This is a genomic window from Sphingobacterium sp. B29, from assembly GCF_001952815.1.
Lineage (GTDB): Bacteria > Bacteroidota > Bacteroidia > Sphingobacteriales > Sphingobacteriaceae > Sphingobacterium > Sphingobacterium siyangense.
Genome location: NZ_CP019158.1, coordinates 5,421,117 through 5,478,787 on the forward strand (window position 1 = coordinate 5,421,117; position 57,671 = coordinate 5,478,787).

50 protein-coding genes and 2 tRNA genes (2 of these 52 cut by a window edge) are annotated in these 57,671 nt (G+C 38.9%); 31 read left to right on the forward strand and 21 right to left on the reverse strand.

Annotated features, from left to right (window positions below):
* The 5 genes from BV902_RS23255 to rodA all read left to right on the forward strand — a co-directional run.
* Positions 1-746 carry the 3' portion of a rod shape-determining protein gene (locus tag BV902_RS23255; RefSeq protein ID WP_046671815.1) on the forward strand. It extends 280 nt beyond the left edge of the window, so only the last 746 of its 1,026 coding nucleotides appear in the window; its start codon lies off the left edge, out of view; the stop codon is at positions 744-746.
* 91 nt (positions 747-837) lie between these two features.
* Positions 838-1,680 carry a rod shape-determining protein MreC gene (mreC, locus tag BV902_RS23260; protein WP_075993981.1) on the forward strand — a complete coding sequence of 281 codons (843 nt, stop codon included), beginning with the start codon at positions 838-840 and terminating at the stop codon, positions 1,678-1,680.
* Positions 1,673-2,191, forward strand: coding sequence for a hypothetical protein (locus BV902_RS23265; protein WP_046671817.1), 519 nt, complete (start codon positions 1,673-1,675; stop codon positions 2,189-2,191). Before mreC ends, BV902_RS23265 begins: the two co-directional genes overlap by 8 nt.
* Positions 2,192-2,218: 27 nt before the next feature.
* Positions 2,219-4,144, forward strand: a complete 1,926-nt coding sequence (gene mrdA, locus BV902_RS23270; RefSeq protein WP_157626205.1) for a penicillin-binding protein 2 — start codon at positions 2,219-2,221, stop codon at positions 4,142-4,144.
* A gap of 48 nt (positions 4,145-4,192) precedes the next feature.
* Entirely contained in the window at positions 4,193-5,458 is a 1,266-nt protein-coding gene (rodA, locus tag BV902_RS23275) for a rod shape-determining protein RodA (protein WP_075993982.1), read from the forward strand.
* Positions 5,459-5,561: 103 nt separating this feature from the next.
* Here rodA and BV902_RS23280 read toward each other — a convergent pair whose 3' ends face one another.
* Genes BV902_RS23280 through BV902_RS23295 form a run of 4 tightly spaced genes read right to left on the reverse strand, consistent with a single transcriptional unit; the run spans position 5,562 to position 8,387 of the window.
* Positions 5,562-6,416, reverse strand: coding sequence for a nucleoside phosphorylase (locus tag BV902_RS23280; protein ID WP_075993983.1), 855 nt, complete (start codon positions 6,414-6,416; stop codon positions 5,562-5,564).
* Positions 6,413-7,030, reverse strand: coding sequence for an IMPACT family protein (locus tag BV902_RS23285; protein WP_075993984.1), 618 nt, complete (start codon positions 7,028-7,030; stop codon positions 6,413-6,415). Before BV902_RS23285 ends, BV902_RS23280 begins: the two co-directional genes overlap by 4 nt.
* Complete coding sequence (locus tag BV902_RS23290; RefSeq protein WP_075993985.1) at positions 7,027-7,896, reverse strand: EamA family transporter; 870 nt, start codon at positions 7,894-7,896, stop codon at positions 7,027-7,029. The genes BV902_RS23285 and BV902_RS23290 overlap by 4 nt, the downstream gene beginning before the upstream one ends.
* A gap of 14 nt (positions 7,897-7,910) precedes the next feature.
* On the reverse strand, positions 7,911-8,387 hold the full coding sequence (locus tag BV902_RS23295; protein WP_083663844.1) for a thermonuclease family protein: 477 nt from the start codon (positions 8,385-8,387) through the stop codon (positions 7,911-7,913).
* A 549-nt stretch (positions 8,388-8,936) separates the two neighbouring features.
* Between BV902_RS23295 and BV902_RS23300 the strand changes: the two genes are divergently transcribed.
* The 5 genes from BV902_RS23300 (at position 8,937) to BV902_RS23320 (ending at position 14,322) form a co-directional block, all read left to right on the forward strand.
* Positions 8,937-9,761: a prephenate dehydratase gene (locus tag BV902_RS23300; protein ID WP_046671823.1), complete on the forward strand. Its 825-nt coding sequence runs from the start codon at positions 8,937-8,939 to the stop codon at positions 9,759-9,761.
* Positions 9,762-9,807: 46 nt separating this feature from the next.
* Positions 9,808-10,920, forward strand: coding sequence for a chorismate mutase (locus BV902_RS23305; RefSeq protein WP_046671824.1), 1,113 nt, complete (start codon positions 9,808-9,810; stop codon positions 10,918-10,920).
* Positions 10,920-12,170 carry a 3-phosphoshikimate 1-carboxyvinyltransferase gene (aroA, locus tag BV902_RS23310; RefSeq protein ID WP_075993986.1) on the forward strand — a complete coding sequence of 417 codons (1,251 nt, stop codon included), beginning with the start codon at positions 10,920-10,922 and terminating at the stop codon, positions 12,168-12,170. Before BV902_RS23305 ends, aroA begins: the two co-directional genes overlap by 1 nt.
* Before the next feature lie 204 nt (positions 12,171-12,374).
* Complete coding sequence (aroC, locus tag BV902_RS23315) at positions 12,375-13,481, forward strand: chorismate synthase (RefSeq protein WP_075993987.1); 1,107 nt, start codon at positions 12,375-12,377, stop codon at positions 13,479-13,481.
* A complete protein-coding gene (locus tag BV902_RS23320) occupies positions 13,468-14,322 on the forward strand; it encodes an ROK family protein (RefSeq protein ID WP_075993988.1) in 855 nt (284 codons plus the stop codon). Before aroC ends, BV902_RS23320 begins: the two co-directional genes overlap by 14 nt.
* A 58-nt stretch (positions 14,323-14,380) precedes the next feature.
* Here the strand turns inward: BV902_RS23320 and BV902_RS23325 are convergent, their stop codons facing one another.
* Positions 14,381-16,795, reverse strand: a complete 2,415-nt coding sequence (locus tag BV902_RS23325; RefSeq protein ID WP_075993989.1) for an alpha-ketoacid dehydrogenase subunit alpha/beta — start codon at positions 16,793-16,795, stop codon at positions 14,381-14,383.
* Between the two features lie 227 nt (positions 16,796-17,022).
* On the opposite strand from BV902_RS23325, the gene BV902_RS23330 reads away from it, so the two are divergent.
* From BV902_RS23330 to BV902_RS23340, 3 genes are read left to right on the forward strand one after another with little or no spacing between them, the layout of a single operon-like run.
* Positions 17,023-18,213, forward strand: coding sequence for a DEAD/DEAH box helicase (locus BV902_RS23330; RefSeq protein ID WP_075994950.1), 1,191 nt, complete (start codon positions 17,023-17,025; stop codon positions 18,211-18,213).
* Between the two features lie 52 nt (positions 18,214-18,265).
* Positions 18,266-19,012: a hypothetical protein gene (locus tag BV902_RS23335; RefSeq protein ID WP_075993990.1), complete on the forward strand. Its 747-nt coding sequence runs from the start codon at positions 18,266-18,268 to the stop codon at positions 19,010-19,012.
* Positions 19,013-19,050: 38 nt separating this feature from the next.
* Entirely contained in the window at positions 19,051-19,506 is a 456-nt protein-coding gene (locus tag BV902_RS23340; RefSeq protein WP_075993991.1) for an NUDIX domain-containing protein, read from the forward strand.
* 298 nt (positions 19,507-19,804) lie between these two features.
* Here BV902_RS23340 and BV902_RS23345 read toward each other — a convergent pair whose 3' ends face one another.
* Complete coding sequence (locus BV902_RS23345; protein ID WP_075993992.1) at positions 19,805-20,518, reverse strand: class I SAM-dependent methyltransferase; 714 nt, start codon at positions 20,516-20,518, stop codon at positions 19,805-19,807.
* Between the two features lie 141 nt (positions 20,519-20,659).
* Here BV902_RS23345 and BV902_RS23350 point away from each other — a divergent pair, with 141 nt between their 5' ends.
* Positions 20,660-21,571, forward strand: a complete 912-nt coding sequence (locus BV902_RS23350) for a LysR family transcriptional regulator (RefSeq protein ID WP_237241803.1) — start codon at positions 20,660-20,662, stop codon at positions 21,569-21,571.
* 82 nt (positions 21,572-21,653) lie between these two features.
* Here the strand turns inward: BV902_RS23350 and BV902_RS23355 are convergent, their stop codons facing one another.
* The gene (locus BV902_RS23355; RefSeq protein ID WP_075993994.1) at positions 21,654-24,170 is read right to left on the reverse strand and encodes a TonB-dependent receptor; all 2,517 of its coding nucleotides are present in this window, start codon (positions 24,168-24,170) and stop codon (positions 21,654-21,656) included.
* Between the two features lie 226 nt (positions 24,171-24,396).
* On the opposite strand from BV902_RS23355, the gene BV902_RS23360 reads away from it, so the two are divergent.
* The gene (locus BV902_RS23360; protein ID WP_075993995.1) at positions 24,397-25,533 is read left to right on the forward strand and encodes a serine hydrolase domain-containing protein; all 1,137 of its coding nucleotides are present in this window, start codon (positions 24,397-24,399) and stop codon (positions 25,531-25,533) included.
* Positions 25,534-25,686: 153 nt separating this feature from the next.
* Here the strand turns inward: BV902_RS23360 and BV902_RS23365 are convergent, their stop codons facing one another.
* Both BV902_RS23365 and BV902_RS23370 read right to left on the reverse strand, forming a co-directional pair.
* Complete coding sequence (locus BV902_RS23365) at positions 25,687-26,211, reverse strand: glutathione peroxidase (protein WP_075993996.1); 525 nt, start codon at positions 26,209-26,211, stop codon at positions 25,687-25,689.
* 11 nt (positions 26,212-26,222) lie between these two features.
* Positions 26,223-27,089 carry an N-acetylglucosamine kinase gene (locus BV902_RS23370; protein WP_075993997.1) on the reverse strand — a complete coding sequence of 289 codons (867 nt, stop codon included), beginning with the start codon at positions 27,087-27,089 and terminating at the stop codon, positions 26,223-26,225.
* A 336-nt stretch (positions 27,090-27,425) separates the two neighbouring features.
* Between BV902_RS23370 and BV902_RS23375 the strand changes: the two genes are divergently transcribed.
* Positions 27,426-29,171: a M61 family metallopeptidase gene (locus tag BV902_RS23375; RefSeq protein WP_075993998.1), complete on the forward strand. Its 1,746-nt coding sequence runs from the start codon at positions 27,426-27,428 to the stop codon at positions 29,169-29,171.
* 54 nt (positions 29,172-29,225) lie between these two features.
* Here the strand turns inward: BV902_RS23375 and BV902_RS23380 are convergent, their stop codons facing one another.
* Positions 29,226-29,726, reverse strand: a complete 501-nt coding sequence (locus tag BV902_RS23380; RefSeq protein WP_075994951.1) for a hypothetical protein — start codon at positions 29,724-29,726, stop codon at positions 29,226-29,228.
* Positions 29,727-29,988: 262 nt separating this feature from the next.
* On the opposite strand from BV902_RS23380, the gene BV902_RS23385 reads away from it, so the two are divergent.
* On the forward strand, positions 29,989-31,755 hold the full coding sequence (locus BV902_RS23385; protein WP_075993999.1) for an AMP-dependent synthetase/ligase: 1,767 nt from the start codon (positions 29,989-29,991) through the stop codon (positions 31,753-31,755).
* 35 nt (positions 31,756-31,790) lie between these two features.
* Entirely contained in the window at positions 31,791-32,792 is a 1,002-nt protein-coding gene (locus tag BV902_RS23390; protein WP_075994000.1) for a YihY/virulence factor BrkB family protein, read from the forward strand.
* 5 nt (positions 32,793-32,797) lie between these two features.
* Here BV902_RS23390 and BV902_RS23395 read toward each other — a convergent pair whose 3' ends face one another.
* Positions 32,798-33,484 (reverse strand): hypothetical protein, encoded by a 687-nt coding sequence (locus BV902_RS23395; protein WP_075994001.1) that lies wholly within the window; start codon positions 33,482-33,484, stop codon positions 32,798-32,800.
* 64 nt (positions 33,485-33,548) lie between these two features.
* Positions 33,549-34,160 carry a WbqC family protein gene (locus BV902_RS23400; protein WP_075994002.1) on the reverse strand — a complete coding sequence of 204 codons (612 nt, stop codon included), beginning with the start codon at positions 34,158-34,160 and terminating at the stop codon, positions 33,549-33,551.
* Positions 34,161-34,247: 87 nt separating this feature from the next.
* On the opposite strand from BV902_RS23400, the gene BV902_RS23405 reads away from it, so the two are divergent.
* From BV902_RS23405 to rplI, 7 genes are all read left to right on the forward strand, one after another.
* Positions 34,248-35,114: a lysophospholipid acyltransferase family protein gene (locus BV902_RS23405; protein WP_075994003.1), complete on the forward strand. Its 867-nt coding sequence runs from the start codon at positions 34,248-34,250 to the stop codon at positions 35,112-35,114.
* Positions 35,111-36,142, forward strand: coding sequence for a glycosyltransferase family 2 protein (locus BV902_RS23410; protein WP_075994004.1), 1,032 nt, complete (start codon positions 35,111-35,113; stop codon positions 36,140-36,142). The genes BV902_RS23405 and BV902_RS23410 overlap by 4 nt, the downstream gene beginning before the upstream one ends.
* Positions 36,143-36,261: 119 nt before the next feature.
* Positions 36,262-38,286 carry an NAD-dependent DNA ligase LigA gene (gene ligA / locus BV902_RS23415; RefSeq protein WP_075994005.1) on the forward strand — a complete coding sequence of 675 codons (2,025 nt, stop codon included), beginning with the start codon at positions 36,262-36,264 and terminating at the stop codon, positions 38,284-38,286.
* 37 nt (positions 38,287-38,323) lie between these two features.
* Positions 38,324-39,202, forward strand: a complete 879-nt coding sequence (dapA, locus tag BV902_RS23420) for a 4-hydroxy-tetrahydrodipicolinate synthase (RefSeq protein WP_075994006.1) — start codon at positions 38,324-38,326, stop codon at positions 39,200-39,202.
* A gap of 147 nt (positions 39,203-39,349) precedes the next feature.
* A complete protein-coding gene (rpsF, locus tag BV902_RS23425; protein WP_046671750.1) occupies positions 39,350-39,718 on the forward strand; it encodes a 30S ribosomal protein S6 in 369 nt (122 codons plus the stop codon).
* Positions 39,718-39,981, forward strand: coding sequence for a 30S ribosomal protein S18 (gene rpsR, locus BV902_RS23430; protein ID WP_028071347.1), 264 nt, complete (start codon positions 39,718-39,720; stop codon positions 39,979-39,981). Before rpsF ends, rpsR begins: the two co-directional genes overlap by 1 nt.
* Before the next feature lie 15 nt (positions 39,982-39,996).
* On the forward strand, positions 39,997-40,440 hold the full coding sequence (rplI, locus tag BV902_RS23435; RefSeq protein WP_046671751.1) for a 50S ribosomal protein L9: 444 nt from the start codon (positions 39,997-39,999) through the stop codon (positions 40,438-40,440).
* Positions 40,441-40,987: 547 nt separating this feature from the next.
* Here rplI and trxA read toward each other — a convergent pair.
* Both trxA and dnaE read right to left on the reverse strand, forming a co-directional pair.
* Positions 40,988-41,308: a thioredoxin gene (gene trxA / locus BV902_RS23445; protein WP_046671752.1), complete on the reverse strand. Its 321-nt coding sequence runs from the start codon at positions 41,306-41,308 to the stop codon at positions 40,988-40,990.
* Between the two features lie 124 nt (positions 41,309-41,432).
* Entirely contained in the window at positions 41,433-45,851 is a 4,419-nt protein-coding gene (dnaE, locus tag BV902_RS23450; RefSeq protein ID WP_075994008.1) for a DNA polymerase III subunit alpha, read from the reverse strand.
* Positions 45,852-46,500: 649 nt separating this feature from the next.
* Between dnaE and BV902_RS23455 the strand changes: the two genes are divergently transcribed.
* Positions 46,501-47,283 carry a Cof-type HAD-IIB family hydrolase gene (locus BV902_RS23455; RefSeq protein ID WP_075994009.1) on the forward strand — a complete coding sequence of 261 codons (783 nt, stop codon included), beginning with the start codon at positions 46,501-46,503 and terminating at the stop codon, positions 47,281-47,283.
* On the opposite strand, the gene BV902_RS23460 is transcribed toward BV902_RS23455, so the two are convergent.
* Positions 47,280-47,879: a hypothetical protein gene (locus BV902_RS23460; protein WP_075994010.1), complete on the reverse strand. Its 600-nt coding sequence runs from the start codon at positions 47,877-47,879 to the stop codon at positions 47,280-47,282. The genes BV902_RS23455 and BV902_RS23460 overlap by 4 nt on opposite strands.
* Before the next feature lie 45 nt (positions 47,880-47,924).
* Between BV902_RS23460 and BV902_RS23465 the strand changes: the two genes are divergently transcribed.
* On the forward strand, positions 47,925-48,863 hold the full coding sequence (locus BV902_RS23465) for a pirin family protein (RefSeq protein WP_075994011.1): 939 nt from the start codon (positions 47,925-47,927) through the stop codon (positions 48,861-48,863).
* A gap of 106 nt (positions 48,864-48,969) precedes the next feature.
* On the opposite strand, the gene BV902_RS23470 is transcribed toward BV902_RS23465, so the two are convergent.
* Both BV902_RS23470 and BV902_RS23475 read right to left on the reverse strand, forming a co-directional pair.
* Positions 48,970-49,569: a DUF502 domain-containing protein gene (locus tag BV902_RS23470; RefSeq protein ID WP_046671757.1), complete on the reverse strand. Its 600-nt coding sequence runs from the start codon at positions 49,567-49,569 to the stop codon at positions 48,970-48,972.
* Between the two features lie 44 nt (positions 49,570-49,613).
* A complete protein-coding gene (locus tag BV902_RS23475) occupies positions 49,614-52,055 on the reverse strand; it encodes a bifunctional UDP-N-acetylmuramoyl-tripeptide:D-alanyl-D-alanine ligase/alanine racemase (protein ID WP_075994012.1) in 2,442 nt (813 codons plus the stop codon).
* Positions 52,056-52,132: 77 nt separating this feature from the next.
* On the opposite strand from BV902_RS23475, the gene BV902_RS23480 reads away from it, so the two are divergent.
* From BV902_RS23480 to BV902_RS23490, 3 genes are all read left to right on the forward strand, one after another.
* Positions 52,133-52,621, forward strand: a complete 489-nt coding sequence (locus BV902_RS23480) for a regulatory protein RecX (protein WP_075994013.1) — start codon at positions 52,133-52,135, stop codon at positions 52,619-52,621.
* A 112-nt stretch (positions 52,622-52,733) separates the two neighbouring features.
* Positions 52,734-52,806, forward strand: a tRNA-Gly gene (locus BV902_RS23485).
* Between the two features lie 5 nt (positions 52,807-52,811).
* Positions 52,812-52,896: transfer RNA gene (locus BV902_RS23490), tRNA-Leu, on the forward strand.
* A gap of 138 nt (positions 52,897-53,034) precedes the next feature.
* Here BV902_RS23490 and BV902_RS23495 read toward each other — a convergent pair.
* The 4 genes from BV902_RS23495 to BV902_RS23505 all read right to left on the reverse strand — a co-directional run bounded on the left by BV902_RS23495 (position 53,035) and on the right by BV902_RS23505 (position 57,374).
* On the reverse strand, positions 53,035-54,177 hold the full coding sequence (locus BV902_RS23495; RefSeq protein ID WP_075994014.1) for a chromate transporter: 1,143 nt from the start codon (positions 54,175-54,177) through the stop codon (positions 53,035-53,037).
* A 31-nt stretch (positions 54,178-54,208) separates the two neighbouring features.
* Positions 54,209-54,364 carry a hypothetical protein gene (locus tag BV902_RS27870; protein WP_216640405.1) on the reverse strand — a complete coding sequence of 52 codons (156 nt, stop codon included), beginning with the start codon at positions 54,362-54,364 and terminating at the stop codon, positions 54,209-54,211.
* A 204-nt stretch (positions 54,365-54,568) separates the two neighbouring features.
* Complete coding sequence (locus tag BV902_RS23500) at positions 54,569-55,090, reverse strand: OmpA family protein (RefSeq protein WP_075994015.1); 522 nt, start codon at positions 55,088-55,090, stop codon at positions 54,569-54,571.
* Between the two features lie 97 nt (positions 55,091-55,187).
* Complete coding sequence (locus BV902_RS23505) at positions 55,188-57,374, reverse strand: glucoamylase family protein (RefSeq protein ID WP_075994016.1); 2,187 nt, start codon at positions 57,372-57,374, stop codon at positions 55,188-55,190.
* Positions 57,375-57,534: 160 nt separating this feature from the next.
* On the opposite strand from BV902_RS23505, the gene BV902_RS23510 reads away from it, so the two are divergent.
* Positions 57,535-57,671, forward strand: partial view of an acetyl-CoA carboxylase carboxyltransferase subunit alpha gene (locus tag BV902_RS23510; RefSeq protein ID WP_046671762.1) — the beginning only. It continues 817 nt past the right edge of the window; 137 of the gene's 954 nt are visible here — the first part of the coding sequence; its start codon is at positions 57,535-57,537; its stop codon lies off the right edge, out of view.

Genomic DNA, 57,671 nt, shown 5'->3' on the forward strand with positions numbered 1-57,671 from the left:
GTAAGAGCTGGTTTTTTCCTTCCCTACGTATGGTTGTTTGTATTCCTTCCGGTATTACGGAAGTAGAGAAAAGAGCTGTCCGCGATTCAGCAGAAATTGCGGGTGCCAAAGAAGTCTATTTAATTCACGAACCCATGGCTGCTGCTGTAGGAATCGGAATTGACGTGGAAGAACCAATGGGTAATATGATTATCGATATCGGTGGTGGTACCACTGAAATTGCTGTCATCGCTTTATCGGGTATTGTATGTGACCAGTCCATTCGTGTTGCTGGTGATAACTTCGACTCTGACATCGTTCAATACATCAGAAGACAACATAACATCATGATCGGTGAACGTACGGCTGAAAAAATCAAAATTGAAGTGGGAGCTGCTCTACCAGAGTTGCAGGAACCACCGGCGGATTTCGCTGTTCAAGGCCGTGATTTGATGACAGGTGTTCCTAAGCAAATTACTGTTTCTTACACCGAAATAGCGCATTGTCTAGATAAGTCCATATCAAAAATTGAAGAGGCGATCTTAAAAGCACTTGAAATTACCCCACCAGAATTATCAGCGGATATTTATCAAACAGGTATTTATCTTACGGGTGGTGGTGCGTTATTGCGCGGTTTGGACCGTCGTATACAAGCGAAAACTAAACTTCCAGTACATATTGCCGAAGATCCGTTACGTGCTGTCGTAAGAGGGACTGGTATTGCACTTAAAAATATTGGACGATTTAAATTCTTGATGCAATCATAACGTTCGATAATTAATAACAATATTTTATTAAAGAGCGATATAATATGCAAAACTATTATATCGCTTGCTTATTAAATACCCACATTAAAAAATGAGAAACCTTTGGTTATTCCTGAGACGATATAATGCATTCTTCTGGTTTATCCTATTTTTTGGATTCTCGTTATTTTTGGTGATCACCAACAATTCTTTCCAACGTAATTCTGTTTTAAATTCTTCAAATAGTATCATCGGAGGCCTGTATGCAAAGGTCAATTCCTGGAAAAGCTATCTGCACCTCGGGGAGACTAATGATGCACTTGCAAAGGAAAATGCACAATTAAGAAAGGACTTACAAGCCTATCGATCAACTGACAGCATCAAGATTGGTCCTGTCCCAGCAATCGATAGCAGTGAGTTTGGGCGTTACGAATTTATTATTGCGAATGTCATCAACAATAGCATTCACCAAAAGGCAAATACGATTACACTCGATAAAGGCAGTAAAGATGGTATAGAGCGAGGTATGGGTGTTATCGCTCCCAACGGGGTAGTTGGTATTGTATTGAATGTTTCCCCTAACTTCTCTACCGTTCAATCCCTATTGCATCCAGATACGCGTATATCCGTTACACTGGGCCACACCGAGGTCTTTGGCTCGTTGGTATGGGGCAATAGCATGGATTACCGCGCGGCAATGGTCAAGGAAATTCCAAACCACATCAAAGTCAACAAAGGAGATAAAGTGTATACCTCCGGATATTCAGGACATTTTCCAAAAGGAATTTTTGTCGGAACGGTCATTCAGACAGGTATTTCTTCAGGAGATGCTTTTTTGGATCTTAGATTATTGTTGAGCACCAATTTCTCCAATTTGCAACATGTCTACGTTGTAAAAGACCTGTTAAATAAAGAATTAAAGACACTAGAAGAATCGACAAAGGACAATGGCTAGGATTTTAATATTTAATATTATTCGATTTATCGTTTTGATAGGCATGCAAGTTTTCCTATTTCAAAATATCGGTTATTACAATCTGGTCGCTGCATTTCCTTATATCTTATTTATTTTTTTACTTCCGACAGGAACACCTAATTTCCTGGTGTATTTGATCGCATTTCTTACGGGACTTACCGTAGATTCATTTTATGATACCCTTGGTGTCAATACCGCAGCCTGTGTTGCATTGGCCGCCTTCCGTATTTTCTTCATGAAAATTACGCTCGAAGTTGAAGAACGTGAATCTTTTTTTACCCCGATGTTGGGGTTTATGAATATTCGCTGGTTCTTTTCCTACATCTTTTTCGGAACATTGATCCATCATACATTTTTGTATCTCTTGGAATCTTTTTCCTTCCAGCACATCCAATACACCTTATTGAGTATAGTTTTAAGTTGTATATTTACAGTAATTATCATGCTATTATTTAGCATATTATTCTACAAAAAGAAAGATCGGTTGTAGTAGATCGATGGATAGAAATTCATTTCTATGAACAGTTTTTTTGCGCGTAAGTACGTCGTTTCGGGAATCTTTATTGCTATCACATTGACCTTGGTGGCCCGCTTATTCTATTTACAGATCATAGACGATTCCTATATACATTCCGCAAACAGCAATGTCATGCGCAAGGTCATTGTGTACCCGGCCAGAGGGGTTATATTGGACCGAAAGGGAAAGGTATTAGTTCAAAACGAACCGGTATATGACCTTATGGTTACTCCACGTGAGGTGAAAGAAATCGACACCGCTTTGTTTTGCAAATTGATAGACATTGACAAGGAAGGCTTTATTAAACGGATGGAAAAGGCAAGAGTACACTCGCCTTACCGTGCATCCATTTTTGAAAAACAGCTTTCTGTACGGACATGGGCCCAATATCAGGAATACCAATATCAATTTCGTGGTTTCTATGTCCAAAAAAGAACAATCAGAAGTTATCCCGATAGCATTGCGGCTCAATTTTTGGGTTATGTAAGTGAGGTAAATGATAAAGATATCGAACGCTCCAACGGGTTTTATCGTAGTGGTGACTATATTGGTCGCAGTGGTGTAGAACGTTCTTATGAAGACCTTATTCGCGGAAAACGTGGTGTCAACAACTTAATGGTTGATGCGCTGAACCGCCCGAAAGGGGTATTTATGGAGGGGAAATACGATACACTTGCTGTCGCAGGGGAAGGACTGGTTTCCTCTTTGGATAAGGACCTCCAGATTCTAGGGGAAAACCTCATGAAAAATAAATTGGGGTCCATTGTCGCTATTGAACCTGCAACAGGTGAAATATTGGCGTATGTAAGTAGCCCGAGTTACAATCCAAACATGATGGTCGGCAGACAGTCTGGCAATAATTATATGAAATTATTGAAAGACGACACCAAACCGCTTTTTAACCGTCCTATTCAAGCCTCTTACCCCCCAGGCTCTGTATTTAAGGTTGTTTCAGCACTGACTGCGCAGCAGGCTGGTGTTATTGATCGCAATACGGTATTTTTCTGCCCGCATGGATATAGCTATGGTGGTGGACGCGGCTGGATGGGCTGTACGCACTATCATGGATCAACTACATTACAGCGATCTGTAGCTGTATCATGTAATACCTACTATGGATTTACCTATGCTAAGATGATCGACGGACGTGGGCTTTCGGGACCTAAGGCCTACGATCTATGGCGCAATGCAGTAACACAGTTTGGAATTGGCCATAAACTTGGAATTGATCTGCCGGGTGAAAAACCAGGTTTACTACCTACGTCAGATTTTTATACCAAACGCTATGGTAACGATAAATGGCGTTCAAGTTTCAATATCTCCTTATCTATTGGACAAGGGGAAATGGGTATAACGCCCTTGCAAATGGCCAATATTATGGCTATCGTTGCCAACAAAGGTTTTTATTATAGACCCCATCTGATTAAAGGTATTGGCGCACAGAAGATTGCCAAGAAGGAATTTACCGAAAAAGTCAGTGCCGGCGTGGATGAGCGGTATTATCCTGTTGTTATCCAAGGGATGAGTGATGCTGTCAATACACCCGAAGGTACCGCATGGGCCAATCGTATCCCAGGCATCGAAATGTGCGGAAAAACGGGTACAGCACAAAACCCACACGGAGAAAACCATGCCGTTTTCTTTGCTTTTGCGCCTCGAGAAAACCCTAAAATTGCCATTGCTGTCTTTGTTGAAAATGCAGGTTACGGTGGAACCTGGGCAGGACCTATCGCAAGTATGATGGTTGAGAAATACCTCAAAGACACGATAACTGCACCAAAATATATTCAGGACCGCATTTATAAAGCGAATTTTCTTCCTGCACCAAAAAAGGTTGTCGATCCAAAGATTAAAGATGTAAAAAAGACTGATTCCGTAAAATCAAAAACGGATACGTTAAAATCAAAACGCAGCTGGCAGCCTTAACAAAACCAAAGGAAACAATTGTTCACCATAGCGAGATAAAGAGAAGATATGAATAATCAAAAAACTAGTTTCTTTGGAAAGATAGACTGGCTAACCATCACTCTTTGGCTTGCGCTATGCTTAATTGGCTTATTCAATATCCGTGCGGCTGTATTTAATCCTGAACTACCCAATTTCTTTACCTTAGGAACCAATTATGGAAAACAGTCTTTATATCTTGTTTCCGCAATTATTCTAGGGGTATCCATTCTGATCATAGACGCGAAATTTTTCAGTTCCGCCTCACCGATATTTTATGGTATAACAGCTGTCCTGCTTGTCATCGTGCTCGTTGTAGGGCGAAATGTCGGCGGAAACCAGGCCTGGATTGACTTAGGTTTTTTCCGCTTACAGCCTTCCGAGTTTGCAAAACTTTCAACCTGTCTGCTCTTGGCTAACTTTCTAAGTTCTCAAAGTAACAAAGCGCCGACCATGCAGACACTGGCCATGGGTGCGGGTATTGTCTTATTTCCTGTATTTTTGGTTATGTTACAACCCGATACGGGATCTGCCCTTGCCTTCTTTTCGTTGATTTTTGTATTCTACCGCGAGGGCTATGTTAATAATGAACTGCTTATATTTGGCGGGCTATGCATTTTACTTTTTGTTCTTTCTTTATTGGTCAATCCTTGGATTCTTATCTTGATTTTAGCATTGCTCATTGGCCTTGTCATGTGGAATTACCGTAAGAGAAGAAAATACATTATCAATCTAAGTATACTTTTTGCAGCCTCTGCTGTATTTGTTCTCTGTGTGGACTTGGTCTATGAACATGTGCTACAACCCCATCAACGTGACCGTATTGACATTATCCTAGGCAAAATGGAAGACCCTAAAGGTAAAGGATATAATTTGAATCAGTCGAAGATTGCAATTGGATCGGGGCAGCTTCTAGGCAAAGGTTACTTACAGGGAACCCAAACGAAATACAATTTTGTGCCGGAGCAGAGTACGGACTTTATTTTCTGTACCGTTGGAGAAGAGTGGGGATTTGTTGGATCAGTTACCTTATTACTTATCTATCTCACCTTACTGCTACGCATTATTCATATCGCCGAACGACAGCGTTCAGCCTTCGCCAGGATATATGCATACGGTGTAGCGTCCATCCTCTTTTTTCACTTATTTATCAATATCGGTATGACAATAGGTATTGTTCCGGTTATCGGGATTCCGCTGCCTTTTATCAGTTACGGTGGTTCATCCTTATGGAGTTTCACCATTTTACTGTTTATCATGCTTAAATTTGATTCAAATAGAAAAGGAGTTGTCTAAAAACAACTCCTTTTCTATTTGTAGCCTTATTTAGTTTTTCTCAACTCTTTTACTGCATCAATTGAGAAAAACTAAAGTCTCCCTTGCCTGCACAGACAAACGGTTAAATACGCTCCAAAACGAGCTGTATAGCTTTATCCACAACTTCTTCAGGTGCGGAAGAAAACCGGCCATCTACCCGACTTGCCAAAATTGCATTGATGGATAAAGCCTGATGTCCAAACATGTTAGCCAATGCATAAATACCAGCTGTTTCCATTTCCAGGTTGGTGAAACGCTGATCTTTATATTGAAAGGAGCTGATCAAGTTTATAAAATTGGGAATCGTATTAGTTGATCGGACAGTCCTTCCCTGCGGAGCATAAAATCCGGGCGCAGTCAAGGTGACTCCCTTCGGTAAATCAAAGGCTATTCGATCCAGAAGGCTTGCGCCAGCTTTTGCAACGTAGGGCTTTAAGTTTAATGCGGAAAAATATTCGGCTAGCTCAACCTGAAGCGCCTGCTCCTCGCCATCGTAAGATCCCTGATAATAGTTCATCAATGCATCAAGACCTATTCCATACGCAGAGGCCAAAATAGTTCCCATCTCAACATCTTGTTGTACCGCTCCAGAGGTTCCAATGCGAACAATATCCAATGAGCTAAGCGTCGACTTTACCGTTCTATTGTCAAAATCAATATTTGCCAGCGCATCCAGTTCATTCAACACAATATCTATATTATCAGTACCTATACCTGTTGAGATTACAGTCAACCGTTTATTTCCCAGATAGCCGGTATGCGTAATAAACTCACGTTTCCCTTTTTTGAGTTCAATACGATCAAAGTGTTTCGATACTTTCGCTACACGGTCTGGATCACCGACCGTAATTACTGTACTTGCCAGATCTTCCGGCAACAAATTCAGATGGTATATACTACCATCTGCGTTTAAAATCAATTCCGATTCGTTGATCATATCGTATATAAATAAGTTAACTGACAACCTTCTATTTTGGAAAACCGATCAACAACTCGATTGACTTGCATTTTTCGGACTTCAAACTCCAAATAACACTGATTATCAAATTCCTGCTTTTCAACTTCGACGCCCTCTTCCTTTATGATCCGCATAATATCATTCATATGGAGGTAATCGAAGGTAATACCATAATGGTCATTCACTGTACGCTCGATAATTTCTGATTGGGTCAAAGCATCTTGCGTTGCTGATTTGTAGGCATTAATCAAGCCTGGGACACCCAATAATGTACCACCGAAATAGCGAACGACAATCACGATAACATTGGTGACATCCATCGACAGGAGGACGTTCAAAATTGGGCGTCCTGCTGTCCCTGACGGCTCTCCATCATCATTCACACGAAAGACAGCACGATCTGGCGTGAGACGATAAGCCCAACAATGGTGTCTCGCTTTCGGATGAATCGCTTTCACTTCCAAGATCAGATCTTTTAATTGGTCTTCGGATTTAAATGGAAAAGCATAAGCAATAAATTTACTGCCCTTATCCCTAAAAATTCCCTCGTATTTTGCATCAATAGTCCGGTAAGTATCTTCAAATAAACTCATAGATATGCTATGATTAAAACTGAAACAATAGAAAGCGCTATGCCTAAATAATTCAATAACGATAACCTTTCTTTAAAAAATAAGACGCCAATTAGAGCGCCCAATGAGATCACACCAATATTCATCCCAGTAAACACGACTGATGGATTGTCTGGTAAGGCACGATGCGCTTTCATATAAAATAGGATGTTACAAAAGTTAAATACACCCAAAACCAATCCATATCCCATAGCTTGCTTTGAAAAACGTTGCTTTTCCACCAAAAGGAAATACAGCAATAGCACCATTGCAATAAACATCGCCATCACAAAGATAATAAACATGGAACTGATATAAGGTATATTAACATGCAAGGCGACCTGTTTGAAGAGGATATCAATTATACCCATACCGATAAATACCAATAATGGATAAAGCGCTTTATAACGACTATCAGCCATCGAGCTATTATGCTGATTTTTTTGCCAGCCAATAGAACATAGGATGGCTAATAAACCAAGGCCTATTCCAAGCATCTTATGTCCCTCCATTTTTTCATGAAAGAAGAAAAATGATGCAAGCAGGGGAATAAACAACGATAGACGTTGTGCAATCTCTGTCTTGACCAAACCACTATAGCGAATGGACAAAGCTATAAAAACAAACATCCCTGGAAGTAGTATCGCCAGACTCGTATACAAGGTAACCGGCATAGCATCCCATACGAGCGATTTTAGATCCGGTTGCAATACAAAATAGGTCAGTGCAACCGCCATGGGGTAATTCCAAACGATAACTTGTTTGGTTTCGACTCCATTTTGTTTTGCCAATTTTAATAAAACAGCAACGGTTACGCTGCAGATGACACTTAATAAAACAAAAATCATGATTCAAAATTCATTTATTTCCAAAGGCCACGTTTCTCCTGACGAGCCTGACGTTCCAATTTTACAAATAAATCTGCATATTGTACATTTGGCGCTAGCGTATAGGATACTGCATACCCCTGTTCAACCAAATCCCGATTGACGAATTTCTTTCCGATATACACATAGGCAAGAAGTCTTCCATACCGATCCCGTTTTCCAACGTCAAAGACTAACTTTACACTTTTTCCATTCAACATTGCCGTTAAGTACTGCTTTGCTTCTTGACCATAGTAACCGATTTCCTTACGTGCTGTCCGTCTCGTTTCCGGGGCATCTACCCCTATCAACCTAACTTTCTCCCCTTTTGAGGTTCCATTTTCAATGACAAAGGTATCACCATCTATAACGCGCTTTACCTTCGCATCTTTTTCCTCTCCTTTAAAAGTAAAACCTGTCAATAAAAAACAGATCATACATCCACATACATAAAAATTACTTCGTTTTAGCATAAAATCCAGCGTTTGCCCAAAGGTAGTAAAATACTTTTTTAACAAAACAGTCAAAAAAAACGGAAATATTAATATTAAAACACATAAATTTAACACAAAAACAGTAAAATCACATAAAATACCGCTGTTTTCAATATAAAATAACACTAAAACATAATTTATTATAAAGAAAACAACAATACAAAACTTAAACAACTAAAACAATACAATACTAACATTAAAGCAAAATAAACACTTTAAAACATACAAATAAATCACTGAAATTAATCAAAAATCACATAAAACACATAAAAACCTTAAATTAACTCAATATTTATAATAAAAAATTATTTTTTTCTTTGATATTTCAAAAACATTCGTACATTTGAAATGTCAAACAACAACAGGATGAACAGAACATATACATATTTCTATTTTAACTTCTTTTATTTTAAAAATAAGAGCCGGGATTAGATTGTGTATAAATCATAAAAAATACAAACAAGAAGAGTCCCGGTTCAAATGATCGGGACTCTTTTTTTTGGAGACAACATAGCGAACAAAAAAACAATGAGTTTAAAAATTGCAATACAGGGAGCAAAGGCTTCATTTCATGAAGAGGCCGCATTTAAATTTTTCGGAAGAGAAGTTGAAATTGTAGAATGTGATTCATTTAAAAAAACTTGTGAATTGCTGAAGCAAAGAAAAGTCGACTATATCGTTATGGCGATCGAAAATTCAATTGCGGGAAGTCTATTACCGAATTATAATTTATTGAGAGATTACAAGTTCCATATCACTGGGGAAGTTTACCTAAACATTCAACAGAATCTCATGGTACTGCCAGGCGTTAAGTTAAAGGATATTAAACACATCGAATCGCATCCAATTGCCATTCGCCAATGCGAGGAATTTCTTTCTGAACTTGAAGGTGTACGTATAACCGAGGGATCTGATACCGCTGCAACTGCGAAAATGATTGCGGAGCGAAAATTAACGGATACTGCTGCAATTGCTGGGACATTGGCTGCTGAAATCTATGGTCTTGAAATATTAGAAAAGAGAATCGAAACCAATAAAAAGAACGCAACGCGTTTCCTCGTATTATCTAATGAAGTTGTCGAACATAAGAATGCCAATAAAGCATCATTATCATTCCAAACAGGAAATACAGTAGGATCTTTGGCGACTATTTTACAATGCTTTGCCGAACAGAATATCAATTTGAGCAAAATTCAGTCAATGCCGGTAATCGGAAAACGCAATGAATATGATTTTTTCGTTGACGTAGAATGGAAAAAACAAACAGACTACGAAGCAGCAATACGTAAAGTACTCAAACATAGTGTCAATTTCAATATTATGGGCGAGTATGTCAAAAACGAAAAACTATAATTAACAATTTACGCATACAATATTAAAATAGATAATCAAACTTAACATGAAAAATACATTAGACATCACTCCTTTAAAATCTTGGTTGGACACAGGAGACAAACCTTTAATTATCGCAGGTCCTTGTAGTGCTGAAACAGAAGAGCAGCTGGTATCGACAGCACATTTGTTGGCAAATACCGGAAAAGTAAATATTTTACGTGCTGGTATCTGGAAGCCACGTACTCGTCCCGGAGAATTTGAAGGTATCGGTTCAATTGGTTTGGAATGGTTGAAAAGAGCGAAAGAAGAAACAGGTTTATTAACAGCTACTGAAGTTGCTACAGCAAAACACGTGGAAGAAGCTTTGGCTGCTGGTGTGGATGTACTATGGGTAGGTGCACGTTCAACTGCCAATCCATTTACCGTACAAGAAATTGCTGATGCTTTACAAGGTGTAGATATTCCAGTATTTGTTAAAAACCCTGTAAACCCAGATTTATCGTTGTGGATCGGTGCATTGGAACGTATCAACCGTGCTGGTATCAAAAAATTAGGTGCTATCCATAGAGGTTTCTCTTCTTACGAGAAAACAGCATTCCGTAATGAACCAATGTGGGATTTAGCGATTCAGTTAAAAACTGCTTGTCCTAATCTACCAATCATAAACGACCCAAGTCACATTTGTGGAAACCGCGAATTGTTACCATACATCGCACAAAAAGCAATGGATATGGATATGCAAGGATTGATCATCGAATCACATATTGATCCATCTGTCGCTTGGACTGACGCAAAACAACAAGTAACGCCAGCTGCATTGGCCGAGTTGATCGACCACTTGACGTTACGTAAAGCAGCTTCTGACAATCCTTCATTCGAAGATAAATTAGCAGAATTGCGTAGCAATATCGACAAATTAGATGATTTGATCATCCAAAAAATTGGTGAGCGCATGAAAATAGCTGAGAAAATCGGCGAATACAAACGCGATAACAACGTGACAATTTTGCAAGTTAACCGTTGGGATGAAATTGTTCAAAAACGCACTAAATTAGCGGAAGCGCTTTCTTTGGGTAGCGAATTTGCGACGAAATTCCTCGAATTAATTCACAACGAATCTATCCGCAAACAAAATGCGGTCATGAATACTCAGGAGCAACCAACAGCAGAAGCATAATGAATCAACAAGTCATCACGCTGACGCATCCTTCAAAAAAGATACAGGGCACGGTTCAACTCACAGGTTCAAAATCTGAGAGCAACCGTGCTCTTATTATCCAATCGCTGAGTAAAGGACAAGTTGAAATAGCCAACCTCTCTGAGGCTGCAGATACGGTTACCCTAAACGGCGTATTGCAAATCGCATCAGAACCGCAACCCGGTTATAATACGATTGACATAGGCCCTGCAGGAACGGCTATGCGCTTCCTTACAGCTTACCTCAATCTTGTTAAAGGCAATTTTATCCTGACGGGGACAGAGCGTATGCAACAGCGCCCAATCGGAATATTGGTCGATGCCATGAAAGAAATTGGCGCCGAAATCCATTATGAAAAAAAGGCGGGGTATCCTCCTTTGAAGATTGAAGGTGGATTATTTCAAGGAAAAGACCGTGTTAAGATCAAAGGAAATATCAGCAGTCAATACATATCGGCCTTGCTATTAATTGCTCCGGCATTAAAAAAGGGACTTACATTAGAGATTGAAGGCGAATTAACTTCCAGACCTTATGTATCCATGACCTTAGATATGCTTAAAAGTGTCGGGATCCAACATGAATGGACGGAGAACGCGATTAAAATTGCACCGCAAGAATTTGAAAAGCAAACCATATATGTCGAGCCAGATTGGAGCGCAGCATCCTACTGGTATGCTATTGTAGCACTTGCCGATGCAACTGCATCGATTGTATTGCCCGGACTAAGACAACATAGTTTACAGGGCGATATTGCCATCACAGACATTATGGCGCATTTTGGTGTTTATTCGAGCTTTGAATCGGATGGATTGCATTTAAATAAAAAAGAAATCAATTCAGACAAAACGTTGTTCGACTTTAAAGAATGTCCTGATCTCGCGCAAACAGTCGTCGTTGTCGCAGCGGCTTTAAAACGTGATGTTTCCTTTACAGGCCTAGAAACCCTAAAGATTAAGGAGACCGACCGTATCGCTGCGTTACAGACAGAAATCGCAAAGTTCGGTGCTGAATTGATCGAAGATGGTGATACCTATCACCTGAAAACAGCACAGGTATATCAGCCTGAAGATGTGACCTTCGACACTTACGAGGATCACCGTATGGCGATGGCATTTGCACCGCTGGCATTAGTTTTTGACCGAATCAAGATTGCTGAACCTCAAGTTGTAGAAAAATCATATCCTGATTTTTGGAAACATTTACAAGCGCAAGCTTTTGTAATTGACTAACATATTAAAAACAGGGATTAACATCAACATTAATCTCTGTTTTATTATTCAATCTCCCAGATAGCCTTTAGCCTGGGACAAAAAATTGTGATGTAATCTATTAGGCCATAGACGAGTTACAGATCCATAAATTTGTAGTCAGTCTGGTGCTTTAGAATTGCATTTAAAGGCAAATTTATCTAAGTTTATTGAAATTTAATTTTTATGGCAGGAAATTCATTTGGCGATTTATTCAGAATTAGCACTTTTGGCGAATCACACGGCAAAGCTATAGGTGTAATTATTGATGGTTGCCCTTCAAATATAACAATCGACGAGGAATTTATCCAGTCTGAGCTCGATAAACGTAAACCAGGTCAATCTAAGATCACGACACAAAGAAAAGAAAGTGATACCGCACAGATTTTATCTGGCGTATTCGAAGGGAAATCAACGGGAACACCAATAGCAATTGTTATTCCAAATGAAGACCAGCGTTCGAAAGATTACACACATATCAAAGATATCTTCAGACCTTCCCATGCTGATTTCACCTATCAGATGAAATATGGTATCCGTGACTATCGAGGCGGTGGACGGTCTTCGGCGAGGGAAACCGCTGCCCGTGTTGCTGCAGGTGCAGTAGCAAAAAGCTTCCTGAATCAATTTGGCATAGAAATCTTTGCCCACGTTTCGGGGGTAGGCACCATCGAGGCGCCAAATGTAGATACCAAAGATCTAAAAGCTTTGCTTGAATTACGGGAAGCTAACATTGCACGTTGTGCAGATCCAGCAACAGCAAATGAAATGGTTGAGTTTATCGACTCGGTCAGAAAAGCAGGTGACACAGTTGGCGGACGTATTTCGGCTGTCATCAGACATGTCCCTGTTGGTTTAGGCGACCCGGTCTTTGATAAGCTCCATGCAGACCTTGCAAAAGCAATGATGAGCATTAATGCTGTACATGGTTTCGAATATGGTTCAGGTTTTGCAGGTTCGGAGTTGCGAGGTTCCGAACATAATGATATATTTGTAGCAGATGACCATGATTTAAATCGAGTGCACACACATACCAACTTCTCTGGAGGGATTCAGGGAGGGATTTCAAATGGTATGGATATTACTTTTAAAGTAGCATTTAAGCCTGTTGCCACTATCATGAGAGATCAAGAAACAGTGGATATCCATGGCAACCCTGCTATTGCAAGTGGCAAGGGAAGACATGACCCTTGTGTTGTTTCGAGAGCAGTAATTATTGTGGAAGCTATGGCAGCACTTGTAATCGCGGATCATCTACTTAAAAATCAAAGTTACAAACATGCTGCAAGATAATTATGTCGTAGGTGTTGATATTGGAGGCACACATATTTCTGCCTGTATCATTGACACAAAACAATGGAATATATACTTAGAAAACGTGGCCAGAAACCACGTTTTTTCTCAAGGAGATGCTAAAACGATTTTACAAACCTGGGCATCCGCTATACGCGATATCATAGCCACTTCTCCTGCTCCTATTCAGTTCATCGGCATTGCTATGCCGGGCCCCTTTGACTACGAAAATGGAATATCTAAAATACAGGGACAAAGCAAGTATGATAATCTTTACAATAAAGATGTCAAAACTCTTTTAGCTGAAGAATTGGGACTTTCGCCTACGTCTATTCACTTTATCAATGACGCAGCAGCCTTCCTACAAGGTGAAATATTCGTACAGAACTTGCAAACAAACAACCGGATATTAGGAATTACGTTGGGTACTGGACTTGGATCTGCAGTATGGAATAAAGGTGAGAAGGCCTTTGATGCCGCCCTATGGAACAGCCCTTATGAAGATTGTATTTTCGAAGAATTTCTTGTCACACGATGGTTCGTCAAGCGTTTCAAAGAAGTAGCAGGAAACGATGTTACGGGACTTAAGGAGATTTTAGATAATCATCGGGAAACTGAGGAATTTCAAATTATCAAAGATGAATATGCTAAACATCTCTTTGATTTTATGCAGTTCTTCGCAGAGAAATATTCTTCTGAAATATTTATAATCGGTGGCAATATCGCTAAGGCGCTACCTATTTTCATTGGTGACCGAAAAGAATTTGAAAGATTTCAGATTTACACCGCCATACTTGGTGAAAAAGCAGCTATGATTGGTGCTGCGAGTATATTCAATTAAGAAAAGATATCATCCCTCGTTGGAATACTTAGCTTGGTCAAAAAAAGATATCCATCTATTAAAACATAGATGGATATTTTTCTGGATTAGCTTCATGCATAATGGCATACACCGTCTCGACAACATCGTCAGAAGATGGCTTCGAGAAATAATCCCCGTCGGAACCATATGGTGGGCGATGTGCCTTTGCAGTCAGTGTTCTTGGCTGACTATCCAATAGATAGTAACCATTTTGCTTCTCTAAGATCTCTTGTAAGATGAAAGCTGAAGCCCCGCCTGGTACATCCTCATCTACAATAAGTAGTTTATTTGTTTTCTTCAGCGATTCGGCGCAAAGTTTTCCTTTGTCAAAAGGCTGCAATGTTTGTGCATCAATAATTTCGATGAATATCCCCAAGCGCTCCAGTTCCACGGCTGCTTCTTCAACAACACGTAAAGTTGAACCATAGGATACTACAGTAATATCGCGCCCCTCTTTAACACATTCAGCATAACCGACTGGCACCGTAAATTCACCAACGTTTTCTGGTAGACGCTCTTTTAGACGATACCCATTCAGACATTCGACAACAATAGCCGGTTCGTCAGAGCGGAACAACGTATTGTACATACCTGCTGCCTGTGTCATATTACGCGGCACACATACATGCAAACCTCTCAAGGATCCTAAAATTACCGACATAGGCGAGCCCGAATGCCATATACCTTCCAATCGATGACCCCGTGTACGAATAATTAATGGTGCTTTCTGACCAGCAAAGGTGCGATAACTTAAACTTGCCAAATCATCACTTGCGACCGTAATACCATAGATTAGGTAATCCAAGTATTGGATCTCAGCAATTGGACGAAGTCCACGGATTGCCAAACCTAGTCCTTTTCCTATAATTGAATTCTCGCGAATACCGGTATCAAATACGCGATGCACACCAAGCTTTTCTTGTAGACCTGCAAAACCTTGATTCACATCTCCAATCTTACCGACATCCTCTCCAAATGCTAGTAGTCTTTCGTCACGTCTAAAGTTCTCTTCAAAACATAGATTCAAAACCTCACGTCCATCGACCACTTTAGCTTCTTCACTGTAGACTGCAGGTACGACTGTCACATGAGCAGGTGAATCTACACCATCTGTAAATAATTTTGAATTATAACGTTTTTCATTCAGTTCCTGCTTCTCTTTATACCAATTTAACAATTGCTGGCGCCCATCGCTATGCTGACCTTTAAGCTCGTGCAATACCTTGCGAACCTGGCCGTAAACCTCTTTCAAAGAAGGCTCAACCATCGATTGTAATTTCTTTGACGCAAAATCAGCCCGCTCATTTGGAATACCCTGAAGTAAATCAATAGCTTCCCTTGCTTCGATGCTCAACGTTTTAATATAATCGGCCCAAGCTCGTTTTTGTTCTTGACGAACATGGTCTTTGGCATGTTGATCCAATTGATCCAATTCCGCTATGGTAGCAATACCAGAACTTAAGATCCATTCTTTCATTTTCGCTAGACAATCGAAGTCAGTTTCCCATTGTAATCTATCTTGCGATTTATACCGTTCGTGTGAACCTGAAGAAGAATGTCCTTGCGGCTGCGTCAATTCGGTCACATGAATCAAACATGGAATATGCTTCTCGCGAGCAATATGGGCAGCCTGTTCGTACGTTTCACATAAACCCGCATAATCCCATCCTCTCACTTTGAATATCTCAATTCCGTTTGTCAGTTCTTCCTTCTGAAAACCTTTGAGGACTTCTGAGATATCTCCCTTTGTTGTTTGAATTTCATTGGGCACAGATATCCCATATCCATCATCCCAAATAGAAATCACTGTTGGAATCTGGTGAACACCTACGGCATTAATAACTTCAAAAAATACACCTTCAGAAGTCGCTGCATTTCCGATAGTGCAGAATGCAACTTCATTTCCTCTATTTGAAAAATAAGATAGGTAGTCTAAATTTCTATTCTGCTTATACAACTTAGAAGCCAAGCCTAAGCCCAGCAATCTTGCCATCTGACCACCGGTGGTCGAAATATCTGAAAACGAGTTTTTCTGAACCATTTGATCCAACCAGTTCCCTTGGTCGTCCACAACACGAGTCGAAAAATGGCAGTTCATTTGCCTTCCTGCAGAAGAAGGATCTGCCTCGACATCGGGATGGGCATATAATTGAGAGAAAAAATGGTAGACATCACTGATGCCAGAAGCAAATATAAATGTTTGGTCACGGTAATATCCCGACCGCCAGTCCCCATTTCTGAAAACTTTAGCCATCGCGATTTGTGCCAATTCTTTTCCATCGCCAAAAATACCAAACTTAGCCTTACCTGTAAGCACTTCTTTACGTCCCAATAAACTCACGTAACGACTTTCTAAGGCAGTTCGATAATCATTCACAATAATCTTTTTGAACTCGTCAAAGCTCAAAGTGGAAATTGATTCATTGTTTTGGTCAAATGCAGTATCAAACATATTCTTTTTTGTTTCAACAAATTTAACAAAAATATTATTCTATATAATTGGTGTTTATCAAATAAATTGATAATCAATAACTCAGATTTGAAATAGAATATTCTAATTTCTCAAATTAGTACTTTTTGACAAAAAATCCTAATTTTTACAGATTTTTAATTCCTATAAGCAGGCAAAAACACCATTGTCCTTTTTAATTTTTATTTTTGGGTTTTACATTCATTATTTTGAATTTTTCAGCACTTAAACTCGATAAAATCCTTGTCGCTAATCTTGAAAAACAAAAGCTTTCTTCGCTTACACCTATTCAAGAAATAGCTATCCCTGCCATTTTGGAAGGTAGAGACTGTTTGGCGATTGCCCCAACCGGTACGGGAAAAACGGAGGCTTTCGCCATCCCTATTATTCAGCGCTTACGAACCAAGATTACCGCAGACCACTTATCGGTCCTTATACTCCTTCCTACACGTGAACTCTGTATACAGACCAAACAGCGCATATCAGGCCTTATCGATGGTTTGGATTTGACTATCGCTAGTTTCTATGGTGGGGGAACTTATGAAAGTCAGCTTGAAGTTTATCCAAATGCCCAAATGATCTTGGCTACTCCAGGACGTTTGTTGGATTTTATTGAACAAGGTATTATCGATCTAAAAACGATAGATACATTGGTGATCGATGAATTCGATCAATTGTTGGATCTTGGTTTCACGAAAGAACTCAATAAAATTATCGGCACATTGCCCGCTGAGAGACAAACCATTTTCAGTTCAGCAACGAAAACCCTTGAAATCGAAAAAATTGTTCGAAAGAGATTAAGTAACCCTGTCGAGATCAACCTAGAAGCAAAGACCAAAAAAGGCCAAATAGAAGAATCTGTACTCTATGTCGATAAAAATGATAAAAAGAATCTTCTCCGTTATATCCTTGAGAACCGTGTTTCACGGCAGGTAATTGTTTTCACGCGAACAGTTCATGCAGTCGAACGGATCGCAACAGATCTAGATCGACACGGCATTTCTTGCTCTGCATTATATGGCGATAAATCACAGCAAAAACGAGAAGAGATTATTGATAAGTTCAGACAAAAAGAGGTACGTGTATTAATTGCGACGGACCTCTTGGCTCGAGGTGTAGATTTTCCAGACCTAGAGGCTATCATAAACTACGAGATTCCGGATAGCCCTGAGCTCTATACGCATCGAATTGGTCGAACAGGCCGTTCGGAAGCGGCGGGAAAGGCGTTTACCTTTTGCGATGCAGAGGACAATGAAAAGTGGATAAAATTACAGTTATCCTTAAAACGGCAAATTAAAATTGATGATCAACATCCTTATTTATTGAGCTGGGAGAAAATGCTTTCCAGTAGCCAAAACAATCAACGAAAAGGCGCCTCGAAATCAAGAAAACGTCGTTAATTAATAAATATTCTTTTACTTTTACCAGCAAATCAAAAAATCACAATCCGAGATGAATACAATACATTTATTTGACGATAGCAACAATGCGAATGATAATCGATTGGGAGACCTTGAAAAAACGATTATAATAAATAGCCTGATGGAAGTTCCCTTTGAAGAGCGGGATGAAGAGTGGCGTGATATATTTCTGGCTAATATTGCTGAATGTACCTTAAAATTAGCAGAAACAGAAGTGGTTGTTGGACCTGACGGATTTCCCTATTTTCAACTCGAAAGTGTTCCGAAGGATCAGAACTTTCAGGCTTTTGTCATTAAAAATCGGCTAAAGGATTTCGTGTTGCCAAAAGGTTTTGGTATTGCTATCAATACACAAAATGAAAACCCTGATTGGGTATTCACCTATGGCGACTTAGTTAACTACTTTTTAAACGGAGAGTTTTATACAGATGATAGTGTTTTCTCTAAGAAAAATGAACAAACGATTATAGGCAAAGATGAAGAAATATTAGTGGGGCAACCTGCAGAGACAATTCTTCCTCAGGCTGTCCGCAACCAATTACGTGAATTTTTGGATTATTATGGCGTAAAGAACACAAAGGTTATGCTCCTTGCCCGTAATTATAAAGATGAAGAAAATGCTTCACAAGATTTGGCATTCAATATCGTTGCAAACCAATTCAGGACTGAAAAAGAATTTACCAATATCATGGAAGCAATAGGCTGGTTTCTTCCCAGACATTATTCCTATATCGGATTGGATGAATTTGCAGTAGACAATGGTTTTATGCCACTGTAAAAAAACAGAAACTAAATATATACAAACATAATTAACCCATGTTTCCATTTAACGTAAGAGTGTACGGAATATTGATCAATGAAAATCAAGAGGTATTGATCAGCGATGAAAGAACGGAAAATGTTTCATTTACCAAATTCCCTGGTGGGGGCTTAGAATACGGGGAAGGCTTATTGGATGCTTTGATCCGAGAGTATCAGGAAGAATGTGATTTTGACATTGCTGTGGTTAAACATATTTACACCACAGACTTTTATGAGAAATCAAGCTTTAATGATAGCCAAATCATATCGATTTACTATCAGGTAAAGAATACCTCAGCTATTCAGATCAGAACGACTACCAAAGCTTTTGATTTCGATCCTGATCAGAGACCTGAAGATAATAAGCTCCAATCTTTTCGATGGGTACCAATTGAATCGGTTTTAACGGCAGATTTGACCTTCAAAACAGATCAAATCGCCTGGGAAGAATTCTTAAAAACAGTCAAATAATAATAATTTTTCAATTTTCATCATTTTTATTTGTATTTAAAAAATAAAGACATATCTTTACGTAAACCAATGGAAATACTTGATTTTTTTAAAGTATTGACCTTAATAATTACATTTTATTATTTATTTGACATCTCGCATGTGACGAGGAATAAAAGTAGAGAAGCGTGGGATGGATACATACATTGGTTTATTGAATTTGTAAATTCCTAGTCCTATAGGTTTTTTAATAGTTAGTGTGATTTTATGGCGATACTCCCCGTATCGCCTTATTTATTTGACACTCGTTTTCCAGCCCCTATTTGAATCCCATATAAGAAGCAAAACAAAGATTTTTGTGTAGAACATCAACATTTTTAAAGCCAACTTGTGTCAATAAGTTTAGTTGATAGATCAGCGATCTTGGTGTATCCTCGTGTTCGATATAGTCAAAAACATGATCACGATACTGCTCATCCTTCAGGTTAGTTAAGTATTCACCATATTTTTCCCTGTAAATTAATTTTTGAAGCTGTTCATTATTTTGCTCAATCAAATCAAAAATCCACAGACTTCCTCCGGTTCTTAATAAGCGGAACAGCTTGCTAAACGCATTTTCCCAATCTTTATCATCTCGAAGATGATGTAAAACGGATGTTGCGATAATGACATCAAATTTGTTTTCCTCTAAAGCTGCGGCACGAAAGTCGCCTTTAATCAACTGAATTTCTCCCTTGGTTAATTTTCCAACGCGTTCCCTTGCTCTATTTAACATTGGCTGGCTCAGGTCCAACAGACTAACATTTGGATTAGACTCCAATTTTTGCAATAGTTTTACGTCGTAATTGCCAGCTCCGCATCCAATGTCCAATATATTTTGAGCGTTTGGATAAAGACTGACAATGGCATCCGTAATAAGCTCCATGTTCCATACCGCATCCAATGTGGTTGCTTGACCTGTTTCTAAATTTGAGAACCGCTCGACATCGTTGTCAAACCGTGTTTCAATCTCTTGTAGCGTCGCTTTGTTCATCTGTAAATTGTTTATTCTCTAAAGTTCAGATAGATTCCCCCGCACAGCAGTATCTTACACTGTCTGATCGGCGGTATTTCATCCATTAATTTTTAATAATTTAAAGGTAGGACTAACTGGAATTCATTAAAAATATTTATTTTGTCATCAATTCATACCAAAAAAGTATCGATGGAAATCCGACATCTCATTTATTTCAAAACAGTAGCCGAAGAGCTTCATTTTGGCCGAGCAGCAGAACGCTTATTTATGTCCCAGCCCCCATTAAGCCGGCAGATTAAAGATCTAGAAGACGAATTAGGTGTTATTCTTTTCTTCCGAACCAACAAACGCGTCGAGCTAACGGAAGCAGGGAAATACTTTTTGGAGGAGGTTGTGGAGATCCTACAAAATATCGAACACAGCAAAACGATCACCAAACAGATCCACAACAATATCTCAGGAGAATTCAAACTGGGCTATATTAGTTCGACACCTAAGAAAATGCTTGCTACGGTATTAAAGCAAATTCAATTGAAATTTCCATACTTAAGAGTTAGTCTTTTCGAAACATCGACACAGAAACAAAAATTAGCACTCGAAAACGGAAAATTGGATCTGGGTATTATGCGTGCTCCAATTTATTCAAGTGAATTGCTTACCACTCCCCTTTTCGAAGACCCTATGGTTATTGTAGGTCATTCACAGGTGAAATTTAATGCGATCAACTTTTTTAATGAAAGTTTCATTTCTTTCAATCAGAAATACGCATCGGAATATCACCGACTTGTTATTAATACCTGTAATCGCATGGGCTTTGAACCAAAAATTGTACATCAGAGCAATTCGATGTCTTCTATCCTTGAGTTGGTGTCACAAGGCCTGGGCCTGGCAGTCGTCCCTTCGTCCACCATCAAACAATACCCGCATTTAAACCTAAAAATCATGAAGCTTGAGGATATGGATAGCAAAACAGAAGTGATCCTGGTCTCTAATATAAAAAGTAAAAACAGTGCATTAGGCGAATTTATAGCCTGTATCCAGAAAGAGTATCTTGATTTTAATGCGTCCTAAAGTGGCATCGATTGAAATTCCAGTATAAAAAAACGAGTCAGCATGTTGCTGACTCCGTTTTTTTATGGGTTGAAGAGCGATATTACCTCTTCTCAAATTTATACGCTAAAGTTGCCATAAAACTACGCGGTGGAATCGGATTCACACTATAGTTTTCATGGATATAATAGTTAAACGCGTTGGTGATATTGGATAATTTACCCAAAATACTCCAGTTTTTATAAGCATAACCAGCGGAGAAATCTATGGTTGTAAATGGACTAACGGAGATCAGACGATTAAGACCATCGCGTACGTTGATCTTTGTATTATTCCAACCTGCATTACGTCTACCTGTATAAAATGCGGAAAAACCTAACTTCAGCCCCTTAACAGCCCCGTTTTGAATGGTATAAAACACGGTTCCATTAGCCGTATGTGCTGTAGTTCCTACCAAACGTACATTTTCTTCGTTTCCAGAGATTTCAGTCACTTTCTCCTTACCATCAACGATGGTTGTATAACTTGAAATTGGATTGGTTTCGGTATAACGCATATAATTATAGGAATAACCGGCGATAACATTCAATCCTGGAAGTAAAGTTCCGGTAACATCAACTTCCAATCCGCTTGAAGCCGTCTTTCCAGAAAATTCTTTCATATTTGCATCGCTATTGCTTGTTCCATTCGGAAGTACCAATAATTGTTGGGCAAAGCGATTGTTGTTAATTCTATACCAAGCAACATTTGCGGATAACCTACCATTGAAAAAGTCATTTTTCACACCTGCTTCGTACTGATCGATGATGGAGGGAGCTAACGGTTGATAATTTACATCGTATCCCGAATTCGATGTAAAGTTATTTGCATAAGTAACATAGACACTTGATGAGCGGATCGGCTGATAGATCAATCCAAATTTAGGCGACCATGCTTTGTCGACTTTTGCTCCGATCGGATTTTTTTGACCATCTAGATTAATAATCTCTTCCGATTGATTCGTCGCATACGTATACTTTTCCGAATTCGGTGTACGCTGATACGTATAGCGAATCCCAGCCAATACTTTAAATTGTTCAGTAACTTCTATTAAGTCCTGGAAAAAAGCGCCATAACGGAAGATATCCGTTGTTGTTTTGGTCAATAAATCCGCTTGTGGCATATCTGTTCGAAGTCCATTTCCCGAAGCCAAATGCTGCGCAGTTTGTGAGGGATTAAAGACATAAATAGAATCGTATACACCGCCCACATTTTTAGATGCATCAATTTTATAGGCATACGCATTTGAATGCGATTGATCGGCATCTGCTCCCACCAGGATCTTATGCTTGATGGATCCTGTTTTTACAGTTCCCGTTAGATTCAATTGCTGGTTGGCCGTAAACTCATTTGATTTGGATCGGGTTAAACTCCGCGGAGCAATTCCATTTTTATTCGCTTGAATCCGATCTGATCCATAATAATCACGATCGTACGTTTGGTAACTTGCTATTGCGTTTAAATTCCATGAATCATTAAACTTATGGTTCAAATTGATCTGGCCGTTTGAGGTATTTGTTCTGTTGAAAGCAAAAGGCACATTCATAAAAGTGTTTCTGCCAACTTCATTGTTCAACTTTCCATCCACGGTCCCCATTCCAAAGTCTGGAGTAAAATCACTTTTTAAGTAATCGAATGTAAAGTTGAGATCAGTTTTATCGGATATTTTATATAAAACAGAAGGATTTACATAAGTACGTTTTGATGTGACCTGATCCCTAAAGCTACCCGCTTTTTCATAAGTTCCGATAACGCGGAATGCAACCTTATTGGAAATTGGACCATACACATCCACTGTTGGTTTATAGAAGTCATAACTTCCTACGCGCATTGAAGCCTCGCCTCCATAATAAAATTTAGGCTTTTTCGTAACCAGATTTACAACGGCCCCACCAGATACACCCCCATATAACAAAGCAGAACTTCCTTTTAAAATCTCTACAGATTCCAAGGTGCTCGCCTCAATCGAACCTCCATTGTTGGTTCGCGCACCATTTTTAAATATATTATTCCCGCCTAAGCTATAGCCCCTTGCGTAAAAATTTTCGTTGACCCCACCGCGATTTGCTCCCATCGCGACACCGTTTGCATTTTTTAGCGCATCACTCAAGCGATTAACCTGTTGATCTGCAATAACCTGTTCGTTTATAATTTGTACACTCTGCGGCAAATCCCGATCAATAATACCTGCTTTACCGACATTAACTGTTTTACTGTTATGCGAGTTGTAACCTACCACTTCCACTTGTTCCAATTGAGATTCAGAAATATTCAAAGAAACATTAATAGCTGTCGCCTTTCCATTTTTAACCTCGATAGTACGCTCCTCAGCTCCATTTCCGATACTTTTGATCCGAATAGTATAGGTTCCATCTGGAAGATTAGAAAAATGGAAGCTTCCATCACCGGAAGTCGACGTAGACCTACCTAAAGAAACTATGGTTACTGTAGCCGATTCAATTGGTGCACCATCTTTGGTTTTAACACGGCCATGTATCCCCTTACTTTGCGCCGATGCATCCAAATGAATTGCTCCTACCAATCCTAGACTTAAAACAAGTCCCAGAAAAGTTCTTTTCATGTTAATAAATTGTGAGTTCGTAAAAATTATTTGTCGGCGCAAACATACGATATTATTTTATTGTTTAGAATAGTTTTAAATAAAAATAGCTTGTTGTTGTAATATGTGAATGATTCAGCTATGTAGCATTTATTATATGTTGCAAGGATTCATTGTAACTATTTCTATTAATCGTAAGGATTTCCTTACATTTATACCATAACTAACATCCCAACTAATCAATTCAATGATAACGCATAAGCTCCTACTCTCCGTTTTTATTTTTCTATTCTTTCCCACATTTTTGCTGGGCCAGCAAACACAGGTTGATCATGATCTCACAGCAATTATGCATCGTTATAATGCTGTCGGGCTCAGTGTGGTCGTCGTCAAAAACAATAAAATTGAGTATCACAAAAATTATGGTTACAAAAACTTGGAAACCAAAACGGCTCTCGGAGAGAATGACCTCTTTAGAATTGCTTCTATTTCAAAGTCATTCACTGCAACATCATTAATGCAATTAATAGCAGATGGCCGATGCAAGTTAGACGACGACTTCGGGGATTTGATAGGTTTTCCAATCAGAAACCCCAATTATCCAGAAAAAAAAATCACACTCCGGATGATCCTTTCCCATACGTCCAGCGTCAATGATAAAAACGGTTACTTCAACCTAGATGTCATCAATCCATCCAAGAACCCAAATTGGAAAGATTCCTACAATCTTTATGAACCCGGCACACAATACCAATATTGTAATCTCAATTTTAATATGGCAGGAGCCGTCCTAGAGAAACTGACCAATACACGTGTCGACAGCTACATTGTTAATCAAATCCTCAAACCGCTCAACTTATATGGTGGTTACTGTATAGACTCCTTGGATCAGAAGAGATTGGTTTCGTTATATTCCTTTGATGAAAAGGGAAATCCACATGAAGAGCCCAGTGCCTATAATCCACGTCGGGAAGAACTCAATCAGTACATCTTGGGGTATAGCACTCCTGTGCTTTCTCCGACAGGTGGAATGAAAATATCTGCCTTAGATTTAGCAAGATACATGATGATGCACATGAACTACGGCCATAGTCAGGAAAAAAACATCGTCACTAAAAAGTATGCAAAGATTATGCAGACAGCTGTAAATAAAGAATCAGGCTATGGATTAGCGATTATGAACAATGCAAAAATTGTCCCCGGTGTTAACCTGACAGGACATACCGGTTCGGCATATGGGCTTTATAGTGCGCTGTTTTTCAATCCAAAGAAAAAATATGGGTTTATTGTGATAACCAATGGCTGCAATATTCCCGATAGCGATGACTTCAACCCTTTGCTTAAAGATTGTATAGGAGCCTTGTACGATGCATATATCAAATAGGTAACAGCTTACATCAAGTAAACAAAAGCCAACCCATAAACTATAACCTTGTCGCTAAGCTTTATGGGAAAACCAGAGGCCCTCGGATCGACTGGACAATAAACAAAATAAAAAAGCTGCAGATTTTGCAGCTTTTTTATTTTGTTATTTTTACTATTTCTTGTTTTCTACCCAGTTTACAATAGCCGGATCCAGCGGATTCGTCGCTGAACGGAAGCGATGTACAAGTTTACCGTTCTCATCGATCAAAAACTTTTCAAAGTTCCATTTGATTTCACCTTTAAAATCGGGGTTTTCCTGAGCGGTCAAATACTTAAACAGAGGTGATATTTGATCTCCTTTCACATCGACCTTTTCGGCCATTAGAAAATCAACACCATAATTTTGTTCACAAAACTCTTGAATCTGCGCATTTGAACCCGGTTCCTGTTGTCCAAAATTATTTGCCGGAAAGCCAATAATGACGAGCTTATCACCAAAGGTTTTGTGCAATTCCTCCAGATCTTTGTACTGTTTTGTGAAACCACATTTTGAGGCAGTATTCACGATCAATATTTTCTTTCCCTTGAAATCGGACATTTTCACTTCTTGCCCATCAAGTGTCGTAAACTTAAAATCATAAAAATTGGGATTGCCAAATAACATTGACATATACACCATAATAGTTGCAATAATCATATCTAATTATTTTAAAGACTTAACAATGAATTACTCTCTCTTTCCAGTACCGCATCAAAAAGCTCTTTGATAGGAGATTTTAAAATGGTACCTACCTTTATCTGATGTGCTTCACAGACTTCCCGTAAAATTAAATCAAAACTATAAGCAATAGAGCCTACAAAGTGACAGGCATATTTATTATAGTCCGGATAGGTCAAAATCGAAGCTTGAACAAATTCTTCGAATCCACTCTTTACCAGATCAATAATAAAGGGATGGGTAATATTATCGGACATGAACGGTGCAAACGATGCTAAGAAAGCATTTGGACGTTCTTTTTGATAAACATTTTTGATGACGATCTCTTTATTTATTCTGTATTTGTTCGCAAATTTTTCGTTCAGATCTTTCGGCATACGGCCATATAGAAAAAGTCTAACAAGATTTTTACCAAAATATGCCCCCGATCCCTCATCACCTAATACATAGCCATTTCCATTATGCGATGGCATCAGCTCCTCTCCGTCAAAAAAACTCAAATCAGACCCTGTACCTAATGTCGCTACATAACCTTTTTTATTACCACAGGTTGCTAAGGCACTACCAAAAAGATCATTTTCAACAGAAATGTAAGCATTTTCGAATAAGGGTGTCAATGCATTTGAAACCATTTCCCGACGATCAGGTGTAATGCATCCTGCACCAAAAAAATACAACTCCGTAACTTCATCGGCGTAGGGAATAATTTCGGGTATCTCCTTAATAACACGTGTGATTTCCTTTTCATTTACAAAAAAAGGATTGAGTCCATTTGTACTGAACGAGATAGGTGCACTATCTGGCAATTCCAACTTCCAATCCGACTTTGAAGAGCCGCTATCAACAACTAAGATCATACAAATTCTTGATTATTTTCCCCCTATAAACTACTGTATCAAACTTAGCAAAAATTCTGATAAAAAACAGATTTTTTGCTTCATCTCCCCAGTCCAATAAAAACCGGTATTTCATCCAAAGCAGCTATTATGCCTATCGATTAACACCTCATTTCTTAAATAAATTTATGTATATTGGAGGGTACTATTAGCTGCTTCCCGTCATTGTTCTTTTTCTACTGAAGGAACAATGACGGAGCACGCTAATTCATAATTGTAGAACCAACAATCTATTTTTTTGTTTGGTTAAGCGTACGATACTTTTAATTTTGTAAGCTCATACTAAAATCATCTTTCATGGACAGTGACCATTTCAGTATACCCGAAATACATTTTGAGGTATCATTTTCAGAAGCACAAGCTCATTATATCGAAGTAAAAATGAGCATCGCAAAGCTCAACCAGCCTTATGTCGATCTAAAAATGCCGGTCTGGTCTCCTGGATCTTATTTAATTCGTGAATATGCTAAAAACGTAGAACGATTTCGATCATTTGACAAAACAGGAAATACAATTGCCTACCAGAAAATTTCAAAGAACACCTGGCGAATACCCACAGAATCTTTGGATCAGATCGAAGTCATCTACGCAGTATACGGTTTTGAAGTTTCTGTGCGTACCAACTTTTTCGATAGTGACCATGCTTTTATTGTGCCTACGGCAACTTTCTTTCATATCGATGGCCGTATAGACAATCCTTCGACAATCAGCATAGCACTAAAAGATTCGTGGGCAAGTATATCAACTGGACTCCAACAAATTGAAGAACGTACGTTTTATGCGCCAAATTTTGACATATTATATGATACACCCATCGAAGCTGGTAATCAGGATGTCTGGAAATTCCAAGCTGCCGGTGTCGAACATGAATGCGCCATGGTCGGGGGTGGAAGCTATGATAAAGAACGCCTGACGAAAGATATCACACGTATCGTCGAAGAAGAAACCCGCATCTGGGGTTCAAACCCCAATGAGCGATATGTCATTATTACCCACAACTACCAATCTGGAGGTGGAGGTCTAGAACATCTCAATTCAACAGTATTGGGAGCCTCGAGAAATGCCTATCTAAATGAGACCAGCTACAAAAACTATTTGAGTCTCGTTGCACATGAGTATTTTCACCTATGGAATGTGAAACGCTTACGTCCAAAAGCATTAGGACCGTTTAATTACGATGCCGAAAACTATACCACAGGCCTCTGGATCATGGAAGGATTCACTTCGTACTATGATAATTTAATTATTAAACGCTGTGGATTCTATGATGAAAAAGAGTATCTCGCTTTGCTAGCCAACGATTTCAACATTGTATTAAACCGCCCTGGGCATACGATACAGTCTGCTGCCGCCTCAAGTTTCGATACCTGGATTAAATATTATCGGCCTGATGAAAATTCGATGAATTCTGGAATTTCCTATTACAACAAAGGTGCAATGCTGACAGCATTGTTGGATATTAAAATTATTGCCGCTACAGAAGGTAGGCTAAAATTGGATGATGTTATCCGCGAGGCTTATGAGGAGTTCTACCTAAAACTTGATCGTGGATTTGAAGAAAACGAATTGAGAAGCCTTGCTGAACGTATCGCAGGCACTTCGCTGGACGACATTTTCAATGCTGCTCATCAGGACGGAGAACTGGAATACAACGATTATTTTAATCTCGTTGGTTATGAAATTGTTGATACCAATGTTAATAACAACATGTTGACACTAGGTATTACAACCAATAAAGTGGATGGGCTAATTTCGGTAGCGACAGTGGAAAAAGATTCTGGTGCATATGATGCCGGATTAAGTGTAAAAGACGAACTAATTGCAATTAATAGTAACAGGCTCGATGTTAAGGACAAGGAAATTGATTTCATTGTTCAACATGCCAAAGAGGGGGAGATATTAAACTTCCTGGTGGCACGAGATGGTTTAGTGCGGGAAATCCCTGTTCAAATCAAAAAGAGCAATAAAAAGATATACGAAATCCGTCCGCTCAAAGAACAAACCTTTCTACAGGAATTGCTAGGTAAAATCTGGATGGCTTAACACGGAAGTATTATCATCAAAAAAAGAATAGCGGGAAATCCCGCTATTCTTTTTTTAAAATTTATATCTTACCGAAAAACCGATCGGATCAAATAATTTGATACTGGATTCGTTTAGAAAATCGAAATATGGTTTTACATCCAATGAGATTTGAAACGGTGCCTGCGGAATATTATATTCAATACCTACGATACCGTCAATACTTAGATTAAGCTGTGAATCAAATGAATGGCGCTGACCATCTATAATTTTGTCTTTCTCCTTATAAGAACCGATACTACCACCAAAACCATAATACCAATTAAACCCAGCAGTCAATGGTTTATAGATTTCATATAAACCCACAACGCGGAAACGGCGAAAATCAGAATTGCTCTGAATACTCATAATTCCTTCCAATGCATGGTCCGAGTTAAGCGTGTGACGATATGTAATTCCCTGAGCAGACCCGAAACGTCCACCAATAGCACCCTTATTGTCCAACTGAGCCATAGCTCTATTGGATAATGCTCCAAACATCAGCATTCCACCGACAGCCAAAAATATTTTTTTCATAAAAATCGTACGCTTTTTTTGCTTTACATTTTTCCAAACATAGATAAATTGCTTTTTATATGCAATATAATTGCAGTGCACATAAAAAACTATTTACCAGAACTTCCCTTACGAAGGACCTTTTCGATAGGGTAAATATCCATTACAGCTATAACGAAACAATGTTTAATTTGTTATGACAATAATCCCAAATTATCCAACTTTATTTCTGTATATTTAGGTCAATACAGCATGTAGTAGTAACCAAATAAACTCAAGTGATATGGGCAGAATTTTTGACTTTATAACCTTATATAAAGAAAAATACGCAAAGGACATCATGGTGGCAGGGCGAGATGGAAATGGCCAGTGGAAGACATATTCTACCAAAGAATACACCGACGCAATTGACACCTTAAGCAGGGCGTTACTACAATTAGGCCTCAAAAAAGGTGATCGGGTAGGAATCATGTCTGGCAACAGACCCGAGTGGAATTTAGTTGATTTTGCCTGCAATCAAATAGGTCTTGCAACTGTTCCCCTCTATCCCACTTTATCCGCACAGGATCTTTCGTTTATTGTAAATGACTCGGATGTCAACGTACTATTTGTCAGCAACAGAGAATTGACGGACCGTATTGAACAAGCCATCAAAGAGCACGGTATACACCCACAACTGTATACATTTGATGCCATTGAAAATTATACGCAGCTAAAAACATTCATCGAAACAGCAAAAGATGACACAACCGACCTTGCTCCACTTCGAGAGGCTGTTACAGAAGATGATCTATTGACACTGATCTACACTTCAGGTACCACAGGACGCCCTAAAGGCGTATACCTGTCCCACAAAAATGTATACAGCAACGTCTTGGCATGCAATCATCTCATCCGATCGGATTTCAAAACAGCACTAAGCTTTCTTCCGCTATGCCATATTTTTGAACGCATGGTGGTATATATGTACTATTCGAAAGGAATCCAGATCTATTTCTCCGAGACCTTAGACAATGTTGTTGCCGATATCAACGATGTCAAACCGGATGTATTCACCACCGTACCCCGTGTCCTAGAGAAAGTATACGATAAGATTATTGAAAAAGGGAAAGCCTTAACTGGATTAAAAAAGAAAATTTTCTTCTGGGCTGTTGATCTTGGTTTGAAATTTCAAGAACCGGAGCATAATGGACCACTTTACAAGCTCAAACTTGCGATCGCTAGAAAACTGATATTTTCGAAATGGCAAGAAGCTCTTGGCGGAAATATTAAGATCATTGTATCCGGTGGTGCAGCTCTTCAAGAGCGTTTAGCACGTGTATTCTGGGCCGCTGGACTTAAAGTACTTGAGGGGTACGGCCTGACTGAAACATCTCCGGTTATTGCTGTAAACTCCTACTTACCCAATGGGTTGAAATTTGGAACTGTGGGCAAACCGCTGAAAAATTTAGAAGTAAAAATTGCTTCAGATGGTGAAATTCTTGTCAAGGGCCCCAGTATCACGACAGGCTATTATAAAAATGAAGAAGCCACAAAAGAAGCTTTTGACGATAATGGTTTTTTCAAAACGGGCGATATTGGGGAAATTACATCCGATGGTTTCCTAAAAATAACCGATCGAAAAAAGGAAATGTTTAAGACGGCAGGTGGTAAATATATCGCGCCCCAATCCATTGAAAACAAACTCATGGAGTCTACATTAATCGGACAGGTCATGGTTTTTGGAGAAAATAGAAAATTTCCCGGCGCCTTGATTGTTCCCGCATTTGATGTGCTGTCCAAATGGGCCAACCAAAAAGGTATTAACAGCGGTTCAAACGAAGAAATCATCAAAAATCCGGAAGTAATCCAAAAATATCAAGAAGAAATTAACCGATTATCTACTAACTTTGGACATTGGGAAATTGTCAAGAAATTTATTCTTCTTCCAAAGGAATGGACAATCAACGACGGTCAATTGACGCCAAAATTGAGTCTAAAACGAAAAATTATTTTAAAAGAGAACGAAGCCGCAATCGACAAATTGTATCAGGAACAAAACCAAGAGTAACAATTTGCACGATTATTGGAGCTGATCATCTTATTATGAAGCACGTTACATTACGAGATTTATTTACACTCGCCTACTGGAAAAACGTTTGGCATGTCTTAGTTGATGCCTTTAATGGATTCAATGATGACAAATGTATGAAGAAGAGTGCTTCATTGGCTTATTATACCGTCTTCTCCATCGGCCCACTTCTTATGATTGTTATCTGGTGTATCGGATTTTTCTATGGAGAACATCTTCAAAGTGGATCTTCAGCGCAGGATCAGGTGCTGGAGGAAGTCATGGTTCTTTTTGGTCAGGATGTAACCACACAGATCCAGTCCTATCTTCAAAAAATAACTTTCGAGAATAAATCTAATATGGGGATCACGATTGGTATCGTTACATTGATTCTATCCTCCACAACCTTATTCGTTGATATACAGGACTCAATAAACAATATCTGGAAAGTAAAACCGAAACCAAAAAAGGGATGGCTAAAATTAATCATCAACAGGCTGATTTCTTTTTCCATCGTGATTGCCCTTGGTTTTTTGCTAATTGCCTCACTCATGATCAACGGAGTTATTGTTGCCGTGACCAATTTAGTCATGACTTATTTTCCTTTTATTCCGATTGCACTCATTTCGTGGGTCAATACGGGTATCACATTTTCGGTCATTGTCATTTTATTTGGCTTTATCTTTTCCTTCCTTCCGGATGCTAAAGTAAAATTCAGGGACATGCTTGGCGGAGCTATCTTTACAGGCTTACTCTTTATGTTAGGCAGGTACGGCATTTCAATCTATCTGAACCTTTCCTCCACAGCAAGCTTTTACGGAGCCGCAGGATCTATCATTGTCATGTTATTATGGATTTACTATTCGGCTGCGATATTGTACTTTGGCGCAGAATTCACGAAATTTTATGCAATTAAATTTGGCGCAGGCATTATTCCGTCCGCATTTGCAGTAGCGATTGAACAAACGGAAAAAGTAAAAAAAACAGGCAGCGACGCCGAAGCACATGTTGGAGACACTATTCAGGTCTTAAAATAAGTCATCTATTTTTTCTCTTTTTTACCACTAATGGAACCATCGATACCAATGACATTGATGACTTTATCCCCAATTTGTGTAATATCGGATTTTAATCCAACCATGACGGTAAAAATATTCACAGGAGTGTCCTGAATCTTCCTAAAATTATGGAGATAACCAAGCTCAAGCCCTAAAAAGAAACCGTTAAATTTATAATCTGCCCCAGCACCTATTTTGCTGGAGAAATTCAGGTGATTTTTATTTTCCATCTTAATAAGCTTTTGGTCTGCGAGTACATTCGCCCTTGGCTCACTCGTCAATCCTACACCGGGACCTACAAAACCATAGATATTCAATAATCGCATCTGCTTCCTAATGCCCCCCGAAAATGAAAGGGTATAGAAATTGGTATTTGCATCTTCGATACGATACTCAAAATTCGGATCGACCAATCGCTGCTTATACTTGAATGAAAGTGTATAAAGTGTGGGGGATACGAAAAACATTGGATTTTTCAGGGAGATATCCAAACCAATACTACCAGAAAACTTTGGCGAAAGTATATCTTTGGTTTTTCCGATCGGAAAGCCCATTCCCGTTGTACCCCAATAGTAAACTTTTCGATAATGTATCGTATCAACACCGCCCTGAGCCCGCGCGAAAGTCCAACACAAAGAAAAAAGAAGAAAAGTAAAAAAGAAATGTTTCATTTAAATGCGTTCAATATTGAATAACAACAATATTAAACGCATTTTGTTCAAAAAAACCGTCAGGCTACAGGTAACTTTTTGATTGTGGTCCTTGATTGAATAGCAAATCAATAATGCTTAAATCGGGATAAAAGCCATTTTTATCAGAAAAAACCTGATAATATTCTTTTGGATCACGCAATACACTTTCTTTTTTAGGATGAATCAGGTTACGGAAATCGATCATTTCCGAAGGCGCAGCAACATACTCTTCTGTAAACCCTATTGCTCGTTTAAGTTTGATCGATTTTAGAATGAGTTCTAACTGAGCAACATTAAAGTCTACCAAATACGCAAACTTTTCCTTATAGAACCGTATAAAATCATCTTCATAATATTCAAAATATGCAGAGCTACGGTAAGCTGTCTGAATACTTAGCCAATGTAAACGCTGCCAGTCAAACTCATAGCTTATCCGAATATCTTTCATAGGAACACGTTCTTTATTGCCATGTTGAATGGGTACGATCAAATCCTGCACACCATTTGCTGAAGCAATGCGTGCTCGCGTACGATAACTCTGCTTTTGAAAATGCTCATATTTCTCGATGACCAAAGGAAGATTATGCTCATGTATCGTATGAAAATAGGATATTGGTGGAAGATAACATGCCGGAAGTAATAACTGCGATTCCATAAAAACTGATGATTTTTGTTATAAGTGACGCAAAAATAACTTAAATTAAGGATATTTGTAAAGAACACTGGGAATTTTAGCTATAGCATGAAACAAAAAGCGTTAAACGCATTAATCTATATCATATCTCTTCTCCCCTATTGGTTTCTATATTTGATCTCCGATGGGCTTTATTACATACTCTACTATATTATTGGATATAGGAAGAATATTGTATTTCAGAACTTAAAGAATGCTTTTCCAGAAAAAACGGATAAAGAACGTCTGGTGATTGCCAAAAAGTTTTATCGTTTTTTCCCGGATCTTCTTGTCGAATCGATCAAATTGAAAACGATTACGGCTGAGGAAGTCAAGAAAAAGATGACTTTGGATAATGTAGAAGAATTGACGAAACACCTCGAAGCGGGCAAAAACGTAATCGGGGTGACCTCACATTATGCCAATTGGGAGCTGGGTATTCACCGTTTGAGCTTAATTACAAACTTTCCTACGCTGATTGTATACAAACCACTCAATAACAAAGATATTGATACCGTATACAATGATATGCGTGGAAGATTTGGCGCCGAAATGGTACCAATGAAACAAATACTCCGCCATATCGTAAAGTTGAAAGGCCAGCCCAATATCAGTATACTCGTTGCCGATCAAACACCGCTGTATTCGGATTCCGATTATTTTATTAATTGGCTAAATCAGGAAACATTGGTCTATACAGGAGCCGAAAGACTTTCTAGAATAAGTAAAGCGCCTGTGGTCTATTGCTATATCGGAAGAAAGCCCAAAAGAGGGCAATATTTCTGTAAATTCGTTACTTTAATCGAAGATCCAAGTGGCTTTGGAGAACATGAAATTACCGATATACACAATCAATTTGCTGAACAGCTTATTCGTGAAAACCCAGAATATTGGTTATGGTCACATAATCGCTGGAAAAGAAAACGTAGAAAATGAGTAAATTACCAAAAGTAGCTGTCGTTATCCTCAATTGGAATGGCCGATTTTTCCTGGAAAAATTTTTACCATCCGTATATAACAGTTCGTATCCGAATGTCGAATTTGTCATTGGAGACAATGCCTCCGATGATGATTCAATTTCATTTGTGAAACAGTACTATCCGACGATTACTATCCTTGAAAATGACAAAAACTATGGCTTCGCGGGAGGTTATAACAAAATACTGCAGCGTGTAGATGCTGATTACTATGTACTTCTCAATTCGGATGTTGAAGTGAGCCAAAACTGGATTGAGCCAGTGATTGAATACTTGGAAAGAAACCCTTCCCTGGCAGCAGCACAGCCCAAAATACGTTCATTTCATGACAAGCAGAAGTTCGAACATGCCGGAGCGGCCGGTGGGTATCTGGATTACTTTGGCTTTCCTTTCTGTAAAGGTAGAATCCTACATGAAGTAGAAGATGATGCGGGACAGTACGATAATGAATCCGAGATTTTCTGGGCATCTGGAGCGGCACTTTTTATTCGCTCTGACGCCTGGAAAGAGGCAGATGGCCTTGACGAAGATTTCTTTGCTCATATGGAGGAAATCGATCTATGTTGGCGATTAAAGAAAATGGGCTATGGCATAGGCTATTGTCCTAAATCTATTGTTTATCATGTTGGTGGGGGAACCCTCAATGCAAGTAATCCCAAAAAGACTTACCTCAATTTTAGGAATAACATGGTCATGCTGCAAAAAAACCTGCCGCTAGGCAAAGCAATATGGATTATTTTCATCAGGCTTTGGTTTGACCTTGCAGCCCTTGCTAAGTTTCTGATCGACAGGAAACCCAAGGATGCCTGGGCAATCAGTCGTGCACATCAGTATTTCTTCTTGAATATTTTCAAAAATGCTAAAAAACGAAAAAAATACAAGGTGAAAGAAAATACAAAAGGACAGTACACAAAATCGATTATCATTGATTTTTACACAAATAACAAACATAAATTTTCTCAGCTAAATCCAGAGGATTTCAAATAGCGTATTATTTCCCTGTAACATAAAATGCAGAAAAACGCATTTTCAAAATAAAGCAGTCATTACGACAAGATTCTTTATTTATTTTATTTAAACGTACTTTTTATTTGTAATTTTGCAAAATGTTGGTGATGGATATTGAAAAAAAGATAAAAGACTTAACGGCAGAGCTCAACCATTATAACTATCAATACTATGTATTGGCGAACAGTGTTATTTCGGACTACGACTTCGACCTTAAATTAAAGGAACTCGAAGCGCTGGAAGCTCAATATCCCAACTTTGCCGACCCCAACTCCCCTACACAGCGTGTTGGTGGAGACATTACCTCCCGATTTCAAACGGAAAAGCACCGCTGGCCAATGCTTTCATTGGGCAACACATACAATCAGGAGGAGTTACTTGACTTCGACCAGCGAATCCGCAAAATCATCGGCGATCAGTTCGAATATGTTTGTGAATTAAAATTTGACGGTTTATCCATCAGCTTGACTTATGAAAATGGCCTACTAAGTAAAGCCGTTACGCGCGGTGATGGTACACAAGGCGATGTTGTCACAAACAATGTTAAAACCATTCGTTCTATCCCGATCAAACTCAAAGAAGGAGATTATCCAGATCAATTCGAAATACGAGGTGAAATATTTATGCACAAATCAGCTTTTCTCCGCCTGAATAAGGAACGAGCCGATAATGAGGAGCAAACTTATGCCAACCCAAGAAATTTCGCTTCTGGAACCATCAAACTCCAAGATTCTGCTGAAGTTGCAAAACGCCCATTGGACTGTTTCCTTTACTTTTTGTACTGCGACAACAGAACAAATCTATTTCACGACCATTGGAATAGCTTAAACCATGTCAAAGACTGGGGATTTCACGTCAGCGAGCATAGCAGAAAATGCAGCACGTTAACCGATGTTTTTGCATTTATTGACTACTGGGATGTCGAACGTCATAACCTAGGTTATGAAATTGATGGAATTGTTATTAAAGTAAATGATTACGCACAGCAGGAGGAACTTGGCTTTACTGCCAAAAATCCACGTTGGGCAATATCCTATAAATTCAAAGCAGAGCGTGTAGAAACCACACTAAACTCGATTAGTTATCAAGTTGGACGCACCGGCGCTGTTACACCTGTTGCCAATCTTCAACCTGTACAACTGGCAGGCACAACGGTAAAACGCGCTTCCCTACACAATGCAAATGAAATCGCACGTCTCGACCTACACGAAGATGACACTGTCTTTGTAGAAAAAGGGGGCGAAATTATACCTAAAATAATTGGGGTAAACCTCGAGAAAAGATTAGCAGGATCAACAAGTTTTGTCTACCCCACATCTTGTCCGGAATGCGACACAGTACTCATACGGCAAGAAGGCGAAGCCGTACACTACTGCCCTAATGAAACTGGATGCCCGCCACAAATTGTTGGCAAAATGCAGCATTTTATCGGACGAAAAATGATGGACATCGAGGGAATGGGAGACGAGACCGTGGATACTTTCTTCAAGAAAGGTTTGTTACGCAATATCGTTGACATCTATGGCCTAAAAGACCATCAAGATGACCTGCAACAACTGGAACGTTTCGGTCAAAAATCAATCGATAACATGCTCAACGGCATCGAAAAATCCAAAGAAAAACCTTTTGAAAAAGTCTTATTTTCGCTTGGAATACGTCATGTCGGCGAGACGATTGCAAAAAAATTAGCTCAGCATTTCAAAAATATTGATGCACTCGCGCAAGCCTCGACAGAGGAAATCGAAGGAGTACAAGATATTGGACGCCGTATTGCGGAGAGTGTCAAAGAATACTTAGACAATCCAATTCATCAACAACAGATTGTTGCACTGAGAAATTATGGCTTAAATTTCGAAATTGAGGAAAAGGAGATCATCCTTGCGAGCAATTCACTTGAAGGGAAAACCTTCCTGATTTCCGGTGTATTTGCAGACCATTCACGTGAAGAGCTAGCAGCAGTAATTGAAAGCAATGGCGGAAAGATGTTATCTTCCATTTCTGCCAAATTAAGCTACCTCGTAGCGGGAGATAAAATGGGACCGTCCAAACTAGCGAAAGCAGAAAAATTAGGTATCCCGATGATTAATGATCAAGAACTATTTGAACTCATTAATCCCAAGTAAGTTTTTTTAATTAAATTTATATAAATACAAAAACAAGATGAACGAGCTTCACGGCGCAGGAGTAGCATTAGTCACTCCTTTTAACTCAGATGAATCTGTTGATTTCGAAGCATTAGGTCAGCTAATTGACTTGCAAATCAACGAAGGTATGGATTATTTGGTTTCTTTAGGTACAACTGGAGAAGTTGCCACTTTAACCAATGATGAACGAAAGCGTATCTGGGATTTTACTGTCAAGCGCGTGAACGGTAGACTTCCTTTGGTTGCTGGAATTGGTGGTAATAATACGGCCGAAATTGTGGAACAAATTAAAAACTTTGATCCAACAGGCTTCTGTGCAATTTTATCCGTATCTCCTTATTATAACAAACCAACACAAGAAGGCATTTACCAGCATTACAAGGCTGTTTCAAACGCCTCTCCACTTCCGGTTATTTTATACAATGTGCCTGGGCGTACGGGCAGCAATATAACAGCACAGACAACATTACGACTGGCCAATGGTTTTTCCAATATCGTAGCCATCAAAGAAGCTTCTGGAAATTTTGCACAATTCAGCGAAATTCTACGGGATAAACCTACAGGATTTCTATTGATCTCCGGAGATGATCCGGTTACCTTGCCGATGATGTCTCTTGGAGCTGCTGGTATCATTTCAGTGATCGGAAACGCATTACCGAAAAAGGTCGCCACATTAGCTAAGTTATGCGCTGAAGGCAATTATGCGGAAGCTAGATCGATCCATAATGAACTCCTTAACATTACAGATCTGTGTTTTATTGAAGGAAACCCTGCTGGTGTAAAATATATTCTACAAGAATTGGGGATCGGAAAAGATCAATTACGACTTCCTTTAGTCCCTGTTAGCGAGAAAATACAGGCAGCTATCAAAGAAGAATTAAAGAAATTGAACTAAAATATAGCCTAGTTCGGTTGAGAAAAGTTTAGATCCCTCCAAAGGATCTAAACTTTTTTATTTCAAAGCTTTGCAACATAACAATATAATAACTACCTTTGCACTTCCACAAAAGTGGAATTTTAAATAACAAAATTAATTAACACAATGCAACAGTACGAATCTGTAATCGTTCTTACCCCGTTGCTTTCTGATGATGCTGCGAAAGAAGTAATCGCAAAATTCAAAAACATCTTAACAGAAGGCGGAGCCGAGATTGTCGCTGAAGACAATTGGGGTTTGAAAAAATTAGCGTATCCAATCCAGAAAAAAACTACTGGATTTTATCACTTAACTGAATTCAAGGCTCCAGGTGAATTAATCAATAAATTAGAGGTTGAATACAAACGTGATGAGCGCATTATGCGTTTCTTGACTGTAAGCTTAGACAAACATGCTAAAGCATACAACGAGAAAAAACGTAGCGGTGCATTCAACAAAAAAGCTGAAACTAAAACTGAGGAGGGCGCAAACTAATGGCTAACGAAAATATCCAATACGTAACTGCTCCTAAAGTAGAGGACAACCGTAAAAAATACTGTCGTTTCAAAAAGAATGGTATCAAATATATCGATTATAAAGATGCTAACTTCTTGATGAAATTTGTAAATGATCAAGGTAAAATCTTACCTCGTCGTTTAACTGGTACATCTTTGAAATTTCAACGTAAAGTAGCTCAAGCTGTTAAACGTGCTCGTCACATCGGCTTATTACCTTACTTAGCTGATGCAATTAAATAAGGAGGACGATAGAAAATGGAAGTAATTTTAAAACAAGATATCAAAGGCTTAGGTGAGCAAAACGATATCGTTAATGTAAAGCCAGGTTTCGGTCGTAACTACTTAATCCCGCAAGGATTTGCTATCCAAGCGACTGAATCTGCAAAGAAAGTTTTAGCTGAGAACATCAAACAAGCTCAGTTCAAACAAGAAAAAATCAAAAAAGACGCTACTGAATTAGCTGGTAAATTGGAAGCTATCAAACTTTCAATCGGTGCTAAAGCAGGTGAATCTGGTAAAATCTTTGGTAAAGTAAACAGCATTCAAATTGCTGATGCGTTGAAAGCAAAAGGTTTTGATGTAGATCGTCGTCGTATCACTTTCGAAGTAGAACCTAAAGAACTAGGTGAATACATCGCAAACTTAAACTTACACAAAGAAGTGAAAGTTCAAGTTCCTTTCGAAGTAATTGCTGAATAATTCAGTTTATTTAGTCAATAATAAAAAGCGGCTATCCGAAAGGATAGCCGCTTTTGTTTTTACCCATACTTTAGCCCCAAAAAAAACTCGCGTTACGGAGAGCAACGCGAGGCATAATCTAGGGTATTTGAAAGGGAAAATCTTTGTCAATTTCTATTTTTTTCAAAAAAAACAACTCCTAAATCATCGAGTCAAAAAAAATAACATCAAAATCAAAAAATCGAAACAAATTCTTTTCGAAAACCAATTTCAATACTCAAAAGAAGTAAAAAATATTTGTTTTTGCAAATAAAATTGATTTTTTATCAAAAAATAAATATAAATACACAAAAAACAACAACAAAATCACACTAAAAACACTAAAACACTAAAAATACAGCACATTACACTATTAAAGTAGCAAAATAAACACAAACAATACGCAAAACAAACAAAATATAGACATAAAACAACTAAAGTTTGAAATAAAATCAAAAAAAATGGGGTTTTAAAAACAAAAAAAGCCTGAAAGATAATATTTCAGGCTTTTTATTATTATTTAGCTAAGTTATGCTAATTGTTTTTCTAATTTCTCGTTCAATACTGATTTTGGAACGGCTCCAATTTGTTTATCAACAATTTCTCCATTTTTAAAGAACAATAGAGCTGGAATATTACGAATGCCATAACGAACAGAAATCTCTGGATTTTCATCCACATTTACTTTTCCTACAACAGCTTTACCTTCATAATCCTTAGCCAGTTCTTCAACCACAGGACCTACCATACGGCAAGGACCACACCACTCTGCCCAAAAATCAATTAATACTGGTTTGTCTGCTTTTAAGACAACTTCTTCAAAGTTGCTATCTGTAATTTCTAATGCCATAATCTTTTAATTTTATAAACCGAAGTTATATCTTTAATACTATTTAATTGCTAAAATCAATAAACAAAGATAGTAACAACTACCAATGTATTTGTAATCTTAATTACACAAATTCCAATCCAAACTAATTCAATCGGTAATTTATCCCTTCAAACTTATCTATACATTCCAAAAATTCATTTGTTAGGTTTATTTTCAGACTTTTAGCTGGCATTTCGACAGATATTTCATCTTGGGGATCCCAAATTTTAAACTTTAATTGACAATTTGGCACAACCCCCTCAATCTCATTTTGCGCCAGTATATCTTTGATTCCGTCAAGAAATGCTTCATTCAACTTAGGTAAAGGAATATTGATCGTAAAACTCTTCGCCATCTTCTCACGAAGATCCGAAAGTAACTGTACACTACGCAGCTCAAAGCCCCAATTTCCAACCTGTCTGAAACGTTCCTGTACCAAACCTCGTAATTGCACAAAATAGCCTTCTTGCAAATACCCCTTCAATTTGACGTATTCTTCGCCAAAAACTGCCATATCATAAGAATCACTATAATCTTCTATGATAAACGACGCAAAAGGCTTACCAGTCTTCGTCAATCGATGGTTTGCCGATGCGATAATGCCACCAATCACCAATTCTTTATTCTTGATTCGATTAAACTCAAGCAAAGTCTCTTCATCGACCTCTGCCGCTTTAACTTTATTGATCAATGCCAAATCTGAAACCGAATTCTGACAAAAATGCTCAATCTCAAACCGGTATGTATCTAAGGGGTGACTGGTCAAATAAATACCGATAACATCTTTTTCATATTTAAGCTTTTCAATCAATCCCCATTGCGGACATGGTGCCAAAACAGGTTCCGGCAATTCTGCTGCTCCACCTACACCAAACAAACTCGCCTGGGCCGAACTTTCATTTTCTTTAAAGCGCTGGCCAAATCGTATCGCCTTTTCCATTCCTGTTGAATTTTCATCCGAATGGAAATATTGTGCACGGTGCGTGTTCTCAAAACTATCAAAACCACCAGCATAAGCCAGACTCTCGAAAGCTTTCTTGTTGACCGCACGAAGATCAATCCGTTTGGCCATATCGAAAACAGATTTATACAATCCTGATTGTCGAGTTTGCACGATAGCATCTACTGCTCCTGCCCCGACACCTTTAACTGCACCTATTCCAAAACGAATAGCGCCGGACTCATTTACTGTAAACTTATAATAGGATTCATTCACATCAGGACCAAGTACCTCTAGCCCCATGCGCTTACATTCCTCCATAAAGAATGTCACCTGCTTGATGTCATTCATATTGTTAGAAAGTACCGCAGCCATATATTCCGCTGGAAAATGTGCTTTCAAATAGGCTGTTTGATAAGCAACCCAAGCATAACAGGTAGAATGGGATTTATTAAATGCATAACTTGCAAAAGCTTCCCAGTCGGTCCAGATCTTTTCCAAAACTTTTGCATTATGTCCTTTCTCCTCTGCCTGCGACACAAACTTAGGCTTCATCTTATCCAGTACTGCCTTTTGCTTCTTACCCATGGCCTTACGCAAAACGTCGGCATCACCTTTCGAAAATCCAGCTAACTTTTGAGACAAAAGCATTACCTGCTCCTGGTATACCGTAATTCCATACGTTTCTTTCAAATATTCCTCGCAGGCATCCAAATCGTAAACAATAGGATCTATACCATGCTTACGCTTAATAAAACTTGGAATATACTCTATTGGACCCGGGCGATAAAGTGCATTCATCGCAATCAAATCGGCAAATACTGTCGGCTTAAGGTCTCGCATGTATTTCTGCATTCCAGGAGATTCATACTGAAACACCCCGATGGTCTCTCCCCGTTGAAAGAGCTCATAAGTAAGCTCATCGTCGATCGGAAATTGATCCGGATCCAGCACGATACCATGGCTTAATTTGACATTTTCGACTGTATCTTTAATCAGTGTCAGTGTCTTTAAACCCAAAAAGTCCATTTTCAGCAAACCTGCACTTTCAACAACGTGGTTATCGAACTGCGTCACATAAAGATCTGAGTCTTTTGCCAAAGAAACAGGAACGAAATTAGTAATATCGTCTGGCGTAATGATAACACCACAGGCATGGATACCTGTATTTCGGACAGAACCCTCCAAAACCCGGGCCTGTCTGATCGTTTCAGCCTCCAATCCAGCACCATCAGCAATAGATTTCAACCGATTAACAGCTTCAATTTCCTCAGTTCTCAGCTTTTCCTTTAAGCCAGCATCATCTAAAGTAAAAATCTTGGATAATTTAAGATTCGGAATCAGCTTGGCAATCTCATTGGCATCACCCAAAGGTAAGTCTAATACACGCGCTGTATCTTTGATGGATGACTTCGCTGCCATTGTACCATAGGTAATAATCTGGGCAACCTGACTAGCTCCATATTTATTGATTACATATTGCATGACACGACCACGCCCCTCGTCATCAAAATCGATATCGATATCGGGCATTGACACACGGTCGGGATTCAAGAAACGCTCAAAAAGCAAGTCATATTTAATCGGATCGATATTGGTAATTCCCAAACAATAGGCTACCGCCGAACCAGCAGCAGATCCCCGTCCTGGCCCCACGGAAACTCCCATATCTCGGGCTGCCGCAATAAAATCTTGAACAATCAAAAAGTACCCTGGATACCCCGTTTTCTCGATGGTAGCCAACTCAAAGTCAAGACGTTCGCGAATATCATCTGTTATTTCCTCATAACGCTTCTCAGCCCCCACATAACAGAGATGAGCCAGGTATTTATTTTCACCACGTTTTCCACCATCTTCAAGGTCGGCTTCCACCTGAAATTCTTCGGGTATATCAAATTTAGGTAAAAGGACATCCCGGTTTAACTTAAATATCTCTACCTTATCGACAATCTCCTGAATATTTAGAATCGCTTCGGGCAAATCTTTAAATAAAGCTTTCATTTCATCCGAAGACTTGAAATAATACTCCTGATTCGGTAAACCAAAACGGAACCCTCGTCCTCTACCTTTTGGCGTTGAGAGTTTCTCACCATCCTTTACACACAGCAAAATATCATGTGCATGCGCATCGCCTTTCTTCTCATAATACGTATTATTGGTCGCAACAACTTTAACCTTATATTTACGGGAAAACTTCAGCAAGGTTTGGTTCACACGATCCTCATCTTCCTGACCATGACGCATCAATTCCAGGTAAAAATCATCCCCAAATTGTTCTTTCCACCACAGCAAAGCTTCTTCGGCCTGGCTCTCACCAATATTCAGTATTTTATTCGGCACCTCGCCCTGTAAGTTACCTGACAGAGCAATAACATCTTCCTTGTATTGAAGAATAAGATCTTTATCAATCCGCGGCACATAATAGAACCCTGACGTATAAGCAAAAGAAGCCAGTTTAGCCAGATTATGGTACCCGCGTTTATTTTTCGCCAATAACACAATCTGATAACCATTATCCTTCCTGGACTTATCTTTGTGGTTTTCACAAACAAAAAACTCACAACCAACAATTGGCTTTAAAAGCTGACCAGTAGGCTCCTCTCCATTCTCAACTGCCTCCGCATTTTGTGCTTCAACTTCTTTGTTATGGCCTATAACACGAGAAACAAACTCAAAAGCCCCCATCATATTTCCGTGATCCGTTAACGCAACAGCAGGCATATTATCCTTGACCGCTGCCGAAACTAACTTATCGTACGACATCGTCGACTGCAGGATCGAAAACTGAGAGTGGTTATGTAAATGGGCAAATTTGGCATCCTTTAAAGCTGCTAACGCGTCCGCATCAACGACAACCTTGACTTCATCTGGCTGAGACCGTTTTCTAATTTCATCAGAAGCTGCTTTTAGGTTGATATGTTTCAGTCCAACAGTAGGTATAGGCCCCGGATTGTTGGTTTTAAAATCGACAAAGTAGCCCGTATCGACCTGAAGTTCTTCGGCAGTGAATACCTCTCTTCTGACAAGCTCCAGAAAACAACGTGTTGTTGCCTCAACGTCGGCTGTTGCATTATGTGCCTCAGCAAACGGCACCCCAAATAAATAGGAATGCAGCTCGGTCAAATTAGGTAATTTAAAACGTCCACCGCGACCGCCCGGAATTTTCAGGAGTTCAGCTGTTACTTCCGTACAGGTATCCAATACAGGCATATTAGCCATATTGGACACAACACCATAACGGTAAAATTCACAGCCCATGATATTCAAATCAAAACCAATATTCTGTCCAACAACAAACTTGGCTTTATTCAATGCCACATTGAATTTCTCTAGGACCTCCTGAAGCGGCAACCCCTGCTCTTCTGCCAATGCAGTCGATATGCCGTGTATTTTTTCAGAGTCATAGGGTATATCAAATCCATCTGGCTTAATCAAGAAATCGTGATGTTCGACCAAATTTCCCATCTCATCATGAATCTGCCAAGCCAATTGAATACAGCGAGGCCAATTGTCCGTATCGGTAATTGGTGCGTCCCAACGCTTAGGCAAACCCGTCGTTTCCGTATCGAAAATAATATACATAAAATTCTAACCCTCTTTAATACAATACATTAAATGCAAGACAATTTACATTTTTTTGAACTTGAAATTTACGAAATTATTAGAGAAGATTGTGTCAGATTTTTGCGAAAATCCACTAAAGAAAATCTGGCGTTACACGATATCTTGCAGTTGTTTCGCTTTAACAAGAAACAGCATCATAAACTCCTTTATCTTTCTCTTTTTATTTGCATCGAAAAAGTCAATATCAGGCCAAATCATCAAGCCCTCGAGCTCTTTTTTATCATGTATATCAAAAGATCCAACAGTATACCAACTTCAAATTAACAGTTTTTTTAACACGTACTTCAGAGGGACTTTATAGGGACCTCATTCGGACCTTATTCGGATGAATACCTATAATGTTCCTATTAATCCCCTTGTATTTCCGATTTTATTTCCTCTTAACCTTGCGATTGACATTTACTTATCTCCACCAAGTGTGGTAAAAATTTTCATCAAAAATCGCAACAAACCATGAATAGACCTGTTGCCTTCTATTCAGATATGTTTATACACACTTCCATTAAAAACCAGATAACCCTATGGGAGATAAAACACCGCAGATTTAATATTGTAATAGTTACACTATCCCAAGTATTTAGTATATTTGATTTTGACCCAAAAATCCATGATTAAAGCTATCTTTTTTGACATCGATGGAACTTTGCTAAGTTTCAAAACACATCAAGTTCCCGAATCTACTCAACAAGCATTTCAATTATTAAAAGAAAAAAACATCAAGGTATTTGTTTCAACAGGAAGGTCCTACAATCAGCTGGGGCATATTCGTTACCTCGATTTTGATGGATATATCACCTTCAATGGCGGGTATTGCGTCACGAAGGAACAGGAAGTCATTTATAAAAATAACATTCCTCAAAAAGACATTCGCTCCTTATTGGATTATGCTAAAAAGCGTGAAGACCTGACTTTTTCATTCATGTCTGAAAAAGAAATTTCCTTGAACCAGGTTACACCGGAGGTACAACGAATGTACGAACAGGTCAATGTCCCCACCCCACCAGTTCGGGATTACGAAAAGGATTTTGATCTTGACTCAGTTATGCAGGTCAATGTTTTCATCAATCCTGAAGAAGAAGCTGAATTCATGGAAAATGTAATGCCAAATTCGGTTGCTTCGAGATGGACGCCCATTTTTGCTGATGTCAATCCGATGGGACAAAGCAAAAAAATTGGAATAGATGTTTTTTTAGATCATTTCAACTTCACTTTGGAAGAAACCATGTCATTTGGCGACGGCGGAAATGATATTACCATGCTAGCGCACACCCATATTGGAATTGCTATGGGTAATGCCAATCCCGAGGTAAAGGAAATTGCAGATTATATAACGGACAGCGTTGATGAAAATGGCATCTGGAATGCCTTAAAACACTTCAATATCATCTAAAGTTGGATAGTTAACGTAATTCGAGAAGTATTGCTGTTGCTATTCATCAGCAAATTATGTTTTTCCGGAAAAAGATAGTCCAATCGCTGTCGAAAATCACGTATCAATGTGCTGCTAAACTGACTTTCCAGATAATGGTTCACGCGATAGCTAACTTCCAGCATAATCAGCTTTGATGAGCCCGATAAGCGAATCCGAACTGGATGAGAAGACATCGTATTATAACCATTTTCAACAGCATGCTGTACCACAGGAAAAAGAATGAGCGGCGGCAACATAATTTCACCCTGAGACTGTAGCTTATTTTCCCATTTGACTGAAAAACCTGCTGGAAGAAAATGTTCGGCCAACTGCAAATATTGGTTCAACAAGTCCAGCTCTACCTGCATAACCTCAAATCGGTCAACATGAAGCTTAAGCAACTGCTCTTGAAAAACAAAATAGTCCACTGGATCTATTTTGTCACGTTGTATAAAATGCCCTATCAAAAAACTGTCCAGCTGACTGTTCCTAAAAGACAACCTATCCGCCAGTGCCAAAAGCTCTTCATTTCTTACACTCTTTTTACCCAAAAACCGATTGATTATACTGGACATTTCTTAAATTGCTTTAGATTAGAAACACAAAAATAAGGAAACATTATGTCAAATATTGCAATAGTTATTGAAGAAAGAGCCGCTGACATAGGCAATTTCTTAGTTGGGCGACTTCTTCCTTTCAGGCAGAAACGTATGGTCGGCCCTTTTATCTTTATCGACCACATGGGACCTGATAACATTGCCGAACCGCACTTTATGGATATTGCTCCACATCCGCATATCGGATTATCCACATTGACTTATCTATTCGAAGGTAGCATTATGCACCGTGACAGCTTAGGAAATGCCGTGGAGATCAAACCTGGAGCAGTCAATTGGATGACGGCTGGTAAGGGTGTCACACACTCCGAAAGAACTCCCGAACAGCTGAGATCTACCCCGCACGACCTACATGGGCTGCAGATTTGGGTGGCCCTACCAAAAGAACTCGAAAAAATGGAACCTAATTTTGTTCACATAGAAGAACCGCAGCTTCCACATTGGACCGAAGACGGTGTATCTTATTGTTTAATTGCAGGTGAAATTAAAAACCATCGTTCCGAGGTTCCGGTATATAGTCCATTATATCTTATTGAAATCAAAGCAGAACAAGATGCGACCATTAAACTGGGCGATTACCTATATGGCGAAAGTGGATTGTATATCCTTCATGGAACTGTTCATGCGGAAGGCCAGGAATTCGGTCCAAAACAGATTTTAGTTGCCAAGGATGCGAAACTATGTGAATTCGAAATGAGGGCGGGTACTTCAGTTTACATTTTTGGGGGCGAACCCTTTCCTGAACAACGATATATCGACTGGAACTTCGTCGCTTCAGACATTGAAACATTGAAAATAGCGCGCGAAAAATGGGAAAATCATGAATTTCCAAAAGTACCTGGCGATGACGGCTATATTCCAATCCCACCAGTAAATCCGACTTTAGGGCAGAAAAAAAAATCAATAGCAATGCCCTATACGAATAACAACGTGGACGTATAAATTGGAAAAGCCCCAAAAGTAGAAAGACAGAATAAGCAAAAAAATAAAAATGCTGGAAATCATACAACGACTTCCAGCATTTTTACTTAACCGATATGAAAGCCGACTAATGGGCTATCCCGCTCACACCACCGGAAACAACGAGTTTCATGGCATCTGTTGGAGACATATCTAATTTTTTCACCTTATCTGCACTGATAATGACGACCTGCCCTGCAAAAGAGTAGGAATATGGAAAATACACCATAACTTCTTCTTCAAGCCCAATGCTTTTTAAATCATGCTGCGTTAAGAAACCTATCTTCTTCAGACCAAACTCATTCACCGTCACCAGGACAGGTTCATTAAATTTCTTTGCATCACCAACAAAGGCCTCTGTAAAATCTTTAATCGAAGAATATAAGGTATTTAAAAGCGGAATCCGCTGGATCTGATGATTAATCCACACTTTAATGGGGTCTGTCACAAAATTTGTAAAAATAAGCCCCGCCAGAACCAATACCAAAATAACGGTCAGAATACCTATTCCTGGAATATACAAGGGGTGCCCTCTATCATCCTCCAAAAAATGTTCAGTTAGATTCAATGCCGAATCAACTGATGCAACAATCCAAACTATTAAAAAAATAGCACCAGCTAGAGGAACCACCACCAGGATACCTCGTATCAAATAATTAATAAATCCTCTGATTAATTTGCTAAACATGAATTGAAAATCAAATATTATTCAAAAATGCAGAATATCCTTTATTATTCATAAAAATATACTCTTTTTACGCGTTGGGAAATACTCGTCAGCAGTTCATAAGGAATCGTTCCTATAGCTTTCGCCGCTGACTTTATATCAGGGTACACGATAACTTCATCTTCCTCTCCAACTTCCACACCCGTAACATCCAACATGCACATATCCATACATATATCACCTATAGTAGGGACTAAAAACCCGTTTATCAACATTTTACCCACACCGTTACCAAAACGCCTATCGTAACCGTCCGCATAACCAATTTTAATTGTCGCAATCTTACTGTCTCTATACAGGACGCCGTGCCTATTATAACCTACGGTTTCACCTGCCGGGAGGTATTTAATCTGTGTCACATTCGTTTTCAAGGTACTCGCCTCCCTAATGGGTAAATCATGGCGCTCAATATCGATACCATAGAGCCCTATCCCCAACCTCACCATATCAAAATATGCATTCGGCCACAATTCAATACCCGATGTTGCTGCAATATGACGTAGAAAAGAATATCCTATACCACTTTCGAGACGCTTTGTAAACTCATCCAGCAGATCAATTTGTCGTTGTGTAAATTCCCGATCCTTTTCATTACCTGCAGACGCTAAGTGGGAAAATGCAGATTTAACCTCTAAAATCGCTTCCGCACGTAGCACCGCTATTAAACGATCGACCTCGTCAGGCATAAAACCCAACCGATGCATACCTGTATCTATCTTAATATGAATCGGAAAAGAAGCTATTTGTTTCGTTTTCAGAAAATTCAAAAAGGAGAACAATATTCTAAAGCTATAAATTTCCGGTTCAAGGTTATACTGAACAATGGACTCAAAAGAACTTTCATCAGGGCTCATCACTACAATAGGTAATTTTATGCCCGCACCACGCAAATCAACTCCCTCATCCGCAAAAGCAACCGTCAGATAATCCACCCGATTGAATTGCAAAAGATTTGCGATCTCGAAGCTTCCACTACCATAAGAAAAAGCTTTGACCATGGTCATCAACTTCACCTGTTTCGGCAGCAGCTGTCGATATACGTTCAAATTATTCTCGAGTGCATTCAAATTGATTTCAAGCACTGTATCATGCGATTTTGCAACTAAAAGCTGACTGATACGTTCAAAATGAAACTCACGTCCTCCTTTCAATAACACCGTGGCATTTTCAAAAGAAAGCGACCTAATATCGGCCAAGAAAGCAGTTGTATCGCTATATGAAATAGAAGGCACATCAAATTGTGATGCCACTTTAGGCAACACTTCGCCTATCAATATCAATTTATCCAAACGATACTCACGAAGCAAACGTTTCAGCTTGGACAAACTTTTTTCATCTTCGATATGGACACCAGGGATATCCGACAATATCAACATCTTGAACGGATGCTGCCCCTGCTGATTTAAAAACTCCAGGGCTATCTGCAACGCATCTAGATCATTACTATACGAGTCATCGATAATGGAGCTATTCTTTTTTCCTTTTTTTAATTCAAGACGCATCGCCACTGGCTGCAACTCTTTAATCCTCGATGCGATCACTTCATTTTCATAACCAAAACGTAGCATCACCGCTACACAATTTATCGCGTTCTCAACATTACCTTTATCCACAAACGGTACTTCAACAGCAAAGGTGCGACCGGTATAATAGAACGTGACCATAGTAAATCGGTCGTTAACCTGTTTGATGGAGTATACTTCCAACGAAAGGCCCTCATCAAGCCCCCAAGAAAATTTTCGTGGTCTATATGGCAATTGAATATTTTCGAGGTAACTATTTGGAAAAATCATAGTTTCAACATTTTTAAAAAGCTCGAGCTTTTCATAAATCTTTTCCTCCTTAGATTTGAAACCAGCTTTATGGGCAACACCGATGTTGGTTAATAGTCCTATAGTTGGTTTTATCATCTGCTCAAGGCGCAGCATTTCCCCCTTTTCTGAAATCCCCGCTTCGATTAGCGCAAGATTATACTGATCGGACAATCCCCACAAGGACAAAGCCACACCAAGTTGAGAATTATAGCTCTTAGGACTTCGGTAAATCTTATATTCAGGAGACATAAGCTGGAAAAGCCACTCTTTTACAATCGTTTTGCCATTGCTCCCAGTAATTCCGATGAAAGGATAATCAAATTTCTGACGATGAAAAGTTGCCAGCTCCTGCATAGCAACTAAACTATCCGATACCCAAAGAATATTAGCTTCCAAAAGCTCCATTTCCTGTCCCTCCTCGGCCTGAAGCACAAAATTACGAACTCCTTTTTCGTAGGCTTCCCGGATATACCGATGACCATCTCTGTTCTTCTGAAGTGCAAAAAAAATCCCGTTGTCCGCCTGGGCAATTTTACGGCTGTCATAAAATAAATGCTGGACAAAAGAATTAGGATCCGTTATAAATGTGCGATTAGGATGTAAAATCTGGGCGATTTCCGATATTTTGTACATTCTCCTGATATATTTTGATTGTGTCAAAACTGAACATTTTTTTAGTTATTTCATATTATTTTTGAAATTTTGACAATATGTTTGACGAAGAAAAAAGAAACAAGAAGATATTAACGCAGCATCAGGCGCAGTTGAAAGCGGAAAGCTATTGCGTCTATCAAGAACGCGCACAGCAAGAAGTACGCGATAAGCTCTACAGTTGGGGACTAAACGAAGAAGAAGTCGAAAATGTATTGGCTAATTTGATCAGCGATAATTTTTTAAATGAAGAACGCTTTGCTATTGCCTACTGTAACGGAAAACTCCGCATGAAAGGCTGGGGTAAAGTAAAAATCAAGCAGGCACTCAAAGCAAAAAGGGTATCCGAACAATTGATAAAAATTGCCTTTAAGCAAATCGATCTAGATGAATATGAACAAATCTTAAATCATATCATTGACAAAAAACTCCGTGAAATTAGTGGTAAGAACCACTATGCAGTTAAAAACAAAGTTTATCAGTTTGCACTATCCCGCGGATTTGAAAGTGATTTAATTTTTTCTACACTGAATTCAAAGGAGTTATAAAAAACACAGAAAGAAAGTAAATAAATATTTTGCAATATTGAATTTTCGCTCTATATTTGCATCACCAAAAAGGAACGCAAGGTTCTTTTAAAAATTGAAATAAAATTCCAATGCGAAAATAGCTCAGCTGGTAGAGCACAACCTTGCCAAGGTTGGGGTCGCGAGTTCGAATCTCGTTTTTCGCTCACCTGCCTAGGTGGTGGAACTGGTAGACACGCAGGACTTAAAATCCTGTTCCCGTTAAGGGAGTGCGGGTTCGATTCCCGCCCTAGGTACAAGAAAGCTCATCTAACGATGGGCTTTTCTTGTTTATGCGCGTATGTTACCTCGAATGGCCCTATCAAATTCACAAAACTCCCTTCAATCTTCAATAAACTTGCTTGCGAAACTCATCAGCCAATAGACATTTTATTTTATCGCCATAAAAATAAGAGAAAGCCGTAGGCCAGACTCAACAATATAAGTTTCAACATGCCTATTTTATACTTGAATAAAAGAAAAAGTGAAAATAACACCCAAACCAGAGCCATCGGCTCAATGGCATACCAAGAACTGACACCACTTGGAAATAGAATTCCTATACCTAAATAACAGGCTAAATTAACGATTACACCAACTACGGATGCAGTCACTAAAGATAGGATAAATTGTATACATGTATTTTTTTGGGTCCGTTCAATCAGTGGTGCCCCAACAAAAATCAAGGCAAAGTTTGGCAAAAAGGTAAAATATGCTGTAGTGATCAAACCTATTGCTGCCATGGAATAGGACTGATGAAAATGATTGAAGCCAGCCATAAAACCAACATAGGCCAAAACAACCACTAAAGGCCCCGGCGTCGTCTCTGCAAGAGCAAATCCATCGATCATCTGGCTCTTCGAAAGCCAAAACAATTTCTCTGTCACAAGAGCTGCAACATAGGGAATGACGGTATAAGAACCTCCAATTGTCAAATACGCAGACTTTGTAAATAAAAAAGAAAGTGTCTTCCAAAATTCAGTATCGATGGTAAAAAACAGCAAAATGCTCAACGGAATCAACCATAGTAAGAAAAACAGCAGCACCTGAAGAGAAATACGACGGTAGGATACCGAAGGAAGTGTTTCGAGCGTATTGACATAATAAGTAGATTCGAACTGCTTGTCTTCATTTTCACGATTAGCATCAATTTTCGAAGTTTTTGACAAGATTGCATATAGTAGTAGACCAACAGCGATCACACCCACAATAATCCAGGGCATTGGAACCCCAGCAAAATACGATAGAAGAAAAGCGGCCAATGCTACCAAATAATGCCATGTGCTGACAAGAGATTTCTGCCCCACCCGAAAGGTTGCAAATATAATGATCGCTAGAACTGCAGGTTTTAAACCCGAAAATAAAGCAATAAGCAATGCGGAGTTGCCATAGTGAGCATATAGTGTACTGAGTCCACATATAATAAGAAGTGAGGGAACAATAAAAAATACCCCGGCCAACACACCACCTTTTATGCCGTGCAACTTCCATCCTAAATAAATCGTCAATTGATGCGCTTCCGGTCCCGGCAACAACATACATGCATTGAGTGCCTGAAAAAACTTCCTGTTACTTACCCATCTTTTTTTTTTCGACCAAAAAATCGTGCATAATGGTCACATGGCCGGTTGTTCCACCAAAACTTATCCAACCTAACACAAACCAAAACCACATGGCTTCCCGAAAAATTGGCTTCTGTCTATTATTTTCTTCCTCTAAATTCATCTTTTTCAACGCTATTTGTCTTAGGCCCGGATTTTATCGAAAACAATTTCTGCAGAACAGGCCCTATTCCGATGTCTCCTGTTTTAAAACATCTTGTTTCGGGAGACCATATACAGCGGTGTGAAAACCGCCATATAACTGCATAAAAAAAGCGAGATATCTTAAATATCTCGCTTTTTTTATATTAAGAATTGGTCTGATAAACTATTTTTTATCTAAAATAGTAACTTCCACTCTTCTATTTTTTTGACGTCCTTCCGGACTTTTATTATCTCCAACTGGATTTGATTGACCGAAACCTTTTGCCGTAATGCGCGATTCAGCAACCCCAGAATCTACCAAGAACTTCTTAACAGACGCCGCTCTTTTATCGGAAAGCCACTGATTATACTCAACAGTACCCGTAGCATCAGTATATCCATCAACTTTGATCTTATTATTACTTTCCTTCAAGATCAACGCTAATTTACTAACTTCAGTTTTCGCCTTCTCAGATAGGTAAGAAGAGTTTGTTGGAAACAATAAATCAGACGATATACTAAACTTAATCCCTTCATCAGTTCTTTTCGCATCATTAAAATCCTTCTTCACATTTTTCAAACCATCATCAGTTCCATCTTTTGTTACAACTGCACCTGGATTGACTACAATAGCTTGTTGTTTACAGGAAAATAACGATAAACTTGCACATAAGGTTAAAATTCCCAAATTAATTTTTCTAAGCATGTCGTTTCTAACGTATTTAATATCGATTTAAGCAAGTAAATATAGCGAAAAAAGTCCAATATGACATCCGTTTTACGTCATATCTAACGTAACAAATCTATTTCTTGGTATATACTTTTTCTAAAGTCTTTTTTACCTCAGGAATATTCTCATACAATTTCCAAATCATGCCTGAATTTGCATTCTCGATCATCACGGCAATCGTTGCCTGATTCCTCGCACGATAAGTTTCAGAAACATCGTTGTTTTTAATATCAATCCAGCTTCTGAAACCATATTGTGTAAATAACACATCAGCGTATTCTTCGTAAAATTTACGTAATGCTTTTAGACCAATCTCCTTTTCAAATGGGTAAGCTGCAATAGCTATTGCAGGATTCACCAAATACCCCTGATAGGTATCTTCCACATTTTCCACTCCCCAAATATCGGTAAATCGAGTCCCTATACTCATTTCATTATCTCTCCGTTTATAGGCAAGAATATAATTCGATAAATATTTCTTGTAATCGACAAAATCATCTACTTTCCCTTTAGGATCCATAATCAAAAAGGGACGATAGACAGACATCAATGATTCATTTAAACTGCCGCCTGAAATACTCTTGGCAAAAATAACTTTGTCGTCGGAGTAGATCGAAATTCCGGCATTTCCCCTATCGCCAATTAAAGGGTTTGCACTTATTGAAAGCGCCAAAGAATCATTTAATTTCATTTTGAGTTCAGGAACCAAATCACTGGAGTCATCCCCAAAATACAATTCGTTGCCTTTATGTTTGGTTGCAAATCCATTGATATAAGCTGAAATAGCTAAAGGGTGGGTAGGTGAAGACATCGCCAGTAAATAGGTACCCAAACTCTCGTTAAATCCCCCCAAAGGCCTCGATCTAGCTGTACTGTCTACAGGCGACCACTTATTCCAGAGTACATCAGGATTCTGTGCGTCGGTAAAATAGTTCCAATTTATGCGTTCCCAGAGCTTCGTAATATTATTTCTCAACGTCTGTTCCACAGGATCTTCTTTAGAAAAATATTGCCGGGCGATTAAAAGCGATTCCATGATATGTGAGGTTCCGCGCAAATCGTACGTTGGAATTGAATCGCGATAATAAGGCACCCCCGACCGGCCATCGTAAAGCGCTGTAAAGATCCCTTGATGTTGTTGTGCACTGCTCAAAAATTTTACAATCCGTGTTAACCTGACCAAAAGAGCTTGTCGCGAGATCAAGTTATTCTCTCCCGCCACAAGTAGGCCCAAGATCGCATAGCCAGTTTCATTTGTAGATACAATAGCCTGCCTATTGCCTCGATCAGGCAGAAACATACCACTATTCACATCATAGTTGTCTATAAAATAATTCACATGAGCATTCCGGATAAAATTTAACATCTCCGTATCCGTACCTTTTTTTGTCTGTACCTCCCTAACCTCAGAAAAAGGAGATTCAACATAATTATAGTCTACCCAAGCGATCTTATAATAATAAGATTTGTTATATTCATTTACCCTATCGAGCGACTTCTGTACATAGATGGGTAAAATTGCGATCGGCTGAAAATTGAGTTTATCTTCCGAACGGTAGATTTTCACGTAGCGAATACTTGGTGTTAGCGGCAATTGCCAGACCAACTCGACTTGTTTATCCACGGAACTGATCTTAGATAAGATAGCTGCTGATGACAGTCTTACCTTTGGATAGTTTTTGGGCAAAAACTCTATTTGATCGATAAATAATTGATTTGTCTGCAGTGCAGTTCCATTTTGTTCAAGAATTAAAGCCGAAACAGGCTTCCCTAATGAAATTCCTACACATTTGGCGACTGGAATGGAAACATTAAGCCAAGTATCATAAGCAAAATCATCGATATAATTTGCGATATCCACAGCATTTGTCCTTGTATCATTTTGCTGTAAGGTGACTTTTGGCAATTGTCCCTTTTCAGTATTGCTTTGAATAAAAAGCTTAAAAGTTAGCTGATCATCCTTGGCAATTAAATAGGGAAATTTCTGTTTATCGTTTAAAATACTTGCCTCCCATTTACCATTAGGAGAAGAAACGTACCGCAAAGAAAGCGAATTGCCTGGCGTAAAAAACAAACTATCGGAAACCGGTAGGCTATAGCTCACATTTTGGATCCATGATTCACCAGTATAATGAGCGATACTCTTAGCATAACTCCCGTTGATAACACTATTGTCAAATAAAACCTCAGGATAACTTTCTGATCGAACAAGTGTAGGTAAGATCAGTAACAAAAGAAAGTAAAAATATTTTTTCAGCATAAGTCAACATTTTTCACAGGCCTACAATCAAAAACTAAGCCACCAGTACGATTATAACGCAAATGTAACAAAGGAATTCCAATGATATTATCCTCCCTAATTTTAATTTCAGAAAAAATGCGCTAAATTAGCCCTCTGAATATTTTCATAAAATAGATATATGAAAACCACGTTTGATTTTGAAAAGCCAATTGCAGACTTGCAATTGCAAATTGAAAAGGTAACTCAAGTTGCCGAAAAAACTCAAGTTGACATGAGCGCAACCGTTCGTGAGCTTGAAGAAAAGCTTGCTTCTAC

Bases quoted from the DNA above. Each gene is read 5' to 3' on its own strand.
- mreC (WP_075993981.1), top strand. From the start codon at position 838: ATGAGAAACCTTTGGTTATTCCTGAGACGATATAATGCATTCTTCTGG.
- BV902_RS23265 (WP_046671817.1), top strand. From the start codon at position 1,673: ATGGCTAGGATTTTAATATTTAATATTATTCGATTTATCGTTTTGATA.
- mrdA (WP_157626205.1), top strand. From the start codon at position 2,219: ATGAACAGTTTTTTTGCGCGTAAGTACGTCGTTTCGGGAATCTTTATT.
- rodA (WP_075993982.1), top strand. From the start codon at position 4,193: ATGAATAATCAAAAAACTAGTTTCTTTGGAAAGATAGACTGGCTAACC.
- BV902_RS23280 (WP_075993983.1), bottom strand. From the start codon at position 6,416: ATGATCAACGAATCGGAATTGATTTTAAACGCAGATGGTAGTATATAC.
- BV902_RS23285 (WP_075993984.1), bottom strand. From the start codon at position 7,030: ATGAGTTTATTTGAAGATACTTACCGGACTATTGATGCAAAATACGAG.
- BV902_RS23290 (WP_075993985.1), bottom strand. From the start codon at position 7,896: ATGATTTTTGTTTTATTAAGTGTCATCTGCAGCGTAACCGTTGCTGTT.
- BV902_RS23295 (WP_083663844.1), bottom strand. From the start codon at position 8,387: ATGCTAAAACGAAGTAATTTTTATGTATGTGGATGTATGATCTGTTTT.
- BV902_RS23300 (WP_046671823.1), top strand. From the start codon at position 8,937: ATGAGTTTAAAAATTGCAATACAGGGAGCAAAGGCTTCATTTCATGAA.
- BV902_RS23305 (WP_046671824.1), top strand. From the start codon at position 9,808: ATGAAAAATACATTAGACATCACTCCTTTAAAATCTTGGTTGGACACA.
- aroA (WP_075993986.1), top strand. From the start codon at position 10,920: ATGAATCAACAAGTCATCACGCTGACGCATCCTTCAAAAAAGATACAG.
- aroC (WP_075993987.1), top strand. From the start codon at position 12,375: ATGGCAGGAAATTCATTTGGCGATTTATTCAGAATTAGCACTTTTGGC.
- BV902_RS23320 (WP_075993988.1), top strand. From the start codon at position 13,468: ATGCTGCAAGATAATTATGTCGTAGGTGTTGATATTGGAGGCACACAT.
- BV902_RS23325 (WP_075993989.1), bottom strand. From the start codon at position 16,795: ATGTTTGATACTGCATTTGACCAAAACAATGAATCAATTTCCACTTTG.
- BV902_RS23335 (WP_075993990.1), top strand. From the start codon at position 18,266: ATGAATACAATACATTTATTTGACGATAGCAACAATGCGAATGATAAT.
- BV902_RS23340 (WP_075993991.1), top strand. From the start codon at position 19,051: ATGTTTCCATTTAACGTAAGAGTGTACGGAATATTGATCAATGAAAAT.
- BV902_RS23345 (WP_075993992.1), bottom strand. From the start codon at position 20,518: ATGAACAAAGCGACGCTACAAGAGATTGAAACACGGTTTGACAACGAT.
- BV902_RS23355 (WP_075993994.1), bottom strand. From the start codon at position 24,170: ATGAAAAGAACTTTTCTGGGACTTGTTTTAAGTCTAGGATTGGTAGGA.
- BV902_RS23360 (WP_075993995.1), top strand. From the start codon at position 24,397: ATGATAACGCATAAGCTCCTACTCTCCGTTTTTATTTTTCTATTCTTT.
- BV902_RS23365 (WP_075993996.1), bottom strand. From the start codon at position 26,211: ATGATTATTGCAACTATTATGGTGTATATGTCAATGTTATTTGGCAAT.
- BV902_RS23370 (WP_075993997.1), bottom strand. From the start codon at position 27,089: ATGATCTTAGTTGTTGATAGCGGCTCTTCAAAGTCGGATTGGAAGTTG.
- BV902_RS23375 (WP_075993998.1), top strand. From the start codon at position 27,426: ATGGACAGTGACCATTTCAGTATACCCGAAATACATTTTGAGGTATCA.
- BV902_RS23380 (WP_075994951.1), bottom strand. From the start codon at position 29,726: ATGAAAAAAATATTTTTGGCTGTCGGTGGAATGCTGATGTTTGGAGCA.
- BV902_RS23385 (WP_075993999.1), top strand. From the start codon at position 29,989: ATGGGCAGAATTTTTGACTTTATAACCTTATATAAAGAAAAATACGCA.
- BV902_RS23390 (WP_075994000.1), top strand. From the start codon at position 31,791: ATGAAGCACGTTACATTACGAGATTTATTTACACTCGCCTACTGGAAA.
- BV902_RS23395 (WP_075994001.1), bottom strand. From the start codon at position 33,484: ATGAAACATTTCTTTTTTACTTTTCTTCTTTTTTCTTTGTGTTGGACT.
- BV902_RS23400 (WP_075994002.1), bottom strand. From the start codon at position 34,160: ATGGAATCGCAGTTATTACTTCCGGCATGTTATCTTCCACCAATATCC.
- BV902_RS23405 (WP_075994003.1), top strand. From the start codon at position 34,248: ATGAAACAAAAAGCGTTAAACGCATTAATCTATATCATATCTCTTCTC.
- BV902_RS23410 (WP_075994004.1), top strand. From the start codon at position 35,111: ATGAGTAAATTACCAAAAGTAGCTGTCGTTATCCTCAATTGGAATGGC.
- ligA (WP_075994005.1), top strand. From the start codon at position 36,262: ATGTTGGTGATGGATATTGAAAAAAAGATAAAAGACTTAACGGCAGAG.
- dapA (WP_075994006.1), top strand. From the start codon at position 38,324: ATGAACGAGCTTCACGGCGCAGGAGTAGCATTAGTCACTCCTTTTAAC.
- rpsF (WP_046671750.1), top strand. From the start codon at position 39,350: ATGCAACAGTACGAATCTGTAATCGTTCTTACCCCGTTGCTTTCTGAT.
- rpsR (WP_028071347.1), top strand. From the start codon at position 39,718: ATGGCTAACGAAAATATCCAATACGTAACTGCTCCTAAAGTAGAGGAC.
- rplI (WP_046671751.1), top strand. From the start codon at position 39,997: ATGGAAGTAATTTTAAAACAAGATATCAAAGGCTTAGGTGAGCAAAAC.
- trxA (WP_046671752.1), bottom strand. From the start codon at position 41,308: ATGGCATTAGAAATTACAGATAGCAACTTTGAAGAAGTTGTCTTAAAA.
- dnaE (WP_075994008.1), bottom strand. From the start codon at position 45,851: ATGTATATTATTTTCGATACGGAAACGACGGGTTTGCCTAAGCGTTGG.
- BV902_RS23455 (WP_075994009.1), top strand. From the start codon at position 46,501: ATGATTAAAGCTATCTTTTTTGACATCGATGGAACTTTGCTAAGTTTC.
- BV902_RS23460 (WP_075994010.1), bottom strand. From the start codon at position 47,879: ATGTCCAGTATAATCAATCGGTTTTTGGGTAAAAAGAGTGTAAGAAAT.
- BV902_RS23465 (WP_075994011.1), top strand. From the start codon at position 47,925: ATGTCAAATATTGCAATAGTTATTGAAGAAAGAGCCGCTGACATAGGC.
- BV902_RS23470 (WP_046671757.1), bottom strand. From the start codon at position 49,569: ATGTTTAGCAAATTAATCAGAGGATTTATTAATTATTTGATACGAGGT.
- BV902_RS23475 (WP_075994012.1), bottom strand. From the start codon at position 52,055: ATGTACAAAATATCGGAAATCGCCCAGATTTTACATCCTAATCGCACA.
- BV902_RS23480 (WP_075994013.1), top strand. From the start codon at position 52,133: ATGTTTGACGAAGAAAAAAGAAACAAGAAGATATTAACGCAGCATCAG.
- BV902_RS23495 (WP_075994014.1), bottom strand. From the start codon at position 54,177: ATGTTGTTGCCGGGACCGGAAGCGCATCAATTGACGATTTATTTAGGA.
- BV902_RS27870 (WP_216640405.1), bottom strand. From the start codon at position 54,364: ATGAATTTAGAGGAAGAAAATAATAGACAGAAGCCAATTTTTCGGGAA.
- BV902_RS23500 (WP_075994015.1), bottom strand. From the start codon at position 55,090: ATGCTTAGAAAAATTAATTTGGGAATTTTAACCTTATGTGCAAGTTTA.
- BV902_RS23505 (WP_075994016.1), bottom strand. From the start codon at position 57,374: ATGCTGAAAAAATATTTTTACTTTCTTTTGTTACTGATCTTACCTACA.